The organism is Promicromonospora sp. NPDC050262, from assembly GCF_040655935.1.
Classification (GTDB): domain Bacteria; phylum Actinomycetota; class Actinomycetes; order Actinomycetales; family Cellulomonadaceae; genus Promicromonospora.
Map to the genome: position 1 here is coordinate 1 of NZ_JBFAKX010000002.1, position 57,671 is coordinate 57,671.

At 72.8% G+C, this 57,671-nt stretch carries 52 protein-coding genes and 1 tRNA gene (1 of these 53 running past the window's edge); 41 read left to right on the forward strand and 12 right to left on the reverse strand.

The window, feature by feature from the left end; genetic code table 11:
* Window positions 1-132: 132 nt before the first annotated feature.
* Window positions 133-624 (reverse strand): DUF6314 family protein, encoded by a 492-nt coding sequence (locus AB0I29_RS03455; RefSeq protein WP_357478147.1) that lies wholly within the window; start codon window positions 622-624, stop codon window positions 133-135.
* 156 nt (window positions 625-780) lie between these two features.
* Between AB0I29_RS03455 and AB0I29_RS03460 the strand changes: the two genes are divergently transcribed.
* Together AB0I29_RS03460 and AB0I29_RS03465 are read left to right on the forward strand one after the other, a co-directional pair.
* On the forward strand, window positions 781-2,892 hold the full coding sequence (locus AB0I29_RS03460; protein WP_357478150.1) for a M3 family metallopeptidase: 2,112 nt from the start codon (window positions 781-783) through the stop codon (window positions 2,890-2,892).
* A 98-nt stretch (window positions 2,893-2,990) separates the two neighbouring features.
* Complete coding sequence (locus tag AB0I29_RS03465) at window positions 2,991-4,328, forward strand: M20/M25/M40 family metallo-hydrolase (protein ID WP_357478154.1); 1,338 nt, start codon at window positions 2,991-2,993, stop codon at window positions 4,326-4,328.
* Between the two features lie 89 nt (window positions 4,329-4,417).
* On the opposite strand, the gene AB0I29_RS03470 is transcribed toward AB0I29_RS03465, so the two are convergent.
* Window positions 4,418-4,633: a DUF5703 family protein gene (locus tag AB0I29_RS03470; protein WP_285102387.1), complete on the reverse strand. Its 216-nt coding sequence runs from the start codon at window positions 4,631-4,633 to the stop codon at window positions 4,418-4,420.
* Window positions 4,634-4,750: 117 nt separating this feature from the next.
* On the opposite strand from AB0I29_RS03470, the gene AB0I29_RS03475 reads away from it, so the two are divergent.
* Window positions 4,751-5,086, forward strand: a complete 336-nt coding sequence (locus AB0I29_RS03475; RefSeq protein ID WP_285102386.1) for a primosomal protein — start codon at window positions 4,751-4,753, stop codon at window positions 5,084-5,086.
* A 34-nt stretch (window positions 5,087-5,120) separates the two neighbouring features.
* On the opposite strand, the gene AB0I29_RS03480 is transcribed toward AB0I29_RS03475, so the two are convergent.
* Window positions 5,121-6,095: an aldo/keto reductase gene (locus tag AB0I29_RS03480; protein ID WP_357478158.1), complete on the reverse strand. Its 975-nt coding sequence runs from the start codon at window positions 6,093-6,095 to the stop codon at window positions 5,121-5,123.
* Window positions 6,096-6,163: 68 nt separating this feature from the next.
* Here AB0I29_RS03480 and AB0I29_RS03485 point away from each other — a divergent pair, with 68 nt between their 5' ends.
* The 3 genes from AB0I29_RS03485 to AB0I29_RS03495 all read left to right on the forward strand — a co-directional run bounded on the left by AB0I29_RS03485 (window position 6,164) and on the right by AB0I29_RS03495 (window position 8,797).
* Window positions 6,164-7,084, forward strand: a complete 921-nt coding sequence (locus AB0I29_RS03485) for an undecaprenyl-diphosphate phosphatase (protein ID WP_285102383.1) — start codon at window positions 6,164-6,166, stop codon at window positions 7,082-7,084.
* Between the two features lie 64 nt (window positions 7,085-7,148).
* Window positions 7,149-8,459, forward strand: coding sequence for a cysteine--1-D-myo-inosityl 2-amino-2-deoxy-alpha-D-glucopyranoside ligase (gene mshC / locus AB0I29_RS03490; protein WP_357478162.1), 1,311 nt, complete (start codon window positions 7,149-7,151; stop codon window positions 8,457-8,459).
* A 122-nt stretch (window positions 8,460-8,581) separates the two neighbouring features.
* On the forward strand, window positions 8,582-8,797 hold the full coding sequence (locus AB0I29_RS03495; protein WP_285102381.1) for a hypothetical protein: 216 nt from the start codon (window positions 8,582-8,584) through the stop codon (window positions 8,795-8,797).
* 99 nt (window positions 8,798-8,896) lie between these two features.
* Here AB0I29_RS03495 and AB0I29_RS03500 read toward each other — a convergent pair whose 3' ends face one another.
* Both AB0I29_RS03500 and AB0I29_RS03505 read right to left on the reverse strand, forming a co-directional pair.
* On the reverse strand, window positions 8,897-9,775 hold the full coding sequence (locus AB0I29_RS03500; RefSeq protein WP_285102380.1) for a PAC2 family protein: 879 nt from the start codon (window positions 9,773-9,775) through the stop codon (window positions 8,897-8,899).
* A gap of 105 nt (window positions 9,776-9,880) precedes the next feature.
* Entirely contained in the window at window positions 9,881-10,168 is a 288-nt protein-coding gene (locus AB0I29_RS03505) for a hypothetical protein (RefSeq protein WP_285102379.1), read from the reverse strand.
* Window positions 10,169-10,300: 132 nt separating this feature from the next.
* On the opposite strand from AB0I29_RS03505, the gene AB0I29_RS03510 reads away from it, so the two are divergent.
* Together AB0I29_RS03510 and AB0I29_RS03515 are read left to right on the forward strand one after the other, a co-directional pair.
* Window positions 10,301-11,062, forward strand: coding sequence for a helix-turn-helix domain-containing protein (locus AB0I29_RS03510; protein WP_285102378.1), 762 nt, complete (start codon window positions 10,301-10,303; stop codon window positions 11,060-11,062).
* On the forward strand, window positions 11,062-11,535 hold the full coding sequence (locus AB0I29_RS03515; protein WP_285102377.1) for an NUDIX domain-containing protein: 474 nt from the start codon (window positions 11,062-11,064) through the stop codon (window positions 11,533-11,535). Before AB0I29_RS03510 ends, AB0I29_RS03515 begins: the two co-directional genes overlap by 1 nt.
* A gap of 48 nt (window positions 11,536-11,583) precedes the next feature.
* On the opposite strand, the gene AB0I29_RS03520 is transcribed toward AB0I29_RS03515, so the two are convergent.
* Together AB0I29_RS03520 and AB0I29_RS03525 are read right to left on the reverse strand one after the other, a co-directional pair.
* Window positions 11,584-12,147: an HD domain-containing protein gene (locus tag AB0I29_RS03520; RefSeq protein WP_285102375.1), complete on the reverse strand. Its 564-nt coding sequence runs from the start codon at window positions 12,145-12,147 to the stop codon at window positions 11,584-11,586.
* Between the two features lie 160 nt (window positions 12,148-12,307).
* On the reverse strand, window positions 12,308-12,709 hold the full coding sequence (locus tag AB0I29_RS03525) for a hypothetical protein (protein ID WP_357478169.1): 402 nt from the start codon (window positions 12,707-12,709) through the stop codon (window positions 12,308-12,310).
* A gap of 195 nt (window positions 12,710-12,904) precedes the next feature.
* Between AB0I29_RS03525 and AB0I29_RS03530 the strand changes: the two genes are divergently transcribed.
* Complete coding sequence (locus tag AB0I29_RS03530; protein WP_357478172.1) at window positions 12,905-15,238, forward strand: hypothetical protein; 2,334 nt, start codon at window positions 12,905-12,907, stop codon at window positions 15,236-15,238.
* A 108-nt stretch (window positions 15,239-15,346) separates the two neighbouring features.
* Complete coding sequence (locus AB0I29_RS03535; protein WP_285102372.1) at window positions 15,347-15,889, forward strand: hypothetical protein; 543 nt, start codon at window positions 15,347-15,349, stop codon at window positions 15,887-15,889.
* A gap of 62 nt (window positions 15,890-15,951) precedes the next feature.
* Here AB0I29_RS03535 and AB0I29_RS03540 read toward each other — a convergent pair whose 3' ends face one another.
* Window positions 15,952-16,512, reverse strand: a complete 561-nt coding sequence (locus AB0I29_RS03540; protein WP_285102371.1) for an HD domain-containing protein — start codon at window positions 16,510-16,512, stop codon at window positions 15,952-15,954.
* 74 nt (window positions 16,513-16,586) lie between these two features.
* Between AB0I29_RS03540 and AB0I29_RS03545 the strand changes: the two genes are divergently transcribed.
* Window positions 16,587-17,291, forward strand: coding sequence for an HAD family phosphatase (locus AB0I29_RS03545; protein WP_357478175.1), 705 nt, complete (start codon window positions 16,587-16,589; stop codon window positions 17,289-17,291).
* Window positions 17,292-17,307: 16 nt separating this feature from the next.
* Here AB0I29_RS03545 and AB0I29_RS03550 read toward each other — a convergent pair whose 3' ends face one another.
* The gene (locus tag AB0I29_RS03550; RefSeq protein ID WP_357478178.1) at window positions 17,308-18,225 is read right to left on the reverse strand and encodes a RecB family exonuclease; all 918 of its coding nucleotides are present in this window, start codon (window positions 18,223-18,225) and stop codon (window positions 17,308-17,310) included.
* Between the two features lie 92 nt (window positions 18,226-18,317).
* Here AB0I29_RS03550 and AB0I29_RS03555 point away from each other — a divergent pair, with 92 nt between their 5' ends.
* From AB0I29_RS03555 to AB0I29_RS03680, 26 genes are all read left to right on the forward strand, one after another.
* A complete protein-coding gene (locus tag AB0I29_RS03555; RefSeq protein WP_285102368.1) occupies window positions 18,318-19,496 on the forward strand; it encodes a site-2 protease family protein in 1,179 nt (392 codons plus the stop codon).
* 11 nt (window positions 19,497-19,507) lie between these two features.
* Window positions 19,508-20,521, forward strand: a complete 1,014-nt coding sequence (locus tag AB0I29_RS03560) for a tRNA (adenine-N1)-methyltransferase (protein WP_285102367.1) — start codon at window positions 19,508-19,510, stop codon at window positions 20,519-20,521.
* Window positions 20,522-20,662: 141 nt separating this feature from the next.
* Window positions 20,663-22,324, forward strand: a complete 1,662-nt coding sequence (gene arc / locus AB0I29_RS03565) for a proteasome ATPase (protein WP_285102366.1) — start codon at window positions 20,663-20,665, stop codon at window positions 22,322-22,324.
* Window positions 22,325-22,424: 100 nt separating this feature from the next.
* Window positions 22,425-24,086 (forward strand): depupylase/deamidase Dop, encoded by a 1,662-nt coding sequence (gene dop / locus AB0I29_RS03570; RefSeq protein WP_285102486.1) that lies wholly within the window; start codon window positions 22,425-22,427, stop codon window positions 24,084-24,086.
* A 109-nt stretch (window positions 24,087-24,195) separates the two neighbouring features.
* Complete coding sequence (locus tag AB0I29_RS03575; RefSeq protein ID WP_285102365.1) at window positions 24,196-24,393, forward strand: ubiquitin-like protein Pup; 198 nt, start codon at window positions 24,196-24,198, stop codon at window positions 24,391-24,393.
* Window positions 24,394-24,395: 2 nt separating this feature from the next.
* Window positions 24,396-25,229: a proteasome subunit beta gene (prcB, locus tag AB0I29_RS03580; protein WP_357478958.1), complete on the forward strand. Its 834-nt coding sequence runs from the start codon at window positions 24,396-24,398 to the stop codon at window positions 25,227-25,229.
* The gene (gene prcA, locus AB0I29_RS03585) at window positions 25,226-26,125 is read left to right on the forward strand and encodes a proteasome subunit alpha (protein WP_285102362.1); all 900 of its coding nucleotides are present in this window, start codon (window positions 25,226-25,228) and stop codon (window positions 26,123-26,125) included. Before prcB ends, prcA begins: the two co-directional genes overlap by 4 nt.
* Window positions 26,126-26,156: 31 nt before the next feature.
* Complete coding sequence (gene pafA, locus AB0I29_RS03590; RefSeq protein WP_285102360.1) at window positions 26,157-27,518, forward strand: Pup--protein ligase; 1,362 nt, start codon at window positions 26,157-26,159, stop codon at window positions 27,516-27,518.
* Between the two features lie 91 nt (window positions 27,519-27,609).
* Window positions 27,610-28,554: an FKBP-type peptidyl-prolyl cis-trans isomerase gene (locus AB0I29_RS03595; protein WP_357478185.1), complete on the forward strand. Its 945-nt coding sequence runs from the start codon at window positions 27,610-27,612 to the stop codon at window positions 28,552-28,554.
* Window positions 28,554-29,324: an imidazole glycerol phosphate synthase subunit HisF gene (gene hisF, locus AB0I29_RS03600; RefSeq protein WP_357478189.1), complete on the forward strand. Its 771-nt coding sequence runs from the start codon at window positions 28,554-28,556 to the stop codon at window positions 29,322-29,324. The genes AB0I29_RS03595 and hisF overlap by 1 nt, the downstream gene beginning before the upstream one ends.
* Window positions 29,325-29,532: 208 nt before the next feature.
* Entirely contained in the window at window positions 29,533-31,413 is a 1,881-nt protein-coding gene (locus AB0I29_RS03605) for an ABC transporter ATP-binding protein (protein ID WP_357478961.1), read from the forward strand.
* Window positions 31,410-33,299, forward strand: coding sequence for an ABC transporter ATP-binding protein (locus AB0I29_RS03610; protein WP_357478192.1), 1,890 nt, complete (start codon window positions 31,410-31,412; stop codon window positions 33,297-33,299). The genes AB0I29_RS03605 and AB0I29_RS03610 overlap by 4 nt, the downstream gene beginning before the upstream one ends.
* Window positions 33,300-33,381: 82 nt before the next feature.
* A complete protein-coding gene (hisI, locus tag AB0I29_RS03615) occupies window positions 33,382-33,768 on the forward strand; it encodes a phosphoribosyl-AMP cyclohydrolase (protein ID WP_357478195.1) in 387 nt (128 codons plus the stop codon).
* On the forward strand, window positions 33,765-35,372 hold the full coding sequence (locus AB0I29_RS03620; protein ID WP_285102355.1) for an anthranilate synthase component I: 1,608 nt from the start codon (window positions 33,765-33,767) through the stop codon (window positions 35,370-35,372). The genes hisI and AB0I29_RS03620 overlap by 4 nt, the downstream gene beginning before the upstream one ends.
* Window positions 35,369-36,055, forward strand: coding sequence for a Trp biosynthesis-associated membrane protein (locus AB0I29_RS03625; RefSeq protein WP_357478198.1), 687 nt, complete (start codon window positions 35,369-35,371; stop codon window positions 36,053-36,055). The genes AB0I29_RS03620 and AB0I29_RS03625 overlap by 4 nt, the downstream gene beginning before the upstream one ends.
* 61 nt (window positions 36,056-36,116) lie before the next feature.
* Entirely contained in the window at window positions 36,117-36,377 is a 261-nt protein-coding gene (locus tag AB0I29_RS03630; RefSeq protein WP_285102353.1) for an HGxxPAAW family protein, read from the forward strand.
* 7 nt (window positions 36,378-36,384) lie between these two features.
* Complete coding sequence (locus AB0I29_RS03635) at window positions 36,385-36,675, forward strand: DUF4190 domain-containing protein (RefSeq protein WP_285102352.1); 291 nt, start codon at window positions 36,385-36,387, stop codon at window positions 36,673-36,675.
* The gene (locus tag AB0I29_RS03640; protein ID WP_357478203.1) at window positions 36,659-37,090 is read left to right on the forward strand and encodes a DUF2752 domain-containing protein; all 432 of its coding nucleotides are present in this window, start codon (window positions 36,659-36,661) and stop codon (window positions 37,088-37,090) included. The genes AB0I29_RS03635 and AB0I29_RS03640 overlap by 17 nt, the downstream gene beginning before the upstream one ends.
* Window positions 37,091-37,307: 217 nt before the next feature.
* Window positions 37,308-38,123 carry an indole-3-glycerol phosphate synthase TrpC gene (gene trpC / locus AB0I29_RS03645; RefSeq protein WP_285102350.1) on the forward strand — a complete coding sequence of 272 codons (816 nt, stop codon included), beginning with the start codon at window positions 37,308-37,310 and terminating at the stop codon, window positions 38,121-38,123.
* Window positions 38,124-38,134: 11 nt separating this feature from the next.
* Window positions 38,135-39,430, forward strand: a complete 1,296-nt coding sequence (gene trpB / locus AB0I29_RS03650) for a tryptophan synthase subunit beta (RefSeq protein WP_357478206.1) — start codon at window positions 38,135-38,137, stop codon at window positions 39,428-39,430.
* The gene (gene trpA, locus AB0I29_RS03655; protein WP_285102348.1) at window positions 39,427-40,356 is read left to right on the forward strand and encodes a tryptophan synthase subunit alpha; all 930 of its coding nucleotides are present in this window, start codon (window positions 39,427-39,429) and stop codon (window positions 40,354-40,356) included. Before trpB ends, trpA begins: the two co-directional genes overlap by 4 nt.
* A 38-nt stretch (window positions 40,357-40,394) precedes the next feature.
* Window positions 40,395-41,432 carry a prolipoprotein diacylglyceryl transferase gene (gene lgt, locus AB0I29_RS03660; RefSeq protein ID WP_285102483.1) on the forward strand — a complete coding sequence of 346 codons (1,038 nt, stop codon included), beginning with the start codon at window positions 40,395-40,397 and terminating at the stop codon, window positions 41,430-41,432.
* A 115-nt stretch (window positions 41,433-41,547) separates the two neighbouring features.
* Entirely contained in the window at window positions 41,548-46,131 is a 4,584-nt protein-coding gene (gene gltB / locus AB0I29_RS03665) for a glutamate synthase large subunit (protein WP_357478210.1), read from the forward strand.
* Complete coding sequence (locus AB0I29_RS03670; RefSeq protein ID WP_285102346.1) at window positions 46,124-47,614, forward strand: glutamate synthase subunit beta; 1,491 nt, start codon at window positions 46,124-46,126, stop codon at window positions 47,612-47,614. The genes gltB and AB0I29_RS03670 overlap by 8 nt, the downstream gene beginning before the upstream one ends.
* A gap of 71 nt (window positions 47,615-47,685) precedes the next feature.
* Complete coding sequence (gene pyk, locus AB0I29_RS03675) at window positions 47,686-49,122, forward strand: pyruvate kinase (RefSeq protein ID WP_285102345.1); 1,437 nt, start codon at window positions 47,686-47,688, stop codon at window positions 49,120-49,122.
* 160 nt (window positions 49,123-49,282) lie between these two features.
* Window positions 49,283-50,959 carry a RyR domain-containing protein gene (locus tag AB0I29_RS03680; protein WP_285102344.1) on the forward strand — a complete coding sequence of 559 codons (1,677 nt, stop codon included), beginning with the start codon at window positions 49,283-49,285 and terminating at the stop codon, window positions 50,957-50,959.
* Window positions 50,960-50,965: 6 nt separating this feature from the next.
* On the opposite strand, the gene AB0I29_RS03685 is transcribed toward AB0I29_RS03680, so the two are convergent.
* Window positions 50,966-51,052 (reverse strand) — tRNA-Leu (locus tag AB0I29_RS03685).
* A gap of 81 nt (window positions 51,053-51,133) precedes the next feature.
* On the opposite strand from AB0I29_RS03685, the gene AB0I29_RS03690 reads away from it, so the two are divergent.
* Both AB0I29_RS03690 and AB0I29_RS03695 read left to right on the forward strand, forming a co-directional pair.
* Window positions 51,134-51,796, forward strand: coding sequence for a response regulator (locus AB0I29_RS03690; protein WP_285102343.1), 663 nt, complete (start codon window positions 51,134-51,136; stop codon window positions 51,794-51,796).
* A gap of 147 nt (window positions 51,797-51,943) precedes the next feature.
* Entirely contained in the window at window positions 51,944-52,600 is a 657-nt protein-coding gene (locus tag AB0I29_RS03695) for a GNAT family N-acetyltransferase (RefSeq protein WP_285102342.1), read from the forward strand.
* A gap of 21 nt (window positions 52,601-52,621) precedes the next feature.
* On the opposite strand, the gene AB0I29_RS03700 is transcribed toward AB0I29_RS03695, so the two are convergent.
* Window positions 52,622-53,005 (reverse strand): hotdog fold thioesterase, encoded by a 384-nt coding sequence (locus AB0I29_RS03700; protein ID WP_357478965.1) that lies wholly within the window; start codon window positions 53,003-53,005, stop codon window positions 52,622-52,624.
* A 91-nt stretch (window positions 53,006-53,096) separates the two neighbouring features.
* On the opposite strand from AB0I29_RS03700, the gene polA reads away from it, so the two are divergent.
* Window positions 53,097-55,835: a DNA polymerase I gene (gene polA / locus AB0I29_RS03705; protein ID WP_357478218.1), complete on the forward strand. Its 2,739-nt coding sequence runs from the start codon at window positions 53,097-53,099 to the stop codon at window positions 55,833-55,835.
* Between the two features lie 6 nt (window positions 55,836-55,841).
* Here polA and AB0I29_RS03710 read toward each other — a convergent pair whose 3' ends face one another.
* Entirely contained in the window at window positions 55,842-56,642 is an 801-nt protein-coding gene (locus AB0I29_RS03710; protein ID WP_285102340.1) for a class I SAM-dependent methyltransferase, read from the reverse strand.
* A 216-nt stretch (window positions 56,643-56,858) separates the two neighbouring features.
* On the opposite strand from AB0I29_RS03710, the gene AB0I29_RS03715 reads away from it, so the two are divergent.
* Window positions 56,859-57,671: the beginning of an ABC transporter substrate-binding protein gene (locus AB0I29_RS03715; protein ID WP_285102339.1), read on the forward strand. It continues 834 nt past the right edge of the window; the window shows 813 of its 1,647 coding nt (coding positions 1-813); its start codon is at window positions 56,859-56,861; the stop codon falls past the right edge of the window.

Consider the following 57,671-nt stretch of genomic DNA (forward strand, 5'->3'; position numbering starts at 1 on the left):
CCCCAGCCGCACACGGTGCGCACCCCGCAGGAGTCGCACATCGCCCGGCCCGATCTCGAAGCCGACTGCCGACCTCGACGTCACACTGCCGACCTCGACCGCACTGCCGACCTCGGCGTGCGGACGGGAGGCTCAGGGGCGGCGGGTGTACCAGGTGTGCATCAGGTAGTCCTTCTCGGGGCCCGTCACGTGCCAGCGCAGGTCCCACGAGTCCGCCGGCACCCGGACGGCGGGCACTCCTGCCGGGACCTGGGCAGGGAGGTCGATGCCGCCCCGGTAGAGGTCCCGGCCGCACAGGTGCTCGACGGCGCCGGCCGTCCAGGGGTGGAAGTCCCGGCCGTCCTCGAAGGTCACGCGCCACCGGGGCGCGGCCCCGTCGTCGGACGGCGGCCGACTCCCCGGCGCGGCCTCGTCGTCGGACGGCGGTTCGCGGACCAGGAACAGGGTGCGCGTCACCGGGGTGCTCCCCGTGGCCCAGCGCAGGGTGCCGCGCTCGGCCCAGCGGATGCGCCCGTCCTCCTGCGGGGTGAGCTCGGCCCCGCCGTCGGCGGCGTACTGCGTGCCGTCGGCGTGCCGGATCTCCCGCCGGAAGTCCCAGGTACCGACGAGCCGCAGAGGATCCACGCCCTGACCCTAGCGGCTCCGCCGGTCGGCAGTCCGCGCCGAGAGATCGGCAGTTCGCACCGAGATCGGCACAGGCCTGGACCGATCTCGGTGCGTCGTGCCGACCTCACGGAAAGGGCGCGTCCACGAGGCAGCCGATGGGCGAGGATGTTCCCCATGACCTCGACCCATGAGACCACCGCGCCCGCGGACCTGGACCCGGCCAACCCGTTCGCCGCCCCGTCCACCCTCCCGTACGGCCTGCCCGACTTCGCCGCGATCCGCGAGGAGCACTACGAGCCGGCGATCCTGGCCGGCATGGCCGCCCACCGCGCCGAGGTCGACGCGATCGCCACGAACCCGGAGCCCGCCACCGTCCAGAACACGCTGGAGGCGCTGGAACGGGCCGGGCAGCTCCTGGGCCGGGCCGCCCGGGCGTACTTCAACCAGCTCCCCTCGGACTCGACCCCCGGCCTGGAGGACGTCCAGGAGCGGCTCGCGCCGCGGTTCGCGGCCCACCAGGACGCGATCAACATGGACGCGCGCCTCCACGCGCGCGTGCGTTCCCTGGCCGACGCCGCCGCCGCGGGCGACCTCGACCTGGAGCCCGACACCGCGTACCTGGTCGAGAAGCTCATGAAGCAGTTCCAGCGCTCCGGCATCGAGCTGTCGCCCCAGGACCAGGACACGCTGCGCGACCTCAACGCGCGCATCACGTCGCTGGAGGCGAGCTTCGGGCGCAAGCTCCTGGCCGGCGCCAACGAGGCGAGCGTGCTCGTGACCGACGAGGCGGAGCTCGCCGGCCTCTCCGCCGACGCCCGGGCGGGCGCCCGGGCCGCCGCCGAGGCACGCGGCCAGGACGGCTGGCTCCTGGAGATGCAGCTCTTCACGCACCAGAACGTGCTGGCCTCGCTGGAGAACCCGACCACGCGCGAGCGCGTGCAGAGCGCCTCCATGGCGCGCGGCGCGACGGGCGGTGAGAACGACACCCGCGAGGTGCTCCTGGAGCTCGCCCGGCTGCGGGCCGAGCACGCGCAGCTCCTCGGCTACGAGCACCACGCGGCCTACATCGCCGCGGACGCGACGGCGGGCACCACGGCGGCGGTCAACGAGATGCTGGGGCGCCTCGCGCCCGCCGCCGTCGCCAACGCGCGGCGCGAGGCGAGCGAGCTCGCGAAGGTGAGCGGGGCGTCGGGCAGCGGCGGCGCGGACGGCGTGGCCGCCGCCGACTGGTCCTACCTCAACGAGGCCGTGCGCAAGCAGCGCTTCAACCTGGACGACGCCGCCCTGCGGCCCTACCTCGAGCTCGAGCGCGTGGTGCACGACGGCGTGTTCAAGGCGGCCGGACTGCTGTTCGGGCTCTCCTTCACCGAGCGCGCCGACCTGCCGGGCTACCACCCGGACGTGCGGGTCTACGAGGTGTTCGACTCGGTCGAGCCGGGGGAGCCGGGCACCGGCCTCGGGCTGTTCCTCGCCGACTTCTACACCCGCGAGTCGAAGCGGGGCGGCGCCTGGATGGACAGCCTCGTCGTGCAGAGCGACCTGCTGGGCGAGAAGCCCGTGGTCGTCAACAACCTCAACATCGTCAAGCCCCCGGCGGGCGAGCCCACGCTGCTCGTGTGGGACGAGGTGACCACCCTGTTCCACGAGTTCGGGCACGCGCTGCACGGCCTGCTCAGCGACGTCCGCTACCCGTCGCAGTCGGGCACCTCGGTGCCGCGCGACTTCGTCGAGTACCCCTCGCAGGTCAACGAGATGTGGTCGTGGGAGCCGCAGATCCTGAGGTCGTTCGCCGTGCACCACACCACCGGCGAGCCGATGCCGGCCGAGTGGGTCGACACCATGCTCGCCTCCCGCGTCTGGGGCGAGGGCTTCTCGACCACCGAGTACCTCGCCGCCGCGCTGCTCGACCAGGCGTGGCACCAGCTCACGCCGGAGCAGGTGCCGACGTCGGTCGAGGACGTGCTGCCCTTCGAGGCGGCGGCGCTCGCCGCGGCCGGGGTCGACTTCGCGTCCGTGCCGCCGCGGTACCGGAGCACCTACTTCAACCACATCTTCGGCGGCGGGTACTCGGCCGGGTACTACTCGTACATCTGGTCCGAGGTGCTCGACGCGGACACCGTGCAGTGGTACGCCGAGAACGGCGGGCTGACCCGGGAGAACGGCGAGGCGTTCCGCCGCAAGCTGCTCGCCCGCGGCGGCTCGCAGGACCCGCTGGCCTCGTTCGAGGACCTGCGGGGGCGCGCCGCCGAGATCGCGCCGCTGCTCGAGCGCCGCGGCCTGGTCTGAGGGATGAGGCGCCGTCCGAGGGGCGCGGCCTCGTCTGAGGGGTGAGACGCCCGGCCACGGTGGACCGGCCGCCTCGTGCGGCCGGTTACCGTGGCCCTGTGACTGAGACTGTTCCCACCGCCGCGCCCGTGCCCACCGCCGCCGACGAGGTCATCCGGATCTGTCAGGAGCTGATCCGGTTCGACACGTCGAACTACGGCGACAACGAGGGCCCGGGGGAGCGTGCCGCGGCCGAGTATGTCATGGAGCTGCTGCACGAGGTGGGGCTTCAGCCCGAGCTGTTCGAGTCCAGCCCGGGACGGGCCTCCGTCGTCGTCCGGCTGGAGGGGCAGGACCGTGGCCGGCCCGCGCTGGTGCTGCACGGGCACCTCGACGTGGTGCCCGCCGCGAAGGACGACTGGAGCGTGGACCCGTTCGGCGCCGAGCTCACGGAGGGGCTCCTGTGGGGCCGCGGCGCCGTCGACATGAAGGACATGGACGCCATGATCCTGGCGGTCGTGCGGCAGATGGCGCGCGAGGGCCGCAAGCCCGCGCGCGACGTGGTGGTCGCGTTCTTCGCCGACGAGGAGGCGGGCGGCGTGTACGGCGCCCGCTGGGCCGTGGACCACCGCCCCGACCTGTTCGAGGGGGCCACGGAGGCGATCTCCGAGGTGGGCGGCTACTCGGTCGAGGTGGGCGGCAAGCGCGCCTACCTGCTGCAGACGGCGGAGAAGGGCATCGCCTGGCTGCGGCTGATCGCCGACGGGCGGGCCGGGCACGGCTCGCAGGTCAACGAGGAGAACGCGGTCACCGAGCTCGCCGCCGCCGTCGCGCGGATCGGGCAGCACGCCTGGCCGACCACGATCACCCCGACCGTGGACGCGCTGCTGCGCGGCGTCGGCGACCTGACGGGGCTGCCCGTGGACCACGAGGACCCGGCCACGATCGACGCCCTGGTCGCCGCGCTCGGCCCGGTGGCGAAGTTCGTGGGCGCCACGGTGCGCAACACGTCCAACCCGACCCAGCTCGCCTCCGGGTACAAGGCGAACGTGATCCCGGGCCGCGCCGAGGCGACCGTGGACGTACGGCTCCTGCCGGGGCACGAGGAGGCCGGGATGGCCACGCTGCGCGAGCTGGCCGGACCCCGGGTGCGGATCGAGCCGATCCACCTGGACACGGCGCTGGAGGTGCCGTTCAGCGGGTCGCTGGTCGACGCGATGGTCGCCGCGATCGACGCCGAGGACCCGGGCGCGAAGGTGCTGCCGTACACGCTGTCCGGCGGCACGGACAACAAGTCGCTGCACCGGCTGGGCATCACCGGCTACGGCTTCGCGCCGCTGCAGCTCACGAACGACCTGGACTTCGCCGGCATGTTCCACGGCGTGGACGAGCGGGTGCCGACCGAGGCGCTGAAGTTCGGCACGCGCGTGCTGGACCGCCTGCTGGCCACCTGCTGACCCGTCCGGAGCACTGACGCGCCCGGCGCACGCGCGCGCACGTGCCGGACGCTCAGGTCACCCGGGTGACCTGAGCGTCCGGCACGGGGTCAGAGGGTCGAGGAGACCTTGATGATCTTGCGGCGGAGCCAGACCTTGCGTCTGCCGCCGATGTAGAGAAGGGTCCTTGCCAGTTCCCAACGGCCGTACTCGGCTTCGTCGGTGAGCACCTTGCGGGCGTCCGGCACCGTGGTGTCCGGCTCGAAGGTCACGACGCGGTACTCGTACTGACTGTTCTTGCGGAACACGGAGCCGTCTCTCGCCATCTGATGCACCGTCCTCGGGTCGCGGGTGAGGTCAGTTTATGCCGGTTTGGTTGCAGACCGGTGACAGCAATGAATTTCGTCTGCCCATTGTGGCCCATGGGGCGCTACCTTCAAGGCATGACCGTTGAACCGCGTGCCGCGCTCGACCGCCTCGTAGCCGCACTCGAGGCCCACCACCACGCGGTCGCCACTCGCCGGAGTGACGACGACCCCGCCGTCGACGACGCCTACGACGTCCTGGCCGACGCCTACGAGGTGTACGAGGACTCCCTGGCCACGGTGTTCGGCGAGGTGACGCCGTTCTACCTGGCCGACGAGGTGGACGAGGACGACGACGACGAGGACGACGAGTCGGACGAGGACCTGGAGGACCTCGAGGACCTCGACTTCGACGACGACCTGGGCGAGGTCGAGGAGTCGGAGGACCAGCCGCAGCCTGCGCAGCAGCGCTGACCCGGCGCGGGCTCAGGCCCGGGCGGGCGAACGGTCACCAGCGTTCCGGATAGCCGATCTCCGGGGCGGAGACGTCGTCGAGGGCGGCGTGCACCTCGTACGGCAGCTCGAGGGTCACGGCCGCCAGCGACGAACGGAGCTGGGTGGGCGTCCGCGCGCCCACGATCGCCGACGCGATGCCCTCGCGCTCCAGGAGCCAGGCGAGCGCCACCTCCCCGGCGGCGCGGCCCAGCCCCTCGGCGGCGGTCGCCACGGCCTCGACGACGGCGGACGCCGGCCCCTCCAGGTACGGCTGGACGAAGCCCGCCAGCGCCCCGGCGGCCCGTGAGTCGGCGGGGATGGCACGCCGGTACTTGCCGGTGAGCACGCCGCGCCCGAGCGGGGACCAGGCCAGCAGCCCGGCACCGAGGGCGTCGGCGGCCGGCACGACGTCCCGCTCCACGCCGCGCTGCAGGAGCGAGTACTCGAGCTCCACGGCGGCCAGGCCGACGTCGGGCTCCAGGAGCGTCGCCACGCGCGCCGTCGCCCAGCCGGGGTGGTTGCTCAGGCCCACGTACCGGGCGCGCCCGCTGGTCACGGCGATCCGCAGCGCGTTGCACGTCTCCTCGAGCGACGTGTTGGGGTCGGGGCAGGCCACGAGGAACAGGTCCACGTGGTCGGTGCCCATCCGCACCAGCGACTCGTCGAGGCTGTCGAGCAGCGCGCCGCGGGAGGCGTCCACGACGCGGCCCGGGCCGCCGTCGGGCCGCGACTCCGACCGGATGCCGGCCTTGGTGGCGAGCACCAGCTCGTGCCGGCCCACCTTGCCGGACAGGAGCGTGCCGATCACGCGCTCGGAGTCGCCGTCGGCGTAGCTGGCCGCGGTGTCCACGAGGGTGCCGCCGGCGTCGAGGAAGTCCCGTACCTGCTCGGCCGCGTCGATCTCGTCGGTGTCGCGGCCCCATGTCATGGTGCCGAGCCCGAGTTCGGAGACCCGCAGGCCCGACCTGCCCACCCGGCGTCGTTCCATGTGCGGCAGGCTACCCGCGGCCGCCGCGGGTGCGTCAGGCGGCGCGCCGTGGGGTAGTGTCACGGCCCGTGACTGCGTGGGAAGCCATCCTTCTGGGCCTGGTCCAGGGCCTGACCGAGTTCCTCCCGATCTCCTCGTCGGCGCACCTGCGGATCGTCGGTGAGCTGATCGGGTCGGGTGACCCCGGCGCGGCGTTCACCGCCATCACGCAGATCGGTACCGAGCTCGCGGTGATCATCTACTACCGCAAGAAGATCGGCGTCATCCTCGTCGCCTGGTCCAAGGCCCTGACGGGCGCCTACGGCAAGGGCTGGCGTGCCCGCACGGGCCTGGGGCCGCGCCCTGGTTCCGTCGACGTGCGGCACGGCCGCCCCGGTGTCACCGCGAACCACGACGCCGCGATGGGCTGGTACATCATCCTCGGCTCGATCCCGATCGTGGTGCTGGGCCTGCTGTTCGAAGAGCAGATCGAGTCCACGTTCCGAAACCTCTGGCTCACGGTCTTCACGCTCACGTTCTTCGGGATCCTGCTGCTCCTGGCCGACGTGTTCGGTCGCCAGGAGCGCGAGCTGACGTCGCTCACGGGGTCCACGGCCATCGGCTTCGGCCTGGCCCAGGCGCTGGCGCTGGTGCCGGGTGTGTCCCGCTCCGGCGGCACGATCACCGCCGGCATGACCATGGGCTTCACGCGGAAGGCGGCGGCAGACTACTCGTTCCTGCTCGCCCTCCCCGCCGTGCTCGGCTCGGGCTTCTACCAGCTCGTCAAGACCGTGGGGGAGCCGATCCCCGAGGGGGCGCCCGGATGGGGCGCCACGATCATCGCCACCATCATTGCGTTCGGCGTGGGCTACGCGGTGATCATCGGGTTCCTCAAGATCATCGGCAACTACTCCTACAAGCCGTTCGTGTACTACCGGTTCGTGCTCGCCGGCGTGGTCGTGTGGCTGCTGATGTCGGGCACGATCGACGCGACCGGCGGCGTCGCGTAGAACACACGCCCCGGGCCCCTGACATGGTCAGGGAGTGTCACAGGCGGCGGTTATCGTTGGTCGCGTGCACGCCTGGCCCACACCCCAAGTCCCGCTGCTCCCCGGCTCTCCCGCGCCCGCCCCGGTGCGGGTCCACGACTCGTCGACGGGTGAGCTCGTGGAGGCGGCGCCGGGCCCGCAGGCGCGGCTGTACGCGTGCGGCATCACGCCGTACGACGCCACCCACATCGGGCACGCGAACACGTACGTGACGTTCGACCTGCTGGTGCGCGCCTGGCGCGACGCCGGCAAGGACGTCACCTACGCCTCGAACGTGACCGACGTCGACGACCCGCTGCTGGAGCGCGCCGAGGCGACCGGCATGGACTGGCGCGAGCTCGCGGCCTCGCAGATCGCGCTCTTCCGCGAGGACATGACGGCGCTGGGTGTTATCCCGCCCGCGACGTGGACCGGAGCCGTGGAGTCGGCCCCGGACGTCGCGCGGGCCGTGGCGGCCATGCTGGAGTCCGGCGCGGCCTACCGCGTGTCGCTGGAGCCGGGCGCCGGCGGTTCCACGCCGGAGCTGGGCGACGTCTACGCGGACCTCACCGCCGACCCGCGCTTCGGGGCGGTCGCGCACCTCGACCGCGAGCAGGCGCTGGCCACCTTCGCGGAGCGCGGCGGCGACCCGGACCGTGAGGGCAAGAAGGACCCGTTGGACCCGCTGCTGTGGCGCCGTGAGCGAGCGGGCGAGCCCGCGTGGGACGGCGGGCCGCTCGGCACCGGCCGCCCGGGCTGGCACATCGAGTGCGCGGTGATCGCGCGCGACGGGCTGGACGTGGCGGCGGGGGAGCGGTTCGACGTGCAGGGCGGTGGCTCGGACCTGCTGTTCCCGCACCACGAGATGTCGACGTCGCACCTGCGTGTGCTGTGTCCGGCCGCCGGCGACGGCGAGCCGGCCGGCGCCCGCACGCACGTCCACGCCGGCCTGGTCGCCTACCAGGGCGAGAAGATGAGCAAGTCGCTCGGCAACCTCGTGCTGGTCTCGCGGCTGCGGGACGAGGGGCACGACCCGATGGCGATCCGCCTGGCGCTCCTGGCCCACCACTACCGCACCGAGTGGGAGTGGGACGAGAGCTCGCTGCCGGAGGGCGAGGCGCGGCTCGTCCGGTGGCGCGACGCGGTCTCAGGGAACGGCGGACCGTCGGCCGACTCGACCCTGGCGGCGGTCCGCGCGGCACTCGCGGACGACCTCGACGCACCGGCCGCGCTGGCCGCCGTCGACGCGTGGGCCGAGAGCTCCCTGGACCCGTCCCGGGACACCTCCGCCGACGAGGAGGGCGCCCCCGGGATCATCGCGCGAACGGTAAACGCCCTGCTCGGAGTGCGTCTTTGACCCCTCGGGCGCCGCATTCCGACCCGGTTTCGGCGAGGTAGGCCAGAACCGCGCCGGGCGCCCGACAGGTTAGTTTTGGCCCCTGCTTCCGTTTGCATTTAACCCGGGGCAGGATGGGGAGCATGACGGAGTACGAGGAAGACTTCACGGGTGAGACCCGGGTCACCGTCACGACGGCGCCCAGGTGCAGCACGCGATACCGAGTGGTACGTAACGGACCGGGATACGCACCGGTCTACGACCGCGTCGAGGACGCCGCACGGTGTCTTGAGACATGGGTGGGCTTCCACGGGCCGGACGCAGGTGTGCGGATCGAGCCCATCTCCAGCAGCGCGTGACCGTCACGCCGGACAACACGTCAGAGGCCTGAGCCCCACGGGGGACTCAGGCCTCTGTGCTTCGTCGCCCTGTTCCGGACCGGGCGGCCGGATGCGGGCTCAGAGCCGTTCGGGCCCGCTGTCCTTGCCGCCGCCGTCGCGCCGGCGCAGGTAGCGCTCGAACTCGCGCGCGATGGCGTCGCCGGACGCCTCGGGCAGCTCGGCGGTGTCCTTGGCCTCCTCGAGCTGGGCCACGTACTCGGAGATCTCCGAGTCCTCGGACGCCAGCTCGTCCACGCCGTGCTGCCAGGCCGCGGCGTCGTCGGGCAGCTCACCCATCGGGACCGTCTCGCCCAGGATCTCCTCCACGCGCGTGAGGATCGCCAGCGTCGCCTTGGGCGACGGGGGATTGGCCACGTAGTGCGGCACGGCCGCCCACAGGCTGACGGACTGCAGGCCGCGCTCCGCGGCCTCGTGCTGCAGCACCCCGACGATGCCCGTGGGGCCCTGGTAGGTGTTGGCCTCGATGTCCAGCACGGACTGCAGGCCCACGCTGTCCGAGGTGGCGGTCATGGGGATGGGCCGCGTGTGCGGGACGTCCGCCAGGAGCGCGCCGAGCGTGATCACGGTGCGGACCCCCAGCTCGTCCGCCACGCGCAGCAGCTCCTCGCAGTACTTGCGCCAGCGCATCGACGGCTCGACGCCGTGCACCAGCACGACCTTGCGCTCGCCCACCTGCGCCACCGAGATCGTGGTCGTGGGCCAGGTGATGGAGCGTTTCCCGTCGTCGTCCAGCGAGATGTACGGGCGGTTGACCTGGAAGTCGTGGAACTCCTCGGGGTCGAGCTCGGTCACCTTCTCGGCGCCCCACACCTCGGCCAGGTGCGTGAGCGCCGTCGTGGCGGCGCTACCCGCGTCGTTCCAACCTTCGAAGGCAGCGAGGAGCACGGTCTGGCGAGGCGAGGCCTGCTCCGGCTGCTCGTGATGCGCGTCGGTCATCCCCCCACCCTAGGGTGTGCGGCGCTCGGCGTGACCAGGGGCACGGCCGCGTTCGCGGACGGGCGAATCCATGCCGTGACGGCGTGTCGGAGCCGGGCCGTCGGCTCAGAAGACCGGCACGCCGGCACGCAGCGCGCCGCGCACCTGCACCTCGACACCGCGCCACTCGCCCGACCACAGCGTGTACCCGGGGTTCAGCATGCGCTGGTCGATGGCGTGGTCCAGGCCCAGCGCCCGCGCGATGCTCTCGCCGTCGTCCAGGTGCCAGGGCTGCAGGCACACGCGCTCGGGCGTGACCGTCAGGACCTCGATCCAGTCCGCGCGGACATGCCGCAGCAGGTCGATGACATCGCCGAGACGTTCTGTGACCGACTGCGAGGCAATGGGGTTCACGAGGCTCTCCGGGACACGGGTCGGACAGGTGGACTGGCTGATACCACTGTGCGCCGGGCACATGGGACGTGCCATCGGCAGCGCACGGGACGTTTCGGTGATAGATACGTCCCTGAGGGGGTGAGATGACACGTGAGAAACCAACGACTGGTCGCGGCGATGAACCAGGCCGGCCTGAGCCAGGTCCGGCTCGCGGCCGCCGTCGGCGTCGACCCGAAGACCGTGGAGCGCTGGGTGGCCCAGGGGCGCACGCCGCACCCGCGCCATCGCGTCGCGGTCTCCGAGGCGCTGGGCTGTGACGTCGCGGCGCTGTGGGGCGACGTCGACCGGGCGGAGGCCGCCGCCCAGGAGATCGTCGGCGTCTACCCGGCGCGGCGCGCCGTGCCGTCCGGGACCTGGCGGGCCTTCCTCGCCGGCGTGGAGCAGCGGTTCGAGCTGCACGCGTTCGCGGCGACGTTCCTGCCGGACCAGACCCTGGACCTGACCACCGAGATCGTCACCATGGCGGAGCGGGGCGTCCAGGTACGGCTGCTGCTGGGCGACCCGGACGGCAGCGCGGTCACCGTGCGCACCGAGGAGGAGGGCGGCACGGGCCTCGCCGGGCGCATCGCGCTGGTGCTGGCCTACCTGGCCCCCGCGCTCGGCACGCCGGGCGTCGAGGTGCGGCTGCACGACCGCACGCTGTACGCCACGACCTTCCGGTTCGACGACGACCTGCTGGTCAACACCCACGTCTGGGGCTCGCCCGCCGGAGCGAACCCGCTGTTGCACCTCAAGGACGGCCCCGAGGCGTCGATGGCGCCCGCCTACCAGGCGGGCTTCGAGCGGGTCTGGAACGCCGCGACGCCGCTGACGGTCTGGCCGCGGACGGAGGACCTGGGCGAGGTGTCGTGATGACCCGGCTCGACTACTTCGACGATCCGACCGCGCCGGCGGTGAACTCCGTGGTCCCCTCGGTCACGGTGGCGGTGCGCGACGGCGGTGGCCGCCTGCTGCTCATCCACCGCACCGACAACGACCTCTGGGCCCTGCCGGGCGGCGGCATCGACCCGGGGGAGACCGTGCGGCAGGCCGGCGTCCGCGAGACCGAGGAGGAGACGGGCTACCGCGTGCGGATCACGGGCCTGGTCGGGATCTACACCGACCCCCGGCACGTGATCGTCTACTCGGACGGCGAGGTCCGGGCGCAGTTCTCGATCTGCATGCGCGCCACGGTCACGGGCGGCGCCGTCCGGACCTCGCACGAGTCCAGCGAGGTGGTGTGGCAGCCGGTGGACCGGCTCGGTGAGCTGGAGATCCACCCGTCGATGCGGCTGCGCATCGACCACGCGGTGGACCTGTCGCGCACCGAGCCGTTCCTGACCTGAGCCGTTCTGACCTGAGCGGTTTCCGGGCCCGGGCGGCGGGCCGGGGGCTCAGCCGCGCCGGAGGCGCTCGTCGACGGCGGACACGAGCCGCCGTAGCTGCGGCTCCGCGCGGTGGATGCTGCGCGACACGAGGTGGCCCGGTGCGTAGCGGTCGTAGATGCAGTCCAGCCGCTCGTCCACGGTGACGGGGCGGCCCTGGGCCGAGGTGGTCATGTCGCAGTAGGTGAGCAGGTCCAGCAGGTCGCTGTCCGTCGGCACCGGGAACTCGCCCCGCAGGTGCGCGTCGAGGTGGCGTTCACCGGCCTCGACCAGGGCCGACGTGTGGTGCGCGACGAGGCTCGTCAGCTCGTCCGGTGCGCCCAGCCGGCGCAGGTAGCGGGCGCCGTCGAGCTGGTGCAGCCCGGTGTCGCGGGCCGCGGCGGCGTAGCCGATGTCGTGCAGGTACGCCGCGGACACGAGCAGGTCGGACCGGCCCAGCACGCGGGCGACGCGCTCGGCCCGCCGGCCGACCCCGAGCGAGTGGGCCAGGCGGTCGGTGCTGGGCTCGAAGACCTCGGCCAGCAGTGCTCTTGCACCTGCGGGACCGAGGTCCCGCGGGGTGGTTCCGTGCATCGGTTCACCGTAGGCCGGGGGGCCGTGGACGGCGCGGCGTGCGGCACGTCGCCCGATGAAGAGGGCGGTCAGAGAAGGCGTGCTGGTGTGCATCATGGCTCCCCCTGCGTCGTCGTCAGAGCTGCGTTCCTCCGAGCTGCGTTCCTCCGAGCCGCGGTACTCAGCGCTCCGGGCGGCCCTTCGCGATCCACTCGCGCACCAGCGCCGTCGCGCGCCGGTGCCCGGCCAGTGCGTCCTCCCGCGTGGCGTGCATCTCGGCGTACTGCTCCGTGCAGTCGAGGCGCTCGTCCTCGGAGAGCACACCGTCCGGGTCGAGCCGTTCGACGAAGACCATCGTCTCGTAGATGAGCGGGGTGTGGTCGTCGTCGTCCTCGAGCGGCGCGGCGGTGTCGATACCCGTCCACACGGTGGACACGTGGTAGATCCCGAGGTGGTCGCGGGCGATGTGCGCGGCCCCGGCCCCGAGCCGCAGCACCGACCACTGGTCCTGGGTGATCGGGTGACCGTCGAGGTCGTAGTACATCCGCTGCGAGAGTCGCTCGAAGAAATCGGGTCCGAACACGGTCTGTCTTCCCTTCGGTCGCTGCCGGGACTCGTCGGCCGAAACCGTCGATCGAGGGCCAGCATCGCGCAGGACGACGCGACGCGCGCGGCGGGGGCGTGGTGGGTGCGCCCGCGCGGCCCGCCTCCCGGCGGTTCGCACGATCGGGGTGTTTTCCCAGCGCACGGGCCCGGGACTTCGCTATCGTCGCGAACCGTGACCAGGGGGCGGCAGGGGGACGGGACGCGCGGGAGCCTCGAGCACCTGACCGGTGTCGTGCGCGAGCTGACCGGGCGCGGCGGCGCGCCGGGACGCCGCGGCACCGGCCTGGACGGCTGGCGCGTCCAGGACTGGCATGCCGCGCTCCTCGACGTCCCGCTCGACGAGCGGGCGTACGCGGACCGGTTCCAGGTCACCCGCGAGCAGGAGATCGAGCTGCTGTGGGCCTGGTGGTCGGGGCGGGCCCGACCGGTGGAGCCGCGCACCACCGGCTATCTGGGGTACTACCTGCTCACGCTCGTCGCCATGCACAGCTCGGACCGGATGCGGTTCCACGGCGATGCCCCGTGGGACGTCACGGTCGCCGGGTGCCTCGCGGCCGAGGTCAGCGGCGCGCTCGTCGGGGACCCCGACGTTCGGCGCGCCCTCGCCGCGCTCCACGACCCGGGCCGGGCGGACGGCCCCGGTTCCGGCGCGGGCTCCGGCTCCGGCGCGGCGGACGCCGGGACGACCGGGTCTGCACGGGCGCTGGCGGAATGGGCGGCGCTCGACCTCACCAGCCTGGAGTTCTACCGGCACGGCACGACGTCGATCATCCTCACCGGGCGGCTCGCGCAGCCGTCCCGGGGCCGGACGGCGGCCTTCGTGCTCAAGTGCGTCATCCACCCGTACCTGACCATCCCGACGATCGTGGCCGCGACCCGCGGGTACCTGACCGAGCACGGCCGCCCCGACGCCGACGAGCCGTCCCCGGCGGTGCCCGTCTGGGCGAGCCACGACAGCTGGATCCTCATGGACCTGGTGCGGGGCCGGACGATGGGGGAGTACCTGGCCGGACGTGCCGCCGAGCAGCCGGCGCCGCCCCCGCGCGAGATCCTGCGACCGGTGGACACCCCGGCGCTGCGCGACCTCGGCGGGGCGCTGCTGGGCGCGCTCGCGGATATCGAGCGCGACGGGCGGCGGCACGACGACCTCACACCGTCCAACATCATCGTCCAGGACGAGCAGCCCGGACGGATCCGGCTGCGGTTCGTCGACCTGGGGGTCAACCACCTCCACGCCCGGTCGATCACGGGCCAGGGGCAGGGTGAGGGGGTGTTCACGGCGCCCGAGGTGCGCCGCGACGGCGTCGGGCACCCCCTGGCCGACGTGTACTCGCTGGGCGCGCTCCTCGTCGCGATCGCCGGGATACCGCACAACCCCGACGGCACGGTGCCCGACCAGTTCTACGTGGTGTCGGTCGGCCTGGCCCGGCTCCTGGAGGACCTGACGGACGCCGACCCGCGACGCCGCCTGCTGGTCACGCCGGTCGACCCGGCCCGCCCCCGGTTCGAGCAGATCGGCCGGGTGTTCGCCGACGAGGTGGCGATCCTCGAGCAGGACGGCAGGGAACGGCCGCGCACCGCGTGGCAGCGGCTGCGCGACCTCTCGCCGGGGGCCGGGACGGTGGCCCGCCAGCGCCGCATGCTGCAGGTGCGCACCGGCCAGGTCCGGGACGCGACGGGGGCGGCGCACCTGCGGCAGGCCCGCCGGCTCCAGCGCTGGGCGTGGCTCTTCGCCGTGCTGGTGTGGTCCGCCACCGCGCTGGTCGTGACGTGGTGGTCCCGCGACCTCGGGCTGTCCTGGCAGGCCAAGTGGTTCGAGATGGCGGACGAGGTGTTCGGCCGGTCGGGGGTCGGCCTGGTCTTCCTGGACGACGTCCGCGCGGACGACTACCCGATCCCGGACCCGTGGGGCAACCTGCCGGTGCGCCTGGTCACGCTGACGTTCGCGCTGGTCACCGCGCGGCTGTACCTCAACGTCTTCGCCGAGCTGAGCACCGTCTGGGCCCTGCCCGCCGGCCGGGGACCACGCGTGCGGGCGGTGACCGCGGAGGTCGGCCTGCGCTCGCTGGCGGTGCTGCCGGTGATCTACGTGGTGCTGCCCACGTTGGTGCAGCGGGACTGGTGGCCGCTGGGCACCCTCGTCGGTCACGTCACGTTCGCCGTCGTGGTCCAGGCCTGCCTGTGGTTCGCGTGGGACACGAACGCGCGCGCCCGGGCGGCCGGGCTCTCGTCCGTGCCGCGGGGCGAGATCGCGACGCTCGGCCGGCTCGCGGCCTGGCAGCCCACCGTGGCCGTGTACCTGGTGCCGATCATCGGCATCGGCACGCTCCTGTCCCTGGGGCTGGTGCAGGACGAGCTGGTCTACGCGTCGTTCGTCAGCCTCATCAACCTGGGCATCTTCTACCCGAAGAGCGCCGGTACGGACGCGCCGTACATCCGTGCCGGGATGAACCGCGCGGCCCTGGCCGCCGAGCGGCTGGAGCACCTGCGGCGCACCCGTGAGTGACAGCGAGCGACAATTGGTGACCGGAATAGGGTGATATGACCGTTAGTTCCGTCGCGGATCACACTCGTCAGCGCGCGGAGCGCCCCACGTCCGGGTGACGATGAACTAATGCTCAACCTGCGAAATCACCGGGTCCTGCTCTCCGCCGTCGGTGCGCTCGTCGTCGCCGGCGCCGGAAGCGGCATCGCCTGGTCCCAGGCCGAGGGCACCAGCGAGCCCGCTGACGTGCTGCTCGACGCCGTGGAGCACAGCGAGTCCACGATGCGTGACTACATCGACGAGGTGAGCGGACGGTTCGGCGAGATCGAGGCCACGTCCGACGTCGACAAGAAGGAGGAGCTCGCCGCCGCGCTCATGACCGACGTGCCCGACCTGGCCGAGGAGGCCCGGTCCGGCGTCCTGTCCGCCAAGGAGGACGCCCAGGCGGTGCCGCTGTCCGACGGCAGCAGGCTCGACCTGGCCCGCGATGCCTACGTGGCGCACATGGACGCCTGGATCGCGGAGTACGAGCGGGCGATCGTCACCCCGGCGAGCGTCGTCGAGATCGAGCCGCGGGTGAACCGCACGTTCGACAAGGCCGTCGCCGCGTTCGAGCGGACCGACCTCGACGCCGGCCAGGAGGAGCGGGCCGAGGAGCTGCTCGCGGACTGACCGGTCCCGCTTGCCGTCCCGCTCACCGGAGCCGAGCCGGCGCGGCCGCCCGGCCCGCCGGCTCAGTCGCGCCAGCTCATCGGGGACTGCGTGAGCGCGGCGTCCGCCACCCGCTTCGCGGCGTCGGTGCCCAGCGCCGCGTAGGACGAGTCGATCCACTCCTGCACGCCGTCCTGGCCGCCGTGCCGGTACTCGACGGCCTGGACGAGGCACTCCAGCTTGTCCGCGTCGCGGGCGCACCGCGCCTCCGGCGTCTCCTGCGCCTCGAACTCGGTCACCGCGCCGAGCACGGTGGCCGCCGCGGCCTCGGGCAGCCGGGCGACCTGGTCCCGCGTGACCGCGACGTTGTCCGGCTTGGTGAGGTACGGCCGGGCCGTGTGCGGCAGGTCCGTGATGCGGGTCTCCTGCGAGTCGTGCCACAGCGCGAGGTAGGCGGCGCGCGCCGGGTCGGCGCCCTCCTCGGCGGCCAGCAGGGCGGCGAGCTGGGCGACGCGCAGGCTGTGCTCGGCCACCGACTCCGGGTCACGCACCCCGACCTGCCACCAGCCCGATCGGCGCAGGCGCTTGAGCACGCCCATCTCGAAGGTGAAGGCGGCGATGCCGGAGGCGGCGGTGTGCGTCATGGCGCTATCGTCCGGCATCCGGCCCGTCGCACGCCCGTTACCGGCCGTTCCATGTCGGCACCTAGCATGTGTCGGTGCCCCGCGAATCGTCAGCCCTGCCCGCCGCCGTCCTGTTCGACATGGACGGCACCCTCGTCGACTCCGAGGCCTACTGGATGCGCGCCGAGCACGAGATCGTCGTCGCGCACGGGGCCACGTGGACGCACGAGGACGCGCTCGGCGCCGTCGGGCAGGCGCTGCTCACGACGGGCGGCATGCTGCACGACGCCGGCGTCCCGCTGGAGCCGGCCGAGATCGTGACCTGGCTCGTGGCCCGGGTCAACGAGCAGCTCCGCGAGGCCGTGCCGTGGCGCGCGGGCGTCCTGGAGCTGCTGGAGGACCTGCGCGCCGCCGACGTGCCGTGCGCCATCGTCACCATGTCCTACCGCAGCCAGGCCCAGGTCGTGGCCGACGGCGCTCCCGCGGGCACCTTCACCCACCTGGTCACGGGCGACGAGGTGACGCACGGCAAGCCGCACCCGGAGCCGTACCTGGTGGCTGCCGGCCTGTTCGGCGTGCGGGCCGAGGACTGCGTGGCGATCGAGGACTCGGGCCCCGGCATCACGTCCGCGCTCGCGTCGGGCGCCCGCACCCTCGGCGTGCCGGCCGAGGTGCCGGTGCCGCCGCGTCCCGGCCTCAGCCGGGCCGCGTCGCTCAAGCAGGTCGACCTCGACCTGCTCGGCCGGATCGCGTCCGGCGAGGTCGTCGACCTGCTCGGCGCCGGGGACCTGGCCGGCTGAGCCGACGGGCGGCGGGTCAGCCCGTGATGCCCAGCCGCAGCGCGACCGCGCCCTCCGGGACCTGAGGCGGCGTGCCCCCGAACTCGGGGCACATCGCCTGGTGGGCGCACCAGCCGCACAGCTTGGACCGGCGGGGCTTCCACTCGCCGGTCCGCGCGGACTCCTCGATGCCGGACCAGATCGCGCGGATCTTCTGCTCCGTGTGCTCCAGGTGCTCGGTCGTCGGCTCGCCGCGCAGGACCTGGCCGTCACCCAGGTACACGAGCTGCAGCATCTTGGGCAGCACCCCGCGCTCGCGCCACAGCACCAGGCCGTAGAAGCGCATCTGGAAGACGGCCGACGTCTCGTAGCCGGGCCGCGGCGACTTCCCCGTCTTGTAGTCGACCACCCGCAGCGCGCCGTCGGGCGCCACGTCCAGCCGGTCCACGATGCCGCGCAGCAGCGGCCCGCCGTCGAGCTGCGACTCCACCAGGAGCTCCCGCTCGGCCGGCTCCAGCCGGTTCGGGTTCTCCAGCGTGAAGTACGTGCCCAGCAGCGAGCCCGCCCCGGCGAGCCAGCCCGCGCGGTCCTGTCCGTCCGGGCCGATCCCGTCGGTGAACAGCGAGGTGTACCGCTCGTCCGCCTCCAGCAGCCGGTCCCACTCGCCGGGCAGCAGGTCGTGCGCCGCGGCCAGCGTCCGCTCGCCCAGCGGGGCGTCGTAGAGCCGCTCCAGCACCGCGTGCACCAGCGTGCCGCGCGCCGCGGCGGCCGACGGCGGTTCGGGGAGCCGGTCCACCGTGCGGAACCGGAACAGCAGCGGGCACTGCATGAAGTCGTTGGCGCGCGACGGGGACAGGGCCGGCGGTCGTGAGGGCGCGCGCACGGCCGGCGCGGCGTCGGCCGCCTCCGTCGCCACGCCCTGCCCCAGCCCTTCGGTCAGCTCCGTCGTCGTCATGCCCCAACCCTAGGGGCGGGCACTGACATCCCCCGGTAGTTGTCCACAGCGTGCCGTCACCCGCATGCCCGGCGGCCGGTTAGGTTTGTCCGGTGACCACCTCGGAGCCCGCCTCCACGCCCCCACCCGCCCCGGAACGCTCGAAGGGGATCGTGGTCGGCCGCGTCGCCGGCGCGCCCGTGATCATCACGCGGTCGTGGTTCCTCGCGGCCCTCGTCCTGACCATCCTGTTCGTGCCGAACGTGCAGGTGATCGCGCCGCACCTCGGGGCGGGCGCCTACCTCGTCGCGTTCGTGTTCGTGCTGCTGCTGTTCGGCTCGGTGTTCCTGCACGAGACCGCACACGCCCTCGTGGCCAGGGCGCGCGGGCAGCAGGTGACCGAACTCGCCGTCACGATCTGGGGCGGCCACACCGCCTACACGGGTGGGCTCGGCAAGCCGCTCGACGGCTTCCTCGTGGCCGTCGTCGGGCCGCTCACCAACCTGGTCCTCGCCGCCGGCTTCTGGCTCGCGTACACCGCCGCGCCGGTGCAGGACGTGCCCACGCTCCTGCTGTACGCGGGCGCGATCTCCAACGCCTTCGTCGGCGCGTTCAACCTGCTCCCCGGCCTGCCGCTGGACGGCGGCCAGATCCTCGAGTCGCTGGTCTGGGCCGTCACCGGCAAGCGTTCGACGGGCACCATCGCGGCCGGCTGGGTGGGGCGCGTCGTCGCCGTCGGCGTGCTGCTGTGGGCCCTGGTGGTGCCGTTCGCGCAGGGCACCACACCCAACCTCACCACCGTGCTGTGGTCGGCGCTGATCGGCGCGTTCCTCTGGGCGGGCGCGGGGGCGGCGATCACCAACGGCCGTCGCCGTGAGGCGATCGCCGCACTGTCCGCGAGCCGGCTCGCGGTCCCGGCGCTCTCGGTCTCGCTGGGCTCCACGGTCGCCGAGGCGCTGTCCGCCCGGACGGCGGCGGTCGCCGCGGGCGTCCCGGAGGCGGCGTCGTACCGCCTGGTCGTGGTGGGGCAGGGCGGTGCCCCGGTCGCCGTGCTCGACGACGACGCCGTCGCCGCGGTGCCGGCCTCCGCGCACCACCTGACCCCGCTGGACGCCGTGGCGGTCCCGTTCGTGCCGGGCAGCGCCGTCCACCCGGCGACGTCGGGCACGGACCTGCTCAACCACCTGGCCACGCGGTCCGGTGGTGCCCGGCTGGTCCCGGTGGTCGAGGGGGACCGGGTCACCGGCGTGCTCGATCTCGCCGACGTCGCCCGGGCGGTGCGCGGCACCTAGACTGGTCGGTCGTGACCACACCCACCGATGCCCCTACCGCCACCGGCGCCGAGCTGCGCCGCGGCCCGTTCCGAGTGGGCGACAAGGTCCAGCTGACCGACCCCAAGGGCCGCCTGCACACCATCACCCTGCAGCCGGGCGGCACCTTCCACACGCACAAGGGCTACTTCAAGCACGAGCAGATCATCGGGCAGCCGGAGGGCTCGGTGGTCGTGAACACGGCCGAGATCGAGTACCTCGCGCTGCGCCCGCTGCTGGCCGACTACGTGCTGTCGATGCCGCGCGGCGCCGCCGTCGTCTACCCGAAGGACGCCGGGCAGATCATCGCCATGGCCGACATCTACCCGGGCGCTCGGGTGGTCGAGGCCGGCGTGGGCTCGGGGGCGCTGACCATGTCCCTGCTGCGCGCCGTCGGCGACGCCGGGCACGTGCACTCGATCGAGCGGCGCGAGGACTTCGCCGCGATCGCGCAGGGCAACGTCGAGACGTTCTTCGGCGGGCCGCACCCCGCGTGGGACCTGTCCGTGGGCGACCTCGCCGACGTGCTGCCCGAGGTGGCCGAGCCCGGCACCGTGGACCGCGTGGTCCTGGACATGCTCGCGCCGTGGGAGAACGTCGACGCCGTCGCGTCCGCGCTCGCGCCCGGCGGCGTGCTCGTCTGCTATGTGGCCACCACGACCCAACTTTCGCGCACAGCAGAAGATCTTCGCGCGGACGGCCGGTTCGCCGAGCCGGCCGCCTTCGAGACGATGGTCCGGGGGTGGCACCTGGAGGGGCTGGCGGTCCGTCCCGAGCACCGGATGATCGGGCACACGGGCTTCCTCATCACGACCCGCCGACTGGCCGACGGAGTGGTCCCGCCCGAGCGGAAACGGCGTCCTGCCAAGGGTGCGTACCCCGTGACGGCCGAGGCGGAGTGGTCGCCGGAGGAGCTGGGGGAGCGCGCCATATCGGACAAGAAGATTCGAAAGGTGCGACGTGACCTCGGGGTTGCGCCCGAGGCGGGAAACACCCCGTCCGCGTGAACGGGCTGTAACGATCGGGTACCCCGGACGTCTCAAACGGGTGTTCTCACTCCCGGTGTGTCAGTGACTGTGCTTAGAGTGCTGTTCTCGGAGGCGATTGCGTCATATGGTCGCCTCTCGGGCACTACGAGAGGGGATGTCATGACCGAGAACACGTCAGGATACAACCATCCCGAGCACGAGCCTTTGCCAAGCCGCGACTACGAGCGCCAGATCGCCCTCCTCTCAGCAAAGAACGAGCGTCTCGCGGAAGCACTCCGTGCGGCGCGTGATCAGATAGTCGAGCTGAAGAAACAGCTCGACGACCTGGCCAAGCCACCGGGCACCTACGCCGTGTTCCTGGGGGCCCATGCCGACGGCTCGGTGGACATCTCGTCCGCCGGTCGCAAGATGCATGTCTCCGCGAGCCCCAGCCTGGACGTGACCCGGCTGAGTCCCGGCCAGGAGGTCAAGCTCAACGAGGCCATGACCGTGGTCGGTGCGGGCGACTACGAGCGCACCGGCGAGCTGGTGACCGTCAAGGAGATGCTGGGCGGCGACCGCGTGCTCGTGGTGGGCCGTGCCGACGAGGAGCGCGTGGTGCGCCTCGCCGGCTCGGTGATGGACGCCCCGCTCCGGGTCGGTGACTCGCTCACGGTCGACACGCGCAGCGGCTTCGTGTTCGAGATCGTGCCCAAGTCCGAGGTCGAGGAGCTGGTCCTCGAAGAGGTCCCGGACATCGAGTACGAGGACATCGGCGGCCTCGGCCCGCAGATCGAGGCCATCCGGGACGCGGTGGAGCTGCCCTTCGCGCACCCCGACCTGTTCCGGGAGCACGGGCTGCGCCCGCCCAAGGGCGTGCTCCTGTACGGCCCGCCCGGCTGCGGCAAGACGCTCATCGCCAAGGCCGTCGCCCATTCCCTGGCCGGGATGGTGGCGCGTGCCAACGGGGGCAACCCCGAGGTGAAGAGCTTCTTCCTGAACGTCAAGGGCCCGGAGCTGCTCAACAAGTACGTCGGTGAGACCGAGCGGCACATCCGGCTGATCTTCGCCCGGGCGCGGGAGAAGGCCAGCCAGGGCATGCCGGTCGTCGTCTTCTTCGACGAGATGGAGTCGCTGTTCCGCACCCGCGGCACCGGCCTCTCCTCCGACGTGGAGACCACCATCGTGCCGCAGCTCCTCGCCGAGATCGACGGCGTGGAACGGCTCGACAACGTCATCGTCATCGGCGCCTCCAACCGCGAGGACATGATCGACCCGGCCATCCTGCGCCCGGGGCGCCTCGACGTGAAGATCAAGATCGAGCGGCCCGACGCCGAGGGCGCCAAGGAGGTCTTCGGCAAGTACCTCACCAAGGAGCTGCCGATCCACGCGGACGACCTGGCGGAGTACGGCGGCAACGTCTCCGAGGCGCTGGACGGCATGATCACCTCGGTGGTGGAGCGCATGTACTCCGAGGACGAGGAGAACCAGTTCCTCGAGGTCACCTACGCCTCCGGGGACAAGGAGACCCTCTTCTTCAAGGACTTCAACTCGGGCGCCATGATCCAGAACGTGGTGGACCGGGCCAAGAAGAACGCGATCAAGGACTTCCTGGCCTCCGGCCAGAAGGGCATCCGCGTGGAGCACCTGCTGACCGCGTGCGTCGACGAGTTCAAGGAGAACGAGGACCTCCCGAACACGACCAACCCCGACGACTGGGCGCGCATCAGCGGCAAGAAGGGCGAGCGCATCGTCTTCATCCGCACCATCGTCCAGAAGAAGGGCGAGGGCGCCACGCCCCGCACCATCGACACCGTCCAGAACACCGGCCAGTACCTCTGACCACAACCGGGCAGGTCCGCGTCCGTCGACCGGGCGCGGACCTGCCCGACCAACGGGACTACTCCGGCATAGGGTGGTGGACGTGAGCGTGCGTCGTGTGATGGGCATCGAGACCGAGTACGGAGTGCTGCAGCCTGGCCGGCCCCTGGCCAACCCCATGCTGCTGTCGAGCCAGGTGGTGACCACCTACCGGGCCATCTCCACCCGCGCCGAGGGGTCGGGTGGCAAGGCCCGGTGGGACTACGACGACGAGGACCCGCTGCAGGACGCGCGCGGGTTCCACCTCGACCGCGCCTCCGCGCAGCCGTCGATGCTGACCGACGACCCCGCGCGGCCCGCGCCGTCCGGACCCGTCACGGGCCAGGTGCCCGTCGTGGAGCCCGGCCTGCCGGGCCGTGGCCGGCGCCGGCCCGGTTCGACCCAGGAGGTCGAGCGGCCGGCCGCCGACGAGTACGACGACCCGAGTGCCGCCAACGTGATCCTCACCAACGGCGCGCGGCTGTACGTCGACCACGCCCACCCCGAGTACTCCTCGCCCGAGGTCATGACGCCCGAGGACATCGTGCGCTGGGACGTCGCCGGCGAACGGGTCATGCTCGCCGCCCTGCGGGAGCTCGCCGGCTTCCCCGGCAGCGAGGTGGTGCTCTACAAGAACAACGTGGACGGCAAGGGCGCCAGCTACGGCACCCACGAGAACTACCTCGTGGACCGCGCGCTGCCGTTCACCACGCTGGCCGAGCTCATCACGTCGTTCCTCGTCACGCGCCAGGTGTTCACCGGCTCCGGCCGGGTGGGCCTGGGTGCGACGAGCGGCACGGCCGGGTTCCAGATCTCGCAGCGCGCCGACTACATCGAGGCCGAGATCGGCCTGGAGACGACGCTGCGCCGGCCGATCGTCAACACCCGCGACGAGCCGCACGCCGACCGGCAACGGTGGCGCCGCCTGCACCTGATCCTCGGGGACGCCAACCTGATGGAGGTGCCCACCTACCTCAAGACCGGCACGACGTCGCTGGTCCTGTGGGTGCTGGAGCACCTGGACGAGCTGGCCGACGCCGGGGTGGACGCGCGCGGCGAGCTGGGTGCCCTGCGGCTGGCGGCGCCCGTGAGCGACGTGCAGAAGGTCTCGCGGGACCTCGACCTGACCGCCGCGCTCGAGCTCGCGGACGGCCGCACCATGACGGCGCTCCAGATCCAGGGCGAGGTGGTCGACGTCGTGCGGCGCTCGCTCAAGGTGCTGGGCACCGACCCCGAGTCGGACGCCGTGCTGGACCGCTGGGCGTCCCTGGTCGACCGGCTGGGCACCGACCTGGCCGGGTGCGCGCGCGAGGTGGAGTGGGTCGCGAAGCTGCGCCTGCTGGAGCGCCTGCGCTCGCGCGACAACCTTGACTGGGACCACCCGCGGTTGCACGCGATGGACCTGCAGTGGTCGGACGTGCGCCCCGAGCGCGGCATCTACCACCGGCTGCTCGCCAAGGGCGCGGTGGACCGGATCGTCGACGAGGAGAGCGTCGCGCGGGCGGTCCAGCACCCGCCGACGGACACCCGGGCCTACTTCCGGGGCGAGGTGATGGCGCGCTACGGCAGCCAGATCTCCGCCGCGAGCTGGGACTCGGTGATCTTCGACGTCGACGGCGCCCAGGCGCTGCAGCGCGTGCCGATGCTCGACCCGACCCGGGGGACGCGGCGCCACATCGGCGCGCTCCTCGACGCGAGCCCGGACGCGGCGGCGCTGCTCGCCGGACTCTCCGGGCGAAGGTGACCCTCCATGTCGGTGTCACCGCCTAGGGTCAGTCCCTAGGGTCAACACCAAGCCTCAGGGCCTAGGCTTCAAGACCAGCACTACGTCAGAGAATCACCAGGAGGCGATCATGGCCGGTCAGGAAAGAATCAACCCGTCGCACGAGGACCGCACTCCCGACGACGACGCCGGGACGCCGGCGCCCGCCGCGGCGGCAGCGCAGAAGGACGACGACGAGGTCGACGCCCTGCTCGAGGAGATCGACGAGGTGCTGGAGACCAACGCCGAGTCGTTCGTGCGCGGATTCGTCCAGAAGGGTGGGCAGTGAACCTGAACGCAGACCGCACCGCAGGACGACTCCCGGACGCTTTCCTGCGTCCGGGATCGTCGTCCTTCGTGGACTTCCTGGCCGAGCACGCCCCCGACCGCCTGCCCGGGAACCGGACCCTGCCCGCGGGCATGACCGACCCGGCGACCCTGTCCCCCCACGCCACCACGATCGTGGCGCTGACCTTCGACGGCGGCGTCCTGCTGGCCGGTGACCGGCGCGCCACCGCCGGCCCGATGATCGCCAGCCGCAGCATCGAGAAGGTGTTCCCGGCCGACGAGTACTCGGCGGTCGGCATCGCCGGCTCGGCGGGCATCGGGCTGGAGCTGGTCCGCCTGTTCCAGCTCGAGCTGGAGCACTACGAGAAGATCGAGGGCTCGCTGCTGTCGCTCACGGGCAAGGCGAACCGCCTGGCCACGATGCTGCGCGGCAACCTGGCCATGGCGATGCAGGGGCTGGCGGTCGTGCCCCTGTTCGCGGGCTACGACCTGGACAAGGACACGGGCCGGATCTTCAGCTACGACGCCACCGGCGGCCGGTACGAGGAGCACGAGCACCACGGCGTGGGCTCCGGCTCGCTCTTCGCGCGCGGCTCGCTCAAGAAGCTGTGGCGCCGGGGGATGGACGCGGACGCCGCGGTCGAGGTCGCTGTCGAGGCGCTGTACGACGCGGCGGACGACGACTCGGCGACCGGCGGGCCGGACACCGTGCGCGGCATCTTCCCGGTGGTCGCCACCGTGACCGTGGACGGGTACCAGCGCATCGAGGACGCAGAGATCGCCCGCGTGGCGGAGCAGATCGTGGCACAGCGCCGCGAGAGGGGGTCGATCGCATGAACATGCCGTTCTACGTCTCGCCCGAGCAGCTGATGAAGGACCGGGCGGACTTCGCCCGGAAGGGCATCGCCCGCGGCCGGTCCGTGGTGGTGCTCGCCTATGACGGCGGGATCGCCTTCGCCACGGAGAACCCCTCGCGGGCGCTGCACAAGATCTCGGAGATCTACGACCGCATCGCCTTCGCGGCCGTCGGCAAGTACAACGAGTTCGAGAACCTGCGGGTGGCCGGCGTGCGGTACGCCGACATGCGCGGGTACTCCTACGACCGCTCCGACGTGACGGCGCGCGGCCTGGCGAACGCGTACGCCCAGACGCTCGGCACCGTCTTCATCACCGAGTCCAAGCCGCTCGAGGTGGAGATCGTCGTCGCCGAGGTGGGCGCCGAGGCCGCGGACGACCAGATCTACCGGCTCACCTACGACGGGACCGTGGCCGACGAGCACGGCTTCGTCGTCATGGGCGGGCAGGCCGAGCAGCTCGGCCGCCGGGTCAAGGAGGGCTGGCGTGCCGACCTCTCGCTGGGGGAGGCGCTGCGGCTCGCCGTGGCGGCGCTCGGTTCGGGCGAGGGCTCGACGCCGCGCACGATCGAGGCGGCCCAGCTCGAGGTGGCGGTCCTGGAACGGGACCGCCCGCGCCGGGCGTTCCGCAGGCTGAACCGGCAGGTCCTGGCCGACCTGCTGGCCGAGGGCGCGCCGACGCCGTCGGGCGAGACCCCCGCCGACGACCTCCCGCCCGCGGGTGACGTCGCGGTCGGGGCGGCGACGCCGGGCCTGGGCACGGCGGACACGGTTCCACCCGAGACACCCGCCGACGAGCCCACCGAGGACTCCCCGACGGAGGAGAAGCCGGGCGAGGGGCCGGACGCCTCCGGCACCACGCCCGGCGCCGACCGATAGCACCAGGTTCCGCGAACAGGGAGGGGATTCCATGGACCGCAGGATCTTCGGTCTCGAGACCGAGTACGGGGTCACGTGCGCGGCCGACGACGGGCGTGGCCTGTCGGCAGACGAGGTCGCCCGCTACCTGTTCCGGAAGGTGGTGGCGTGGGGCCGTTCCTCGAACGTGTTCCTGAGGAACGGTTCCCGCCTCTACCTCGACGTCGGCTCCCACCCGGAGTACGCGACGGCGGAGTGCGACGACGTGCGCCAGCTCGTCTCGTACGACCGGGGCGGCGAACGCATCCTGGAGGGCCTCGTGGCCGACGCGCAGCAGCGTCTGGAGCACGAGGACCTGCCAGGACGCATCCACCTGTTCAAGAACAACACCGACTCGGCGGGCAACTCCTACGGGTGCCACGAGAACTACCTGGTGCGGCGGTCGGGCGACTTCTCGCGCCTGTCCGACGTGCTCGTGCCGTTCCTCATCACCCGGCAGATCCTGGTCGGGGCGGGCAAGGTGCTCTCGACCCCTCGGGGTGCGGTGTTCTGCCTCTCGCAGCGCGCCGACCACATCTGGGAGGCAGTCTCCAGCGCCACGACCCGGTCCCGCCCGATCATCAACACGCGCGACGAGCCGCACGCGGACGCCGAGCTGTACCGCAGGCTGCACGTCATCGTGGGCGACTCGTCGATGGCGGAGCCCACCACGATGCTCAAGGTGGGCACGACCGACCTGGTGCTGCGCCTGGTCGAGGCCGGCGTCCCCATGCGGGACCTCACGCTGGAGAACCCGATCCGGGCCATCCGGGAGATCAGCCACGACCGCACGGGCAAGCACGCCGTGACGCTGGCCAACGGCCGGACCATGACGGCGATCGAGATCCAGTCGGAGTACTACGAGCGCGCGCGAGAGCTCGTGGAGGCCAACCTCGAGGTCACGCCGGTGGTCAAGCAGGTGCTCGACCTGTGGGAGCGCGGGCTGCGCGCGCTGCAGGCGGAGAACCTGTCGCTCGTGGACCGGGAGCTGGACTGGGTCATCAAGCTCAAGCTGATCCGGCGCTACCAGGAGAAGCACGACCTGGGGCTCGACGACCCGCGGATCGCCCGTCTCGACCTGGCCTACCACGACATCTCGCGCACCGAGGGCCTGTACAACCTGCTCGCGGCGCGCGGCATGGTCGAGCGGGTCACCACCGACCTGGAGGTCTTCGAGTCGACGGCGCTGCCGCCGCAGACCACCCGGGCCAAGCTGCGCGGCGACTTCGTGCGCGCGGCGCAGGAGGCGCGACGCGACTACACGGTCGACTGGGTGCACCTCAAGCTGAACGACCAGGCGCAGCGCACCGTGCTGTGCAAGGACCCGTTCAAGAGCGTGGACGACCGCGTCGAGCGGCTCATCGAGAGCATGTGACGTTCTCGGCGTCGCCCTGGTACCGGCCCGTCGGCCGGTACCAGGGCGGCGCCGTCCCGGGACCGCCGCCGCGGCATGGGAGACTCTGCGGGTGAGTTCCTGGGTACGCGTCCTGGTCGGTGCGCTGGCGGCGGCGACGGTGACCGTGACCGCCGCGTGCTCGCCGGCCTCGCTCCCGGTGGAGGTGGGCCCCGCGCCGACGTCGTCGGCGTCGCAGGAGCCGCTGCAGGTCACGGGCGCGAGTGGCACCCCGCCGACGCTCGAGTACGAGAAGCCGTTCGAGGTCGTGCAGTCCGGCTCGCGGATGATCTGGCCCGGTACGGGCGACCTGCTGGAGCGCGACGACCCGGTGCTGCTGAACCTCTACGCGCAGGACGGCCGCGACGGCACGGAGCTGCAGAACACCTTCCGCACCGCGCCCGCCGGGTACACGATGACCGAGCAGTCGCTCGGCAACCACCTCTTCGCCGCGCTGGAGGGCCGCAGGGTCGGCACGCGCCTGGCGCTCATGGAGGAGCAGGACGGCGTCCCGGTGCTGCTGGTGGTGGACGTGCTGCCGACCCGCGCGGCGGGTACGGAGGGCGTGCCGCCGGGCAAGGACCTGCCGCAGGTGCGCCTCGACGACCTCGGGGCCCCGACCGTGCGCGTCCCGCGAGGCGTCGACCCGCCGTCCGACCTGGTGGTGCACCCGCTGCTGCGCGGCACGGGCCCGCAGGTGCGGGCCGGCCAGATCCTGACCGTGGAGTTCACCGCCGTCCGCTGGAGCGACGGCAAGGTGGTCGACACGACCTGGACCGAGGACGCCCCGCCCCAGTCCGCCGAGATCGGCATCGGCCGCCTCGTCGAGGGCTGGGACCAGGGCCTCCTGGAGCAGACCGTCGGGTCGCAGGTGATGCTGGTCGTGCCGCCGGACAGCGGGTACGCGAACACCGCCAGCGAGCTGGCGGGCGAGACCATGGTGTACGTGGTCGACATCCTCGACGCGCACAAGGCCGTCGCGGGTGACGACGAGGAGCCGAAGAAGAAGGAGGGCTGATGTCCGTCGCGATCCGAGTGATCCCGTGCCTGGACGTCGACGCGGGCCGAGTGGTCAAGGGCGTCAACTTCGCGGACCTGCGCGACGCCGGGGACCCGGTCGAGCTCGCGGGCCGGTACGACGCCGAGGGCGCCGACGAGCTGACGTTCCTGGACGTGTCGGCCTCGTCGGGCGACCGCGAGACCATGGTCGACGTGGTGCGGCGCACCGCCGAGCAGGTGTTCGTGCCGCTCACGGTGGGCGGCGGCGTGCGCTCCACGGACGACGTCGACCGGCTGCTGCGCGCCGGAGCCGACAAGGTGGGCGTGAACACCGCAGCCATCGCGCGCCCGGAGCTGATCTCCGAGATCGCGCAGCGGTTCGGCTCCCAGGTGCTGACCCTGAGCGTCGACGCGCGCCGCGTCACCGGCGACGTCACGACGCCGTCGGGGTACGAGGTGACCACGCACGGAGGGCGGCGCGGCACGGGGATCGACGCCGTGGAGTGGGCCGAGCGCGCCGCGAAGCTGGGCGCGGGCGAGATCCTGCTCAACTCGATGGACGCCGACGGCACCACCGCGGGGTTCGACCTGGAGATGCTGCGCGCCGTGCGCGAGCGGGTGCACGTGCCGCTCGTCGCGTCGGGCGGCGCGGGCACGCCGGAGCACTTCGTCGAGGCGGCCCGGGCGGGCGCGGACGCCGTCCTCGCGGCGTCGGTCTTCCACTTCGGCGCGCTGACGGTGGGCCAGGTCAAGGACGCGATGCGCGCCGCGGGTCTCGACGTCCGCTGAGCCGTCCTCCGGGACTTCCTTGACCTCAACCGTCGTTGAGGTCATAGCGTCGGCGATGCCGAGGGCGTAAATCCGTCGAATCGATTCCCGCGCCGTGAGAAAATTACGGGGTCCCCCCAGGAAGCGAGGTCTTGCCGTGCCCCCAGAAGCCCCGCGACCCACCCCGATGGCCCTCACGGGCTCTCGTGTGCGCCGCTCGATCTCGTTGATGTGGCGCGGGATGCGCTCGCACCCCGGCATCTACCTGCTCGCCGTGGGGGCGTCCGGAATCTTCGGCGCCCTGACCGTGGGCGTGAGCCGCGCGGTCGGCTGGGCCACCGACTCCGTCGTCGTCCCGGCCATCGCGGGCGACGAGGCCGCCCGTGACCGGGTCTGGCTCGCCGGCCTCGTGCTCGCGGCCGTCGCGCTCATGCTCGCCCTGTCCGTCGCCGGCCGCCGCATCTGGGCGGGTTACGGCGTCGTCCGCATCCAGGCCGACCACCGCACCGCCCTGACCCGGCAGTACCTGCGGCTGCCCGGCTCCTGGCACCGCTCGCACCCCGCCGGCCAGCTCCTGAACCACACCACCTCGGACACCGAGGCCGCCACCGGCGTCTTCAACCCGCTGCCGTTCGCCCTCGGCGTCGTGGTCATGATCGGCGTCTCCGTGGTGATGCTCGTGACGATCGACCCGTGGCTGGCGCTTGCGGCGCTCGCCGTCATCCCCGTCACCGTGGCCGTGAACGCCGTCTACCAGCGGCACATGTCCCCGGCCGTGACCCGGGCGCAGCGCCTGCGGGGCGACGTGGCCGACGTCGCGCACGAGAGCTTCGAGGCCGCCCTGCTCGTCAAGGCGCTCGGCACCGAGGACCGCGAGGAGAGCCGGTTCGGCGCCCGCACGCAGGAGCTGCGCGCCGCGAACGTGCGGGTCGGCATCGTCCGCTCGCTCTTCGACCCCGTGATCCAGACCCTGCCGTCGATCGGCACCCTGCTGGTGCTCGGTGTCGGCACCTGGCGCATCTCCGCGGGCGCCGTTGAACCGGGCGACCTCGTCACCGCCGCCTACCTGCTCACCATGATGACCGTGCCCGTGCAGGCGTTCGGCTGGGTGCTCGGCGAGCTGCCGCGCGCCCTGGTCGGCTACGAGCGCATCGCCCAGGTCGCCGGCGCGACCGGCGCGCTGGCCCACGGCGACGCCAGCCTGCCGCGCGCCGCTCGCCCGACCGGGATGGCGGTACGCCTGACGGACGTGGGCGTCGACGTCCCCGCGATCAGCGGGGCGGTCGGCCGCTCGATCACCCTGCTCGACGGCGTGGACGTCGACGTCCGGCCGGGCGCCACGGTCGCCGTCGTCGGCACGACGGGGGCCGGCAAGACCACCCTCGTGAGCCTCCTGGCGCGGCTCTCCGACCCGACGCGCGGGCAGGTGCTGCTCGACGGCGTGGACGCCCGCACCCTGGCCGACGGCGAGATCCCCGCCCACGTCGCGCTCGTCACGCAGTCCACCTTCATCTTCGAGGACACCGTGCGCGGCAACGTGACGCTCGCCGACGCGGGCGCCCCCGGGGCGCCGTCGGACGACGAGGTGTGGGACGCCCTCCGGCTCGCCCGTCTCGACGAGACCGTCGGTGAGATGCCCGGCGGCCTCGACGCCCCGCTGGGCGAGCGCGGTGCCAACCTGTCCGGCGGGCAGCGACAGCGCCTCGCCATCGCGCGTGCCCTGGTGCGCGCCCCGCGCCTGCTCGTGCTCGACGACGCGACCAGCGCCGTCGACCCCCGCGTGGAGCAGGAGATCCTGCGCGGCCTGGCCGCCCGGACCGACGGCGACACCACGCCCGGCGCCGGCGCGCCCGGTGCCGAGGCCCCGGGCACCACCGTGATCATGGTCGCCTACCGCATGTCGTCGGTGGCGCTCGCGGACCGCGTGGTGCACGTCGAGGGTGGCCGCGTGGTCGACGTCGGGACGCACGACGAGCTCATGGCGCGCGACCCCGGCTACCGCGCGCTGGCCACGGCCTACGAGGCCGAGACCGAGCGCCGTGAGCAGGAACGGGCGGACGAGGCGGCCGCCGGGACGCTGGACGACGAGCTGGAGGAGGTGGCCCGATGACCGCGGTGACGGACGAGCCCGACGTGACCGACGTGCCCGAGGACCTGCTCGACGCCGACGGCGCCCGCATCGAGTCGGCGAGCAGCCTGGGCGTGTTCGCGACCCTGCGCCGCGGGATCGAGATCAGCCCCGAGATCACCCGGGGGCTGTGGGTCACGCTCGGCCTCGCGTCCCTCGCGGCCGCGGGCCGCGTGGTGGTGCCGCTCGCGGTGCAGCAGACGATCGACGTCGGCATCCTGGCCGACGGCGGGCCGGACGTCGGCCAGGTGGCGCTGCTCGCGTCGCTGGCGGCGGGGGCGCTCGCGCTGGCCGCGCTGTGCGCCGCGCTCGTCAACGTGCGCCTGTTCCGCTCGGCCGAGGCCGGGCTGGCGACGCTGCGCGTCAAGGCGTTCCGGCACGTGCACGACCTGTCGACCCTCACGCAGAACACCGAGCGCCGCGGCGCGCTGGTCTCGCGCGTGACCAACGACGTCGACACGGTCTCCCTGTTCGTGCAGTGGGGCGGCATCATGCTGCTCGTCAACGTGCTGCAGGTGCTCGTGGCGACCGGGCTGATGCTGGTCTACTCGCCGATCCTGACCGCCGTGGTGTGGATCGCCTTCGTGCCGATGTTCCTCGTGATCCGGTACGGACAGAAGTACGTGAACCGCGCGTACACCCTGGTGCGCGAGCGGGTCGGCGCGATGCTCGGCGCCATCTCCGAGTCCGTGGTGGGCGCCGAGACGGTGCGCGCCTACGGCGTGTCCGAGCGCACGGGGCGCCGCATCGGCGGCGCCGTCGAGGCGACCCGCAGTGCCCAGGCCCGGTCCCAGGTGCTGGTCGCGGCGACGTTCTCGTCGGGCGTGCTGATCTCCAACCTGGTGCTCGCCGTCGTGGTGGTCGTGGGCACGTTCCTCGGCGTGGGCGGCGGCCTGACGGCGGGCCAGCTCGTGGCCTTCCTGTTCCTGGTGCAGCTCTTCACCGGGCCGGTGCAGATGGCCACGGAGATCCTCAACGAGCTGCAGAACGCCGTGGCCGGCTGGCGGCGCGTCATCGCGGTCATCGAGACGCCGGTCCAGGTGGCCGAGAAGCCCGGCGCCGTGACCCAGGAGCGCGGGCCGGCGCACGTGACGCTGCGCGACGTCCGGTTCGCCTACCCGGGCGGCCCCGAGGTGCTGCACGGCGTGACGCTGGACCTGCCGCCGCGCACCAAGGTGGCCGTGGTCGGGCAGACCGGCTCCGGCAAGACGACCGTCGCCAAGCTCGTCACCCGGCTCATGGACCCGACGGCGGGCGTCGTGGAGCTCGACGGCACGGACCTGCGCGAGCTGACGTTCGCCTCGCTGCGCGAGCGCGTGGTGCTGGTGCCGCAGGAGGGCTTCCTGTTCGACGGCACGGTGCTCCAGAACGCGGCCTACGGGCTGCGGGCGCCGCTGGAGGCGCCCACCGCTGCCTCAGCCGAGGACGACGGCGAGCCCGCCGCCGGGCACCGCGTGGCGGTGGAGCGCGCCTTCGCCGAGCTCGGCCTGGCCGACTGGGTGGCGGACCTGCCCGACGGGCTCGAGACGGCCGTCGGCCAGCGGGGCGAGGCGCTGTCCGCGGGGGAGCGGCAGCTCGTCGCGATCGCGCGCGCCTACCTCGCGCAGCCGGACCTGCTGGTGCTCGACGAGGCGACGTCGGCCGTGGACCCCGCGACCGAGGTGCGGATCGCGCGGGCCCTGGACTCCCTGACCGCCGGCCGCTCCACGATCACGATCGCGCACCGGCTGTCCACGGCCGAGGCGTCCGACCTGGTGGTCGTGGTGGACCAGGGCCACGTCGCCGAGGTCGGCGCCCACGCGGAGCTGGTCGCGGCGGACGGTGTCTACGCCCAGATGTACGAGAGCTGGGTGGCCCAGACCCGGTAGGTCCGGTCGGCTCTCGGACCGGATCGCGGGCCGGCGGCGGACATCACACCGCCGTCGGCCCACGACGTGGCAGGATTCTCAGGTGCCCGAAGTTCTCGACCCCACGATCTCCGCCCGCCTCAAGCGCGACGACGCCGGCCTGGTCGCCGCCGTGATCCAGCAGCACGACACGGGCGAGGTGCTCATGGTCGGCTGGATGGACGACGAGGCCCTGCGCCGCACCCTCACACAGGGGCGGGTGACGTTCTGGTCCCGCAGCCGGGAGGAGTACTGGCGCAAGGGCGACACGTCCGGCCACGCCCAGTACGTCAAGGCGGTGAGCATCGACTGCGACGGCGACGCCCTGCTGGTCCAGGTGGACCAGGTGGGTGCCGCGTGCCACACGGGCGCGCGCACCTGCTTCGTCGCCGGGGGCGACCTGGGCGCCGTGGTCGGCGACCGCAACCAGCACGACGAGGAGATCCGGTGACCCAGCTCGACAGCCAGCCCGGCACCCACGAGGCCCGCGCGGCGACCGCACCGGCCGACCTGCCCTGGGGCCGCACCTGGCCGAGCCTGCCCGAGTTCCGGGGGATGGCCGCCGACCGCCGGGTGATCCCCGTGGTCCGCCCCCTGCTGGCCGACGACGCCACGCCCGTCGGCCTCTACCGGACCCTGGCGCAGGGCCGGCCGGGCACGTTCATCCTGGAGTCGGCGGAGTCCGACGGCGTGTGGGCGCGCTGGTCGTTCGTCGGCGTCGCGTCGCGCGCGACCCTGACCAGTGACGGCGGCCAGGCCGTGTGGACCGGCGACGTGCCCGTGGGCATCCCGACGCGCGGCGACGTCGTCGACGTGGTCGAGGCGGCGCTCACCGCCCTGCGCACGCCCGGCGTCGAGAACCTGCCGCCCCTGACCGGCGGACTGGCCGGCGTGCTGGGCTGGGACATCGTGCGGCACTGGGAGCCGACGCTCCCGGCGACGGCCCCGGACGAGACGGGCGCGCCCGAGCTCGCCCTGTGCCTCGCCACCGACCTCGCGGTGGTGGACCACCGCGAGGGCACGGTCTGGCTGGTCGCCAACGCGATCAACGCGGACGCCACGGACGAGCGCGTCGACGAGGCCTACGCGGACGCCGTCGCGCGGCTCGACGCCATGCAGGCGCAGCTCGCGGCCGGCGGGCCGCGCGTCACGTCCGTGGTGGCCGAGGACGTGCCCGAGCCGCAGCTCGAGTTCCGGTCCACGCGCGAGGAGTTCGAGAACGCGGTCCTCGCGGGCAAGGAGGCCATCCGCGACGGCGAGGTGTTCCAGGTGGTGCTCTCGCAGCGCCTGGACCTGGAGTGCGCGGCCGACCCCCTGGACGTGTACCGGGCGCTGCGCACGATCAACCCGAGCCCGTACATGTACTACTTCCACCTGGCCAAGCCCGACGGCGCCGAGTTCGCCGTGGTCGGCTCCAGCCCGGAGACGCTGGTCAAGGTGGACGACGGCCACGTCACCACCTACCCGATCGCCGGCTCCCGCCCGCGCGGCGCGCACCCGGAGGAGGACGCCGAGCTGGGCGAGGAGCTCCTGGCCGACCCCAAGGAGCGGGCCGAGCACATCATGCTCGTCGACCTGTCCCGCAACGACATGGTCAAGGTCTGCGAGCCCACCAGCGTCGAGGTGGTCGAGTTCATGAAGGTGCGGCGGTTCAGCCACATCATGCACATGTGCTCCACCGTCGTGGGCCGGCTGCGGCCGGGCTTCGGCGCCCTGGACGCCCTGCGGGCGACCTTCCCGGCCGGCACCCTGTCCGGGGCGCCCAAGCCCCGGGCGATCGCGCTGATCGACGAGCTGGAGCCCGCCTCGCGCGGCATCTACGGCGGGGTGTGCGGCTACTTCGACTTCGGCGGCAACATGGACATGGCCATCGCCATCCGCACCGCGTACATCGCGGACGGCCGAGCCAGCGTCCAGGCGGGCGGCGGCATCGTGGCCGACTCCGTGCCCGCGTCCGAGTACCAGGAGTCGCGCAACAAGGCCGCGGCTGCGGTCCGCGCCATCCAGCTCGCGTCGCGCCTGACGCCGCTGCGCACGGCGGGGGGCGACCGGTGACCCGCACCCGCACCGTCCTCGCCCTCCTCGTGCTGGGCGCGCTGACGTTCGGCACGGGCTCGCCCACCTGGATCACCACCACGGTGGCCACGGCGCTGGAGCCCGAGGTGGCGGTCGCCGCCTCCGGCACCTCGGCCGCACCGGGCGTCGGGGCCGGAGCGCTCGTGCTGCTGGCCGCGGGCATCGCCTGCGCGCTGACCGGCCGTGTGGCCCGGTACGTGGCGCTCGTGGTCGCCGCCGCGGCCGGCGTGCTCGTGGTGGCCAGCACGCTCGTCGTCATCGGCGACCCGACGCCCGCCGCGACCAACGCCGCGTCCGCCACGAGCGGCGTCACCGAGCTCACCTCGCCCGTCACGCTGACCGCGTGGCCCTGGGCGGCGGTCGCCACGGGCGTGCTCGCCGTGGCCGTCGCCGTCTGGGGCGCCGTCGCGGCCCGCGGCTGGACGGCGACGTCGGGCCGGCACGAGCGCGCGGGTCAGGGCCCGGCCGCCGGCACGGCGACCACCGCCGGCGCCCCCGCCACGGCCGCGGGAACGGCCCCCGCCGACGGCGCCGCGGGCAGGCCCGCGGGCGGCGGCGGCACCGGACCCGCGCCCGAGGAGCCCGGCGCCGACGACGACGAGATCGACCCCCACGACGCCTGGGACGCCCTGTCCCGGGGCGACGACCCGACGGGCCGCTGACCCGGCCGCGAGCGGTTAGGCTGGGCGCGTACCGCACGACACGAAAGGCATCAAACCTGCGATGACCGAGAACAAGCCTGAGATCGCCTACCTCCCGCCGGGCGTCCCGCCGACCAACCACGGCCACACGGTCGCCGCGTGGGTCACGATGGTCGGGATCACGCTGGGTGTGCTGATCTCCTCGTGGGGCGTCATCGTGGCCCAGTCGTGGTCGGCCTGGCTGGTCCTGTTCGTGCTCGGCTTCGTCGTCATCGGGGCCTCGCTCATCATCGGTCTGGTGCTCCGCAACCTCGGCCTGGGCCAGAAGCCGGTCGGACGGTAGCCACACCATGACCGCCCTGGAGATGGCCGCGCCGTCCGCCGCGTACCCCCGCAACAGCCTGGGGGTCTGGTCGCTCGTGCTGGGCATCGTGTCGATCGTGCTGGCGCTGGGCATCCTCACGGGGATCCCCGCCATCATCGTCGGCAACCAGGGCCGCCGCGCCGTGCGCGCCGGCGAGGCGAACAACGAGGGAATGGCGCTGACCGGCGTCGTGCTGGGCTGGCTCTCGCTCGCGATCCTCGTGTTCGTAATCGGGCTGGTCGTCGTCCGCTTCCTGGCGGGTGGGCCGAATTCCTGACGCCGCCGTCCGGCCGGCGGCGCCCGCCCTGCGGGCGCCGCTCCTGGCCGGTGCGGCCGTCGGTGCGGCCACCCTGCTGGTGGCGCTCCGCGACCCGCACGTGCCCGGCTCCTACGGGTTCTGCCCGCTGCTGGAGCTGACCGGCCTGGCCTGCCCGCTCTGCGGCGGGCTGCGCGCCACGCACGACCTGGCGCACCTCGACCTGGCCGGCGCCTGGTCGGCCAACGCGCTGTGGACGGTCACCGCCCCGGTGGTCGTGGTCGTCTGGCTGGCCTGGCTCGTGGCCGCAGTCCGCGGCCGCCCGTTCCGCGGCCTGTCGAGCACGGCGGGCTGGGTCACGCTCGGGGTCGCGCTCACGTTCTTCGTGGCACGCAACCTGCCGGGGCTGCAGCAGTACCTGACCCCCTGGATCTGATCCCGGCCCTGATCAGGCGATCTCCAGGGAAACGAGGCGGACGGCGCCCGTCCGGGATCTGACGGGCCGTCGTCTCACGGTCCGGGAGTGGTCAGGACCACACCCTGGATCCGCCTACCATGGCCATGGGGCACACGTCCCGGCAGTGGTAGGGGCGTGATCAGGCGCACGAGGCCGCATGCCAAGGGCAGAGCGAGGGCACGGGGAGGCTCATTACATGTCGGTCCTGGAGGACATCGTCGCGGGGGTACGTGAGGACCTCGCGGAGCGTGAGGCACGCGTGCCTCTCGACGCGCTCAAGGAGCGCGCCAACGCGGTGCCCGGGGCCCTCGAGTGCCTCGGCCGCCTCAAGCAGGCGGACGCCGTCTCGGTGATCGCCGAGGTGAAGCGCTCGAGCCCCAGCAAGGGCTCGCTGGCCCCGATCGCCGACCCGGCGGCGCTCGCGGTCGAGTACGAGACCGGCGGGGCCTCGGCGATCTCGGTGCTCACCGAGCAGCGCCGGTTCCACGGCTCGCTGGCGGACCTGGACGCGGTGCGCGGCCGGGTGGACGTCCCGGTGCTGCGCAAGGACTTCGTCGTGACGCCCTACCAGGTCTGGGAGGCCCGCGCGCACGGGGCGGACCTGGTCCTGATCATCGTGGCGGCCCTGGAGCAGACGGTGCTCGAGTCGCTCGTCGAGCGGGTGCACTCCCTGGGCATGACCGCCCTGGTGGAGACGCACAACCTCGAGGAGGTGCGCCGGGCGGTCGACGCCGGGGCGCGCGTCGTGGGCGTCAACGCCCGCAACCTGAAGACTCTCGAGCTGGACCGCGGCCTGTTCCGCAGCCTCGCCGAGTACATCCCGGACGACGTGGTCAAGATCGCGGAGTCCGGCATCCGTGGCCCGCACGACGTGATGGAGATGGCCCGGGCCGGGGCGGACGGCGTCCTGGTGGGCGAGGCGCTCGTGACCGACGGCGCCCCGCGTGCCTCGGTGGCCGACCTCGTCGCCGCGGGCTCGCACCCGTCGCTGCGCTCCGTCCGTCCGGCCTGAAGGGATCCGAGGTGACCGATGTGAAGCTTGCCGACGTCTCCGGCCCGTACTTCGGCCAGTACGGCGGGCGCTTCGTGCCCGAGGCGCTGATCGCCGCGCTCGAGGAGCTCGACACGGAGTTCCGCAAGGCGGCCGACGACCCCGCGTTCGCGGCCGAGCTGCAGCGCCTGCACCGGGAGTACACCGGCCGGCCCAGCCCGCTGACCGAGGTGCCGCGGTTCGCCGCGCACGCGAGCGGCGAGTCGGGTGGGGTGCGGGTGTTCCTGAAGCGCGAGGACCTCAACCACACCGGTTCGCACAAGATCAACAACGTGCTGGGCCAGGCCCTGCTCGTCAAGCGCATGGGCAAGAAGCGCCTCATCGCCGAGACGGGGGCGGGCCAGCACGGTGTCGCCACCGCCACCGCGGCGGCCCTGATGGACCTCGAGTGCGTGGTCTACATGGGCGAGGAGGACACCCGGCGGCAGGCGCTGAACGTGGCGCGGATGCGCCTGCTCGGCGCCGAGGTCGTGCCGGTGAAGATCGGTTCGCGCACGCTCAAGGACGCGATCAACGAGGCGCTGCGCGACTGGGTCGCCAACGTCGAGACGACGCACTACCTGCTGGGCACCGTCACGGGCCCGCACCCGTTCCCCGAGATGGTGCGCCAGTTCCACCGCATCATCGGCGAGGAGGCGCGCGAGCAGATCCTGGAGCGCACCGGCCGCCTGCCCGACGTCGTCGCGGCGTGCGTGGGCGGCGGATCCAACGCGCTCGGCATCTTCAACGCGTTCCTCGACGACAAGGACGTGGAGCTGCGCGGCTTCGAGGCCGGCGGCGAGGGCATCGAGTCGGGCCGGCACGCGGCCCGCTTCAGCGGCGGCGCGCTGGGCGTGCTGCACGGCGCGCGCTCGTACCTGCTGCAGGACGACGACGGCCAGACCCTGCCCAGCCACTCGGTCTCCGCGGGTCTGGACTACCCGAGCGTCGGCCCGGCGCACGCGTGGCTGCACGACCTGGGCCGGGCCACCTACGAGCCCGTGACCGACGACGAGGCCATGGAGGCGTTCCGCCTGCTGTGCCGCACCGAGGGCATCATCCCGGCCATCGAGTCGGCGCACGCCCTCGCGGGCGCGCTGCGCGTGGGCCAGGCCGCGGCGGCCGAGGGCCGCACCGGCCCCGACGGCGAGCCGCTCGTGCTGCTGGTGAACCTGTCCGGTCGCGGTGACAAGGACGTGGCGACGGCGGCCCGCTGGTTCGGGCTGCTGGACGGCGCGGACAACAACGTCGCGGCCGAGGAGCTGGAACGACAGGAGGGCCGGGGATGAGCACGGTGACGCAGCAGGCCACGGGGCCGGACACGCACTCCGGCACCGCCGACCTGATCGCCCGCCTGCGCGAGCAGGAGAACCGGCCCGCCCTGGTGGGCTACCTGCCGGTGGGCTACCCGACGGTCGACCGGTCGATCGAGGCCCTGAAGACCCTCGTGGACCACGGCGTCGACATCATCGAGCTCGGCATCCCTTACACCGACCCCGTCCTCGACGGCCCGGTGATCCAGGCGGCCGCACAGGGCGCGCTCGACGCGGGCGCGCGGGTGCGGGACGTGTTCCGCGTGGTGCGGGAGCTGACCGAGTACGCGCCGCACGTGCCCGTGCTGGTCATGACCTACTGGAACCCGGTGCTCAAGTACGGCCCGGACGCGTTCGCGCGCGACCTGGCCGCCGCGGGCGGCGCCGGGCTCATCACCCCCGACCTCATCCCGGACGAGGGCGCCGACTGGATCGCGGCGAGCGAGGCGCACGGCCTGGACCGCGTGTTCCTCGTGGCCCCCAGCTCGACGCCGGAGCGGCTGCGGCTGACCGTGGGCCAGTCCCGCGGCTTCGTGTACGCCGCGTCGCTCATGGGTGTCACGGGGGAGCGGAACCAGGTGGGCTCGCGCGCCGAGCAGCTCGTGGCCGACACGCGCGCCGCCGGCGCGCCGAACGTCTGCGTGGGCCTGGGTGTCTCCACGGGGGCGCAGGCCGCCGAGGTCGGCCGCTTCGCCGACGGCGTCATCGTGGGCTCGGCGCTGGTCCGCCCGCTCCTGTCGGACGGCCCGCTGCCGGACGACGAGTGGGCGGTCCGTCTCACGAATCTGGCCGGGGTCACGGAGGACCTCGCCGCCGGGGTACGGTCGGCTCGCGCTCCCGCGCCCACCGACCCACCTGCCGCCACGCCTGGCGGTGCGACCACCTCCGGAGAGGCCCTGTGACGCTGCTGACCGCACTGCCGGCCGCTCTGACCGTCGAGCTGCCTGCCGCGTTGTCCGCCGCGCTCCCCGGAGCTCCCGCCGCCACCCAGATCCCCAGCCCGTCCCAGCACACCTGGTACCTCGGGATCTTCCCGCTGCGCGCCTACGCGCTGGCGATCCTCGCGGGCATCGTGCTCGCCGTCTGGCTGACCGCCAGGCGGTGGAAGGCGCGCGGGGGCAGCCCGGACGACGTCCTGGAGATCACCTTCTGGGCGGTGCCGTTCGGCATCGTCGGGGGCCGGATCTACCACGTGCTCTCGTCGCCCGACCGGTACTTCGGCGAGAACTTCGCGGGCGGGGGCGACCCCGTCAAGGCGCTCTACGTCTGGGAGGGCGGTCTCGGCATCTGGGGCGCCGTGGCGCTCGGCGCCGTGGGTGCCTGGATCGGCTGCCGCAGGCAGGGTGTGCGGCTGTCGTCGTTCGCCGACGCCGTGGCGCCGGGCCTGCTGATCGCGCAGGCCGTCGGCCGCCTCGGCAACTGGTTCAACCAGGAGCTGTACGGACGGCCCACGGAGCTGCCCTGGGGCCTGCACATCGACGCCGAGTACCTGGTGTCCAACCCGGCCACGGGCGTGGCGTACCCCGAGGGCACGCTCTTCCACCCGACCTTCCTGTACGAACTCCTGTGGAATCTCCTGATGGCCGGAGTTCTGCTGTTTCTCGACCGTCGGTTCAGGTTGGGTCATGGGCGGGTATTCTGGGCGTACGTCCTGCTCTACACTCTCGGACGGGTCTGGATCGAGATGCTCCGCATCGACGATGCGGAGCAGGTGCTGGGGCTCCGCCTCAACGTCTGGACCTCGATCCTGCTGGGCCTTGCGGCCCTGGTGGTCTCGATCGTGCTGGCTCGAAGGTTCCCCACCAGGGAAGAGTCGGTGCGGCTGCGACCAGAGGACGACGAACCGCCGGCGGGCCCACGGGCCGAGCCGGAGCCTGACCCAGGAGTCGAAGGGACCGGCGAGGCCGCGGCCGAGCCGGAGGAAGTAAAGACAGCTGCACAGGAGGAGTCCGACGCGGACGCCTCCGTGCGCACCTGAGGGGCACGACCGCCGGGACCACCGGACGACGAGCCCCCTGACCGACCGGGCCGCCGTCGTCCCGGACCACCGCAAGGAACTGCGCCCGGCTACGGCCGGGTGCCTGTGAGGACCCATGACCAAGCCGTTGCCGACACAGAGGGTTGGGCTGCCCACGCAGACGTTTGAAGGCGGCCTGTACGACCCCGCAGCCGAGCATGACGCGTGCGGCGTCGCCTTCGTGGCGACCCTGCGTGGCACGCCCGGGCGCGACATCGTCGATGCCGGGCTGACCGCCCTGCTGAACCTCGACCACCGCGGCGCGGTGGGAGCGGAGGAGGACAGCGGCGACGGCGCCGGCATCCTCACCCAGATCCCCGACGCGTTCGTCCGTGACGTCGTGGGGGTCGACCTGCCGCCCGCCGGGATGTACGCGATCGGTACGGCGTTCCTGCCGACCGACGAGGCCGAGCGCGACGCCATGGTGCGCCGCGTCGAGTCCCTGGCCGCCGAGGAGAAGCTCGACGTGCTCGCGTGGCGCGACGTCCCGGTCGACGCCGGGATCGTGGGCCCGACGGCGCGCGCCTCGATGCCGGTGTTCCGTCAGATCGTGGTGGCCGACCCCTCGCGGAGCCTGTCCGGGATCGACCTGGACCGCCGCTGCTACCGCCTGCGCAAGCGGGCGGAGAACGAGGTCGGGCTGTACTTCGCCTCGCTCAGCGCCCGCACCCTGACGTACAAGGGCATGCTGACGACGGCGCAGCTCGAGCCGTTCTTCCCCGACCTGTCGGACCCGCGGTACGCCACCGAGCTCGCACTGGTCCACTCGCGGTTCTCCACCAACACGTTCCCGTCGTGGCCGCTGGCCCAGCCGTTCCGGCTGCTGGCCCACAACGGCGAGATCAACACCGTGCGCGGTAACCGCAACTGGGTCGCGGCGCGCGAGGGCACCATGGAGTCCGACCTGCTCGGCGACCTCGCGCCGCTCCAGCCCGTCTGCTCGCCCGGTGCGAGCGACTCGGCGAGCTTCGACGAGGTGCTCGAGCTGCTGCACCTGTCGGGGCGGTCCCTGCCGCACTCCGTGCTGATGATGGTGCCGGAGGCCTGGGAGAACAACGCGGGCATGGACCCCGCGCTGCGCTCCTTCTACCAGTACAACGCGAACCTCATCGAGCCGTGGGACGGCCCCGCCTCCCTCACGTTCACCGACGGCACCCTGATCGGCGCCGTGCTCGACCGCAACGGCCTGCGCCCCGGGCGCTGGTGGGTCACCGAGGACGGCCTGGTCGTGCTGGCCTCCGAGGCCGGCGTGCTCGACATCGACCCCGCCACCGTGGTCCGCAAGGGCCGCCTGGAGCCCGGCAAGATGTTCCTCGTGGACACCGGCTCCGGCCGGATCGTCGAGGACGAGGAGATCAAGTCCGGCCTCGGGTCGATGCACCCCTACGGGGACTGGATCCGCGAGCACTCGGTCTACCTCGACGAGCTGCCCGACCGCGAGCACGTGGCGCACAGCCCGGCCTCGGTGCGTCGTCGCCAGCGGGCCTTCGGGTACACCGAGGAAGAGCTCAAGATCATCCTGTCGCCGATGGCGACCACCGGCGGTGAGCCGCTCGGCGCCATGGGCTCCGACACGCCCGTCGCGGTGCTCTCGCAGCGGCCGCGGCTGCTGTTCGACTACTTCACGCAGATGTTCGCGCAGGTGACCAACCCGCCGCTGGACGCGATCCGCGAGGAGCTGGTCACGGCGATCGGCAGCGCCATCGGGCCGGAGCCCAACCTCCTGGAGGACCTGCCGGAGCACGCGCGCAAGCTCGTGCTGGGCTTCCCGGTGCTGGACAACGACCAGCTCGCCAAGGTCGTGCACGTCGAGCGCGACCGCGAGCTGGAGGGCCTGTTCCAGGCCGAGACGATCCAGGGCCTGTACGACGTCTCGGGCGGCGGCGGCGCGCTGCTGGCCCGGCTGGAGGCGATCTTCGCCGACGTCGACCGGTACGTGGAGGAGGGCGCGAGCTTCCTCGTGCTCTCGGACCGCGACGCCAACTCCGAGCTCGCCCCGATCCCGTCGCTGCTCCTGACCAGCGCCGTGCACCACCACCTGGTGCGCAAGCACACCCGCAACCGGGTCTCCCTCGTGGTCGAGGCCGGCGACGTGCGCGAGGTGCACCACGTCGCGCTGCTCATCGGCTACGGCGCGGCCGCCGTGAACCCCTACCTCGCGATGGAGACGGTCGAGGACCTCGCCCGCCGCGGGTACCTGGACGTCACGCCGGAGCAGGCGGTCGCCAACCTCATCAAGGCCCTCGGCAAGGGCGTGCTCAAGGTGATGTCCAAGATGGGCATCTCCACGATCATGTCCTACCGCGGCGCCCAGATCTTCGAGGCCGTGGGTCTGTCCCACGACCTGGTCGAGGACTACTTCACCGGCACCACCTCGCGGCTCGGTGGCATCGGCCTGGACGTCATCGCGGCCGAGGTCGCGGCGCGGCACGCCGAGGCCTACCCGCCGTCGGGCAACAAGAAGCCGGGCGAGCGCCTCACCACGGGCGGCGAGTACCAGTGGCGCCGCGACGGCGAGGACCACCTGTTCGACCCCGAGACGGTGTTCCGCCTGCAGCACGCCACGCGGTCCGGCCGGATGGACATCTTCCGGCAGTACACGCGGCGCGTCGACGAGCAGTCGAACCGCCTCATGACCTTGCGCGGCCTGCTGCGCTTCAGCCCCGACCGCGAGCCGGTGCCGATCGACGAGGTCCAGCCGGTCAGCGAGATCGTCAGGCTGTTCAACACGGGCGCCATGTCCTACGGCTCGATCTCGGCCGAGGCGCACGAGACCCTGGCGATCGCGATGAACCGCCTCGGCGGCCGCTCCAACACGGGCGAGGGCGGCGAGGACCCGGAGCGCCTGTACGACGACGAGCGCCGCTCGCGCGTCAAGCAGATCGCGTCGGGCCGGTTCGGCGTGACGTCGGAGTACCTCACGCAGGCCACCGACATCCAGCTCAAGCTCGCCCAGGGCGCCAAGCCCGGCGAGGGTGGCCAGCTGCCCGGGAACAAGGTGTACCCGTGGGTCGCCGCCACCCGGCACTCGACCCCCGGCGTCGGCCTCATCTCGCCGCCGCCGCACCACGACATCTACTCGATCGAGGACCTGGCCCAGCTCATCCACGACGCGAAGAACGCCAACCCGTCGGCGCGCGTGCACGTGAAGCTGGTCAGCGAGTTCGGCGTGGGCACCGTGGCCACGGGTGTGTCCAAGGCGCACGCGGACGTCGTCCTCATCTCGGGGCACGACGGCGGTACGGGCGCCTCGCCGCTCACGTCGCTCAAGCACGCCGGCACGCCCTGGGAGATCGGCCTGGCCGAGACCCAGCAGACGCTCGTGCTCAACGACCTGCGCGACCGCATCGTGGTGCAGGTCGACGGCCAGATGAAGACGGGTCGCGACGTCATCGTCGCGGCGCTGCTCGGTGCCGAGGAGTTCGGCTTCGCGACGGCGCCGATGGTGGTCTCGGGCTGCGTCATGATGCGCGTCTGTCACCTGGACACGTGTCCCGTCGGCGTCGCCACGCAGAACCCCGAGCTGCGCAGCCGGTTCACCGGCAAGCCGGAGTTCGTCGTGAACTTCTTCGAGTTCATCGCCCAGGAGGTGCGCGAGCACCTCGCGGCGCTCGGGTTCCGCAGCCTCGAGGAGGCCGTGGGCCAGGTGCAGGTGCTCGACACCCGCAAGGCGGTCGACCACTGGAAGGCGCAGGGCCTCGACCTGACGCCGGTGCTCGCCCGGCCGCAGCTCAAGGAGGGCTCGTCGCTGCGCCACACCCGGGTGCAGGACCACGGCCTCGCGCGGGCGCTGGACAACCAGCTCATCGCGGCCGCCGCCCCGGCGCTGGAGCGCGGGGAGGCCGTCAAGATCGAGCTGCCGGTGCGCAACGTCAACCGCACGGTCGGCACCATGCTCGGCCACGAGGTGACCAAGCGGTACCGGGGCGCGGGCCTGCCCGACGACACGATCGAGGTGACGCTGACCGGGTCCGCCGGCCAGTCGCTCGGCGCCTTCCTGCCGCGCGGCATCACGCTGCGCCTGTTCGGCGACGCCAACGACTACGTCGGCAAGGGCCTGTCGGGCGGCCGCGTGGCGGTGCGGCCCGACCGTGCCTCGGTGCTCGACGGCGCCAACGTCATCGCGGGCAACGTCATCGGCTACGGCGCCACCTCCGGCGAGGTGTACCTGCGCGGACGCGTGGGGGAGCGGTTCGGGGTGCGCAACTCCGGCGCGACGCTGATCGCCGAGGGCGTGGGCGACCACGCCTGCGAGTACATGACCGGCGGCACCGTGCTGGTGCTCGGCCCCACGGGCCGCAACGTCGGCGCCGGCATGTCCGGCGGCACCGCGTTCTTCCTGGACCTGCGGGTCTCCCGCGTCAACCAGGCGGCGCTGGAGGCGGGCGAGCTCGCCGTCGGCGTCCTGGACGACGCCGACTGGGAGACCGTGCAGGGGCTCCTGGAGCGGCACCTGGCCGAGACCGGCTCGACCATCGCGGCCGAGCTGCTGGCGGACCCCGCCGCCGCGCGGGGCCGGTTCAGCCGGCTGCTGCCCCCGGGCTGGGCGCGCGTGCGCCTCGCCCTCGCCGAGGCCGAGGCCGACGGCACCGACATCTCGGGCAAGACCCAGTGGGACCCGTCCGTGTGGAACCAGATCATGGAGGTGGCACGTGGCTGACCCCCGAGGATTTCTGAAGGTCCGGGAGCGGGAGCTCCCGCCGAACCGGCCCGTCGAGGTGCGGCTGCGTGACTGGAAGGACACGCACGCGCACCGCGAGGAGGGGCAGGCGTTCCTGAAGGAGCAGGCCGGGCGCTGCATGGACTGCGGCGTGCCGTTCTGCCACCAGGGCTGCCCGCTGGGCAACCTGATCCCCGACTGGAACGACCTGGTCTGGCGCGGCCAGTGGGCCGACGCGATCGACCGCCTGCACGCCACGAACAACTTCCCGGAGTTCACCGGGCGGGTGTGCCCGGCGCCGTGCGAGTCGTCCTGCGTGCTGAGCATCAACCAGCCCGCGGTGACGATCAAGAACGTCGAGGTCTCGATCATCGACGAGGCGTTCGCGCGCGGCCTGGTCACGCCGCACGTCCCGGAGCGGCTCACCGGTTCCACGGTGGCCGTCGTCGGCTCGGGCCCCGCGGGCCTGGCCGCCGCGCAGCAGCTCACGCGCGCCGGCCACACCGTGGTCGTCTACGAGCGGGACGACGCCATCGGCGGCCTGCTGCGCTACGGCATCCCGGACTTCAAGCTCGAGAAGCTGCACATCGACCGCCGTCTGGCGCAGATGGAGGCCGAGGGCACCCGCTTCCGCGCCGGCGTGACGATCGGCGAGGACATCAGCTGGGACGCCCTGCGCCGCCGGTTCGACGCCGTCGTGGTCGCCACGGGCGCCACCGTGCCGCGCGAGCTGCCCCTGCCGGGGCGGGACCTGGCAGGCATCCACTACGCGATGGACTACCTGACGCCCGCCAACAAGGCGGTCGCGGCCGGTACGCCCGACGACCTGCCCGAGGGCGCGCCGACGGCGGCCGGCAAGCACGTCGTCATCATCGGCGGCGGCGACACCGGGTCGGACTGCCTCGGCACCGCGCTGCGCCAGGGCGCCGCCAGCGTCACCACGCTCGCCATCGGCAAGAAGCCGCCGGTCGAGCGCCCGGCGCACCAGCCGTGGCCCACCGACCCGATCCTGTTCGAGGTCTCAACCTCGCACGAGGAGGGCGGCGAGCGCACCTACCTGGCCTCCACGGTCGAGTTTGTGGCGCACGAGTCCGGGGCCGCCGCCGGGTCCGTCAGGGCCCTCAAGGTCGCGGAGACCCAGTACCTGCCCGACGGCCGCCGCGCGGCCACGCCGGGCACCGAGCGCGAGATCCCCGCGGACCTGGTGCTCGTCGCCATGGGCTTCACCGGCCCCGAGACCGGTGTGCTCGAGGAGCAGACCGGCATCGAGGTCACCGAGCGCGGCCTGGTGGCGCGTGGCGACGACTACGCCGCGAGCCTGCCGGGCGTGTTCGTCGCCGGCGACGCCGGCCGTGGACAGTCCCTCATCGTGTGGGCGATCGCCGAGGGCCGCGCCGCGGCCGCCGCGGCCGACACCTACCTCCAGGGCAGCACCGAGCTGCCCGCCCCGGTGCGCCCGCGCACGCTCGCTCTGCGATCGTGACCCGAGAACCCGTCCGGGAGTTGTACACCCCCACAGGGCGCCGAGGCGCCCACCATGCCTAGGCTGGAGACATGCGCAGAGCCAAGATCGTGTGCACCATCGGACCCGCCACGGAGAGCCCGGAAAAACTCCGGGAGCTCGTTGACGCCGGCATGAACGTGGCGCGGATCAACCGCAGCCACGGCGAGCAGGAGGCTCATGCGGCGGTTTACCGCAACGTGCGAGAGGCCGCGAAGGCGGCAGGAAAGTCGGTCGCCGTACTGGTCGACCTGCAGGGACCCAAGATCCGGCTCGGCCGGTTCGCGGGAGACGAAAAGCATTTCTTGAACAAGGGCGACACGTTCACCATCACGACCGAGGACATCCTCGGCAACCGTGAGATCGTCTCGACCACCCACAAGGGTCTGGCCCAGGACGCCCAGGTGGGCGACCCGCTGCTGATCGACGACGGCAAGGTGCGCGTGCGCGTCACCGCCGTCGACGGCCCGCGCGTCGTCACCGAGGTCGAGGTCCCCGGACCGGTCTCGAACAACAAGGGCATCAACCTGCCCGGCGTCGCCGTGTCCGTGCCGGCCCTGTCCGACAAGGACGAGTCGGACCTGCGCTGGGCGCTCCAGCTCGGTGCCGACTTCATCGCGCTGTCGTTCGTGCGGTCCGCCAAGGACTACGAGGACGTCCGCCGCGTGATGGAGGAGGAGGGCCGCACGGTCCCCGTCATCGCCAAGATCGAGAAGCCGCAGGCCGTGGAGAACCTCGCCGAGGTCATCGCGGCGTTCGACGGCGTCATGGTGGCGCGTGGTGACCTCGCGGTCGAGATGCCGCTGGAGCAGGTGCCGCTCGTGCAGAAGCGCATCGTCGAGATGGCGCGGCGCAACGCCAAGCCGGTCATCGTCGCCACGCAGGTGCTCGAGTCGATGACCACCTCGCCCACGCCGACGCGCGCCGAGGCGTCCGACTGCGCCAACGCGGTGCTCGACGGCGCCGACGCGGTCATGCTCTCGGGCGAGACCTCGGTGGGCGACTACCCGATCATCACGGTGCAGACCATGGCCCGGATCATCGAGGCCACGGAGGAGGCGGGCCGGGAGCGCATCGCGCCGCTCGGCTCCACGCCGCACACCCGCGGTGGCGCCATCACGCGCGCCGCCGCCGAGATCGGCGAGACGCTCGGGGTCAAGTACCTCGTCACGTTCACGCAGTCGGGCGACTCCGCGCGCCGGATGTCCCGCCTGCGCTCGTCCATCCCGCTGCTCGCGTTCACCCCGGAGCAGGACGTCGCGAACACCCTCGCCCTGACGTGGGGTACCTCCGAGTACCTCGTGCCCAAGGTCGACACGGTCGACGCCATGGTCGCCCAGGTGGACCTGACCCTGCAGGACCAGGGCCTGGCCGAGAAGGGCGACACGGTCGTGGTGGTCTCGGGTGCGCCGGTCGGCGTGCCGGGTACGACCAACTCGATCCTGGTGCACCGCATCGGCTCGCACACGGACGGCCGCAGCAAGGGCTGACGTCACACGTAGAACGACGAGAACCACGACGCCGAGTCAGCGTCCTGGTCCGACCGCTCCCGGGTGTCACCCGGCAAGAGGCGGACCAGGACGCTGACTCGGCGTCGTCGTTCTCACTCCCGCGGTTCAAGTTGGGGGAGATGTCGCTATTGTTCCGGGCGTGAACCGCGCCTCCTTCCCCTGGTCCCGCATCGGCTTCGCCGCCCTCGTCGTGGTCTCGCTCGGCCTCGGCTGCTGGGGCCTGATCCTCGACACCACGCACGTGCCGGGCCGCACCTGGTACGACGTCGTCTACCACGACCTGCAGCTCTTCGTGATGGGCGCCGACCCCGCGAGCGACGGCGGCCCGCTGTCCTGGCAGCTCCAGGTCGCGCGGTTCCTCGCCCCCGGCACCGCCGTCTACGCCCTGTTCGAGGCGGCGCGCGCCCTGTTCACCGGCGAGATCCGCCGGTTCAGGGAGCGGCGCGCCCGCGGCCACGCGATCGTCGTCGGGGAGACCGACGCCGCCGACACCGTCACCGCCGCGCTGGAGGCGGCCGGGCACCGGGTGCTGCGCACCCCGGACGCCGCGGGCCTGCCCGGCGTCGGCCTGACCGGCGCGACCGTCCTGTACGCCTGCGGCGACGACACCACCGACGCGACCGCGAACGTGCTCACCGTCGCCGAGGCGGAGGCAGCGGTCCGCCGCGCCGGCGGCGGCCCCGAGCGGCTGTATGCCCACGTCAGCGACCCCGACCTCGGTGTGGCGCTGCAGGCGCGGCACCTGAGCTGCGCCGAGCCCGGCGTGGACTTCTTCACGCTGGACGTGATCGCCGCGCAGGCCCTCGCCGTCCGCGAGGTGCGGCGCATCCTGGACGCCCCGGGCGGTCCGGCTCTCGTGACCCACCTGGTGGTGGTCGGCTCGGGCGAGTTCGCCAAGGCCCTCGTGGTGGGGCTGGCCCGGGAGTGGGAGCTCGCGGGGGACGGGCTGCGGCTGGTCGTGGACCTGACGGCGGACGACGCCGACCACGTGGCCGGCGAGCTGCGGGCGCGCTGGTCGCCCGTGGCCCAGCGGATCGAGCTGCGGGCGGTGCCGGTGCTCGGCACGGGCGGCGCCGCCCCGGACACCGTGTACGTGTGCCACGCGTCGGACGGGGTGTCCCTGCGGGTCGCGCTGACGGCAACTCGGCTGTGGCACGGCGGCCCCGGGTCGCTCGTGCTCCTGCTCGACGGCCTGGCGGGCCTGACGGGCGCGTTCGGCACCGAGGCGTCGCGCGTGCTCGACAACCTGGACGGCCGGCTGCGGACCGTGACCACGCGCGACCTGCTCGCCGACGTCGAGCGCGCCGAGGCCCGGGCGCACGCCGACATGTACGAGCGCATCGCGCGCTCCGTGCACCACGTGTACCTGCGCAACCAGCTCGAGCGCGGCGTCGGCTGGGGCGAGGTCCCCGCGATGGTGCGCTGGGAGGACCTGCCGGACGACCTGCGGGCGTCCAACCGCGGCTGGGTGGTCGGGCTGCCCGCGCGCCTGTCGCGGATGGGCGCGACGATCGCGCCGCGCGACGGCGCCCCGGACGTCGTGTTCGACGGCGCCGAGCTCGACCGGCTCGCCGAGGCCGAGCACGAGCTGTGGGAGTCCGTGCGGGTCGCCCAGGGCTGGCGCAGCGGCCCGGTGCGGGACGACGCCGCCCGGGTGCACCCGATGATCGGCGTGCCGTGGTCGGAGCTGCCCGAGTCGAACCGGGAGAAGGATCGCGACGTGGTGCGGCTGCTGCCCGAGATCCTGGCGGAGTTCGGGCTGGAGGTCGTGCGGTACGAGGTGGCCCGGACGCCGGAGCTCGTCCACGGGCACTGAGCCTGCTGGTGCCGGGTGTGGGACTCGAACCCACACGCCCTCGCGGGCAGCGCTTTTTGAGAGCGCCGCGTCTGCCTGTTCCGCCAACCCGGCCTGCCAGGACACGAACTATGTCCCGGCGCACATCGAACCACACCGCCGGGCTGGGTCCCAAGCCCAGGTGCGCAACGTAGGATGTCCTTCGTGACCGACGAGAACACCGAGAAGCTTTCCCTGGATCTGCCCCCGCTGGTCGACGCCGAGCCCGAGGCAGCTCCCGCCAACCCCTCCCGTCGCGCCGTCGTGGCGGAGGACGAGGCACTCATCCGCATGGACGTGGTGGAGACCCTGCGCGAGGCGGGTTTCGACGTCGTGGGTGAGGCGGGTGACGGCGAGACGGCCGTCAACCTGGCCATCGAGCTCAAGCCCGACGTCGTCGTGATGGACGTCAAGATGCCCGAGCTGGACGGTATCTCCGCCGCCGAGCGCATCGGCAAGGCCCACGCCGCACCCGTGGTGCTGCTCACGGCGTTCTCGCAGACGGAGCTCGTCGAGCGCGCGCGTGACGCCGGCGCCATGGCCTACGTGGTCAAGCCGTTCACCCCGGCCGACCTGTTGCCTGCCGTGGAGATCGCGATCTCGCGGTACTCGCAGATCGGCGCGCTGGAGGCCGAGGTCGCCGACCTGACCGAGCGCTTCGAGACCCGCAAGCGCGTGGACCGCGCCAAGGGCCTGCTCATGACCAAGATGGGCCTGTCGGAGCCGGAGTCGTTCCGCTGGATCCAGAAGACGTCGATGGACCGCCGCCTCACGATGCGCGAGGTCGCCGACGCCGTCATCGAGCAGGTCGGGGCCTGAGCGAGCGGTGGAACGCACGATCCGGACCCGTCGTCCCGGAGCGGGTGAAATTCAGGACTGCCTGTTTTCTGCCCGCCCGGTCGGGACTAGTGTCTGCGCGGAGCCGGACGTGACGTCCGGGCCTCGGACACCCGGGAGGAGATGAGCGTGCGCACCGTGCTGGACATCCACCTCGCGCGCGAGGCCGACCTGCCCGCCGTCGCGGCGCTGGCCGCCACCGCGCGCGACGACTCGCCCACCGGGGCCCAGCTCGGCGCCCAGGAGGCCGACCGGCTGCTGGAGCATCTCAGCGTGCTGCTGGCGGCGGGCGGCCACGTGCTGGTCGCGGAGCAGGACGGCCAGGTCGTCGGTGTCGTCCTCGGCCGGGTCGTGGCGGCGTACCTCTTCGCGGAGAGCGCCAGCCTCTACCTGGACATGCTGTTCGTCGCGCCGCAGGCCCGCCGCCACGGTGTGGGGCACGCGCTGCTGCGCGCCGCCGCCGACCTCGCGGCCGAGCACGAGTGCCACGACATCTACTCCGCGCCCGTGCCCGGCAACCGGGGCGTCCAGCGCTTTCTCGCCCGGCTCGGGTTCGCCCCGGCCGCGGGGCACCGCGTGGCGTCCGTCGCCGCGCTGCAGCGCCGTCTCGCCGCCGAGGCCACGGCTCGCGACGGCGCGCACGGCCGGCGGTTCGCCCGCGGCGGCATCGAGGACCTCATCGCCCGCCGCCGTCGTGCCCGCTCCGTCATGGAGTCCGGGCCCATCGACATGCGCGCGGTGGGTGGCGGCGCACCGTCGCGCCGCCACCCGGCGAAGGCCGGCTGAGCCAGCCCGGCCCGGGCGCACTCACCCGAGGATCATGCAGGTGAGGCGTGCCGTGCACACCCGCTTGCCGGCGTCGTCGGTGATCACGATCTCGTAGGACGCCGTCGACCGGCCCAGGTGGATCGCCGTCGCCGTCCCCGTGACGTAGCCCTCGCGCGCGCCCCGGTGGTGCGTGGCGCTCACCTCGATGCCCACCGTCTTCTTGCCCGGTCCGGCGTGCGCCTGCGCGGCGAGCGAGCCGAGGGTCTCGGCGAGCACCACGGAGGCACCCCCGTGCAGCAGGCCCGCGGGCTGGGTGTTGCCCTTCACCGGGATGCGCCCGACGGCGCGGTCCGGGGCGAGCTCCAGGAGCTCCATCTCCATGCGCTCGAACAGCGTGCCCGCGCTGTCCGCACCGGCGTACATGCCCTTCCAGTCGATCTCGGTGCCGGAGCCGGTGCCGGAACCGGCGTCGGAACCCGCGTCGGAGGGCGTCGCGGAAGCGCTCGTGTCAGTCATGCGAGCTATGTTGTCAGGCGTGACCTCCACCGCGCCAAGCCGTACTCCGGGTACGCCGTCCTCAGGCCGCCCCCGTCTCCTGCTGATCGACGGCCATTCCATGGCCTATCGGGCGTTCTACGCGCTGCCCGACACCCTCGCGACCAGCTCAGGACAGATCACCAACGCCGTCTACGGCTTCACGTCGATGCTGACGAACCTGCTCCGCGACGAGCAGCCCACCCACATGGCGGTGGCGTTCGACGCGGGCCGGGTCACGTTCCGCACGGAGCGCTTCCCCGACTACAAGGGCACACGCGACGCCACGCCGGACGCGTTCAAGGGACAGGTGCCCCTGATCAAGGAGGTGCTCGACACCCTCCGGATCAGCTCGATCGAGCTCGCCGGCATCGAGGCCGACGACATCCTGGCGACCCTGTCCACGCAGGCCAGGGCCGCGGGCATGGAGGTGCTGGTCTGCTCGGGCGACCGCGACACGCTGCAGCTCGTCAACGGCGACGTCACCGTCCTGTACCCCAAGAAGGGCGTGTCCGAGCTGGCCCGGATGGACCCCGAGGCGGTCGAGGCGAAGTACGGCGTGCCGCCCGAGCGCTACCCGGACCTCGCGGCGCTCGTGGGCGAGACCAGCGACAACCTGCCGGGCGTACCCGGCGTCGGGCCCAAGACCGCCGCCAAGTGGATCACCGCGCACGGCGGCCTCGCCGCGCTGCTGGACGCCGCCGACGAGGTCAAGGGCAAGGCGGGGGAGAACCTGCGCGCGCACCTCGACCAGGTGCGGGTCAACCGCGAGCTGAACGCCCTGCTGACCGACGTCGAGCTGCCGCTCGCCGTGACCGACCTCGCCCTGGAGGGCTTCGACCGCGAGGCCGTGCACCTCGTCTCCGACACGCTGCAGTTCGGCCAGCTCCGCGACCGCCTGCTCGCCGTCGACCCCGCGGGCGCGGCCGAGGAGGAGGCGCCCGCCGGCGCGTCCGTCGAGCTCGACCTGGCCGACGTCGACCCGGGCGCCCTCGGCGCCTGGCTCGCCGCCCGCACCGGGCGCGTGGGCGTCGAGGTGTCCGGCAAGACCACGCCCGGCGGCGGCGACGCCTGGGCCGTCGCCGTGGCGCAGCCCGGCGGCGAGGCCGCCTACCTCGACCTCACGCAGCTCGGGCCCGACGACGAGAAGGCACTCGCGGCCTGGCTCGCCGACGCCGACGCGCCCAAGGTGCTGCACGGGGCGAAGGCCGCGGCGCACATGCTCGCGGCGCGCGGCATGGAGCTTGACGGCGTCGTGTTCGACACCGAGCTCGCGGCCTACCTCTGCTATCCCGACCAGCGTGGCTACGACCTGGGTGACCTTGCCGTACGGCACCTGGGCCGGGAGCTCAAGGTCGTCGAGCCCGAGGGCGCGCAGGGCGCGCTGGACCTGTCGCTGGAGGGCGACACCGAGGGCCAGGCGGAGGCGGTGCGCGCCCAGGGCGTCGCCGACCTCGCGACCGCCCTGGAGGGCGAGCTCGCCGACCGCGGGGCCACGCACCTGCTGGACGACGTCGAGCTGCCGTTGTCGGGGGTGCTCGCCCGGATGGAGCGCATCGGCATCGCGGCGGACACCGAGTACCTGACGGGCCTGGAGAAGCAGTTCGCCCAGGGGGTGGCCGACGCCGCGGCCGACGCCTACGCCGTGATCGACCGCGAGGTGAACCTCGGCAGCCCCAAGCAGCTGCAGGAGGTCCTGTTCGACCAGCTCGGCATGCCCAAGACCAAGAAGATCAAGACCGGTTACACCACCGACGCGGCGAGCCTGCAGGACCTGTTCGTCAAGACGGAGCACCCGTTCCTGGCGCACCTGCTGGCGCACCGCGATGTCTCCCGCCTCCGGGTCACGGTCGAGGGGCTGCTCAAGTCCGTGGCCCCGGACGGGCGGATCCACACGACGTTCCAGCAGACGATCGCCGCCACGGGCCGCCTGAGCTCGACGGACCCGAACCTGCAGAACATCCCGATCCGCACCGAGGCGGGCCGGCAGATCCGCCGGGCGTTCCGGGTGGGCGAGGGCTACGAGTCCCTGCTGACGGCCGACTACAGCCAGATCGAGATGCGGATCATGGCGCACCTGTCGGGCGACGAGGGCCTGATCGCGGCGTTCAACTCGGGGGAGGACCTGCACCGCTACGTGGGCTCGCGCGTGTTCGAGGTCGACCCCGGCGACGTGACCCCCGAGATGCGCTCCAAGATCAAGGCCATGTCGTACGGCCTGGCCTACGGCCTGAGCGCGTTCGGCCTGTCGCAGCAGCTGAACATCGCCACGAGCGAGGCGCAGACGCTGATGGACGACTACTTCGAGCGGTTCGGCGGCGTGCGGGACTACCTGTCCGGCGTGGTCGAGGAGGCCCGCGCGACGGGCTACACCGCCACGATCCTCGGCCGGCGCCGCTACCTGCCCGACCTGACGAGCGACAACCGGCAGCGCCGGCAGATGGCGGAGCGCATGGCGCTCAACGCGCCCATCCAGGGCAGCGCGGCCGACATCATCAAGCTCGCGATGCTCCGCGTGCAGCGCGCGCTCGACGAGCGCGGTCTCGCCTCACGCCTGCTGCTGCAGGTGCACGACGAGCTCGTGCTCGAGGTGTCGCCCGGGGAGCGGGACGTGGCCGAGGAGGTGCTGCGCACCGAGATGGGCGCGGCGTTCGAGCTCAACGTGCCGCTGGACGTCTCGGTCGGCACGGGCGCCACCTGGCACGAGGCGGGCCACTAGCGGGCTCTACGGGCGGGTCGTCACGAAGACCGCCGTGCCCGGGAGGTAGCGGCCGCGCTCCGGGCCCCAGCCGCCCCAGACCTGGTCGTTCCAGTCCGGCCACTCCGGCTCGACCAGGTCGACCAGGCGCAGCCCGGCGGCGACCACGTCACGCACGTGGTCGCCGACGGTGCGGTGGTACTCCGCGTACACGACCCGCCCGGCGGCGTCGGCCTCCACGTAGGGGCGGCGGTCGAAGTACGACCGGTTCGCCGTGAGGCCGTGCAGGCTCGGGTCGTCCGGGAACGCCCAGCGCAGGGGGTGGGTCACCGAGAACACCCAGCGGCCACCGGGGCGCAGCACTCGGGCCGCCTCGCGGTGCACCCGGACGGGGTCGGGCACGAAGGGCAGAGCGCCGAACGACGTGAAGACGACGTCGAACGAGCCGTCCGCGAACGGCAGCGCCCGCGCGTCGGCCTGCACCCGCGGCACGACGACGCCGGTCGCGGCGTCGAGCCGCACCGCCCCCGCGAGCATCCCCGCCGAGAAGTCGGTGGCGACCGCCCGCGCGCCGCGGGACGCGAGCCAGCGCGAGCAGTGCGCGGCCCCGGCCCCGACCTCCAGCACGTCCCGCCCGGCGACGTCGCCCAGCAGGCCCGCCTCCGCCTCGGTCAGGCCCTCCGGGCCCCAGCGGAACCCGGCGTCGCCGAGGAAGTCGCGGTGCTCGTCGAGGTACTCACCCGCGTTGGCGTCCCACCAGCTCCGGGCGACGCCGCGGTCGTCGGGCAGGTCGCGGTAGCCGAAGGACACCGGCTCGTCAGAGGTCACGGTGCCATCATCCCCGTTCGGCGCGCGCCCGCACGCACCGGTGAAGCCCGGGCCAACTACCACATTCATAGCGGTAACAAAAGGGTCACGATTGGATTGCGAGTGCCGTAGCGAAATACGGAAGCAACGAAAGGGCTCCTAAGGTCAGGCGCAAACGTCTGCGCGTCGTCGTGCCCGAACCCGGGCCTGCCGATGCGCTCGAGGAAGGAGAGTGCCATGCGTCGACGCGCTACGCGCCTTGCGGGCGGCGTCACCCTGGTGACCGCGGCCGCAGTCGCGCTGAGTGGTTGTGTCGCGAGCGAGCGGGATGGCGAGGGCAGCGGCGAGGCCAGCGGCAAGGACACGTTCGTGTTCGCCGCCTCTGCCGACCCGGGCTCGCTCGACCCGGCCTTCGCCAGTGACGGCGAGTCGTTCCGGGTCGCGCGCCAGATCTTCGAGGGCCTCGTCGGGGTCGAGCCGGGTACGGCCGACCCCGCACCGCTGCTGGCCGAGAGCTGGGACATCAGCGAGGACGGCCTCGAGTACACCTTCCACCTGAAGGAAGGTGTCAAGTTCCACGACGACACGGACTTCGACGCCGAGGCCGTGTGCTTCAACTTCGACCGGTGGGCCAACTGGACCGGCCTGGCCGCGTCCGAGTCGCTGTCCTACTACTACACGCACGTGTTCGGCGGGCAGGGCGAGAACGGCAAGTACGACTCGTGCGAGGCGTCCGACGCCGCGACCGCTGTCGTGACGCTGAAGAGCCCGCTGCCCGAGCTGATCCCGGCACTGTCGCTGCCGTCGTTCTCCATGCAGTCGCCCACGGCGCTGGAGGAGTTCGGTGCCGACGAGGTCGGTGGCGCCGAGGACGCACCCGAGCTCTCCGAGTACGCGACCGGTCACCCGGTGGGCACCGGCCCGTACACGTTCGGTGAGTGGAAGGCCGGCGAGTCGATCACGCTCAGCGCGTTCGACGACTACTGGGGCGAGTTCGGTGACGTCAAGAACATCGTCTTCACCGTGATCGCCGAGGGCACCGCGCGCCGC

Bases quoted from the DNA above. Each gene is read 5' to 3' on its own strand.
- AB0I29_RS03470 (WP_285102387.1), bottom strand. From the start codon at position 4,633: ATGGCGAGAGACGGCTCCGTGTTCCGCAAGAACAGTCAGTACGAGTAC.
- pyk (WP_285102345.1), top strand. From the start codon at position 47,686: ATGCGCAGAGCCAAGATCGTGTGCACCATCGGACCCGCCACGGAGAGC.
- trpA (WP_285102348.1), top strand. From the start codon at position 39,427: ATGAGCACGGTGACGCAGCAGGCCACGGGGCCGGACACGCACTCCGGC.
- AB0I29_RS03690 (WP_285102343.1), top strand. From the start codon at position 51,134: ATGTCCTTCGTGACCGACGAGAACACCGAGAAGCTTTCCCTGGATCTG.
- AB0I29_RS03460 (WP_357478150.1), top strand. From the start codon at position 781: ATGACCTCGACCCATGAGACCACCGCGCCCGCGGACCTGGACCCGGCC.
- AB0I29_RS03500 (WP_285102380.1), bottom strand. From the start codon at position 9,775: ATGACCGACGCGCATCACGAGCAGCCGGAGCAGGCCTCGCCTCGCCAG.
- AB0I29_RS03575 (WP_285102365.1), top strand. From the start codon at position 24,196: ATGGCCGGTCAGGAAAGAATCAACCCGTCGCACGAGGACCGCACTCCC.
- AB0I29_RS03550 (WP_357478178.1), bottom strand. From the start codon at position 18,225: ATGACGACGACGGAGCTGACCGAAGGGCTGGGGCAGGGCGTGGCGACG.
- dop (WP_285102486.1), top strand. From the start codon at position 22,425: ATGGGCATCGAGACCGAGTACGGAGTGCTGCAGCCTGGCCGGCCCCTG.
- arc (WP_285102366.1), top strand. From the start codon at position 20,663: ATGACCGAGAACACGTCAGGATACAACCATCCCGAGCACGAGCCTTTG.
- AB0I29_RS03610 (WP_357478192.1), top strand. From the start codon at position 31,410: ATGACCGCGGTGACGGACGAGCCCGACGTGACCGACGTGCCCGAGGAC.
- trpC (WP_285102350.1), top strand. From the start codon at position 37,308: ATGTCGGTCCTGGAGGACATCGTCGCGGGGGTACGTGAGGACCTCGCG.
- AB0I29_RS03535 (WP_285102372.1), top strand. From the start codon at position 15,347: ATGCTCAACCTGCGAAATCACCGGGTCCTGCTCTCCGCCGTCGGTGCG.
- AB0I29_RS03605 (WP_357478961.1), top strand. From the start codon at position 29,533: ATGTGGCGCGGGATGCGCTCGCACCCCGGCATCTACCTGCTCGCCGTG.
- prcA (WP_285102362.1), top strand. From the start codon at position 25,226: ATGAACATGCCGTTCTACGTCTCGCCCGAGCAGCTGATGAAGGACCGG.
- AB0I29_RS03495 (WP_285102381.1), top strand. From the start codon at position 8,582: ATGACGGAGTACGAGGAAGACTTCACGGGTGAGACCCGGGTCACCGTC.
- AB0I29_RS03515 (WP_285102377.1), top strand. From the start codon at position 11,062: ATGACCCGGCTCGACTACTTCGACGATCCGACCGCGCCGGCGGTGAAC.
- polA (WP_357478218.1), top strand. From the start codon at position 53,097: ATGCGAGCTATGTTGTCAGGCGTGACCTCCACCGCGCCAAGCCGTACT.
- gltB (WP_357478210.1), top strand. From the start codon at position 41,548: ATGACCAAGCCGTTGCCGACACAGAGGGTTGGGCTGCCCACGCAGACG.
- AB0I29_RS03480 (WP_357478158.1), bottom strand. From the start codon at position 6,095: ATGGAACGACGCCGGGTGGGCAGGTCGGGCCTGCGGGTCTCCGAACTC.
- AB0I29_RS03630 (WP_285102353.1), top strand. From the start codon at position 36,117: ATGACCGAGAACAAGCCTGAGATCGCCTACCTCCCGCCGGGCGTCCCG.
- AB0I29_RS03635 (WP_285102352.1), top strand. From the start codon at position 36,385: ATGACCGCCCTGGAGATGGCCGCGCCGTCCGCCGCGTACCCCCGCAAC.
- pafA (WP_285102360.1), top strand. From the start codon at position 26,157: ATGGACCGCAGGATCTTCGGTCTCGAGACCGAGTACGGGGTCACGTGC.
- AB0I29_RS03475 (WP_285102386.1), top strand. From the start codon at position 4,751: ATGACCGTTGAACCGCGTGCCGCGCTCGACCGCCTCGTAGCCGCACTC.
- AB0I29_RS03700 (WP_357478965.1), bottom strand. From the start codon at position 53,005: ATGTACGCCGGTGCGGACAGCGCGGGCACGCTGTTCGAGCGCATGGAG.
- AB0I29_RS03520 (WP_285102375.1), bottom strand. From the start codon at position 12,147: ATGCACGGAACCACCCCGCGGGACCTCGGTCCCGCAGGTGCAAGAGCA.
- AB0I29_RS03540 (WP_285102371.1), bottom strand. From the start codon at position 16,512: ATGACGCACACCGCCGCCTCCGGCATCGCCGCCTTCACCTTCGAGATG.
- hisF (WP_357478189.1), top strand. From the start codon at position 28,554: ATGTCCGTCGCGATCCGAGTGATCCCGTGCCTGGACGTCGACGCGGGC.